The following is a 57671-nucleotide window of genomic DNA, read 5'->3' as shown; positions in this document are numbered from 1 at the left end:
CCAAAGCAAGTCCTCGGGGTGTTGTGGATGCCCTGCGGGATGCGTTCGGTCGGCGATCGACGGTTGGTGTTAGTGCGGATGAAGAAAGCGGCACCGTTTTTGTTGTTGGTTTGCCACGCGATCAGGAAATCGCAGCGCAAGTCATCGAGCAAATGGATCGTATTGATCCGCTCACTCGCGACCGCCAACTTCGCGCCTTTTCGCTGTCGGGGATCGATGGCGATGAGGTTTCCGAAGCCGTGCAGAGTTTGTTCGTCGATGCGCGTCCCGAAGTGGAGGTTCGCTATGATTTTTACAACGAGCAACTCGTGGTAATCGCCAATCAAGAGCAATTAGCGATGGTCGAAGAGACGTTGGCTCAGTTCGATCCGCCGCAGCGCGAGTTGGAAATTTTTCCTTTGCAGGAGAACGATCCAAAGTCGGTGGAGGATGCCGTAATGGCTCTGTTTGCGGATTCGCCAATGAATGAAGTGCCTGCGATCACAGTGGACGAAGATCGGCAACAATTGTTGATTCGCGCCACCACGGAACAACTCGAAGATATCCGTGCGTTACTGGTCCGATTGGGTGAAACGATTTTGACGCCATACGCGGGCGGAGGGGGTGCGTCGCATCGAGTAGCGCCGAGTTCTCGCGTACGGACAATTACCGTTGGTCGTGACTCTCAAAGACTGTTGGATCAATTGAAGGAAGTTTGGCCAACGCTTCGCAAGAACCCGCTGCGCGTGATTCAATCCGAAAAGGGATCTACGCCAGAACCAATACGAGCGACGTCGCCGGCAGATAAGGTATTTTCCGAAGACGATTTGACAAAGATTGGCGATCCCGCCGTGACGCTTGTCGCGACGCAGGCGAAGGAACCGGAGAGTGAAGCGGATTCTGGGCCAATATCAGAACCAGAGCAGCCGGCTGTGTTGATTCTTCCTGGCGACGGAAAATGGATCATCGCTTCGGAAGACACTTCCGCACTCGAGATGCTAGCCACGATTATGGAAGTCGTTGTTTCCCCGCCGATCACGCCCGTCGCCGAAAGCGGGAATTTATCGGTCTACGTGTTGCAGCATGGCAATGCCGAGGACCTCGAGGATTTGCTAACGGAATTGTTCCGCCAAAATCGCAGTAGCAGCCGAAGCCGCTATTCGAGTGATTCGTCGCAGACTCGGATTGTGGCGGACACGCGTATCAATGCACTGGTCTTTCAGGGCTCGCGAGCCGATCGGGGCGTGGTCGAGGATTTGTTGGCTGTTTTGGATTCGCCAGAGTTCATCGATGCACTGCAATTGGCAACTCCTCAGATTCTGGGGATTGAAAACACGGATGCTACACGAGTCGAAGATCTACTGCGGACGGTTTACAGTAGTCAACTATCACGAGGGCGGGATCGGCCGCAAATTTCGATCCCCGAAGGGGTGTCCCAAGAAGTTGCCTCGATGCTCGAACAGATCAACGCCGAGGCCTCGGGACCACTTTTGACCCTAAGTGTCGACCAAGTTAGCAATTCGATCGTAATGCGTGCTCCGCCGGAGTTATCCCAGGAGATTCATGATTTTGTGAAGCAGGTCGATTTGCAGGCAAGCGAAAAACGTTCAGGGCGAATGCGTATCATCCCGCTGACACAGACCAATGCGGATCAGATTGAACGAGCCCTTCAACTCATGAGAGGGAATGGATCGAGCGGGGCGAGACGGCGTCGATAGGTTAGTTGGCCCTGGAAAAAGCCTGTGTGCCCCCAAAATTGCATGCGAATGTGGATATTTGCCCCAGAGCGGTTTATGGCGAAGACTTGACTTTGACTCGGAGACCGCATTTTAGTAGAATTCAAATTCAGAGACCTCCCAAAACAGTCGGGAAATCGTGATGGCGTGGTCGTCATTCGAAACCCGGTCCTACCTATAACGAAGCCAAGAATGTCGCTGGTTTGACGCTTAGAGCCGGATGGGGAACCATCGCGTTTTCGGGTTCTTGAGCAGAAAAATTGGTGCATCGACGCGAGTCGGACTCGCTCGATCTGATGTGCTGCGGCCTGTAAAGCCATGGCATCGGGTTGTGCGGTGTTTGAGTTTCATCATACGCATTTTGGCCATCCAACGAGCGACGCTTTCCATGATTACTCAAGTAAACGGAATCGCCCCCGCCCTAACTGCCCTACAACTTCGCCAAGTCGCTGATTCGTTGCGAGCTCGCTCCGAGCTCGGTTCGTTAGCAGTCCAATGGGATTTTGAAAGTGGCGTGGCCCTATTGGCCGAAACCGCTCGCGTGATGGGGCTCGAATGGCTTGACGCCGAAGAGATCCAGGTCGACCCAACTGCGCTCGATGGATTTCCCTTAAAAATGATCCATCGTTACGAGGTTTTCCCGCTCGAGAAAGCGGACGGGTGGATCCGGTTGGCGGTCAGCAATCCGTTTGCCTTTGGTGCCTTTGATACCGTCGCAACCGCGCTTTCGCTGGAAGTGCGTCCGGTCGTTGCGACTCCTGAAACCGTCCGCCAGTTGATCAAGCAGCATTTAGGCGTTGGAGCCGAAACGATCGACGGCTTGATCGCGATGCAAAGGCAGCAAAGCGGCGACGTCCAAATGCTCGAGGAGTTACAGCTCGATGGTTCAGAGGACGCGGAAGCGGCCACTCAGGCATCGGTTGTTCGGCTGGTTAATGAAATTCTCAGCGAAGCGGTCGAAGCACGCGCGAGTGATATCCACATTGAAGCTCAAGAGAACCGGCTCAAACTGCGCTACCGAATCGACGGCGTTTTACAGCCGCAAAGTGTTCCGCAAGAGATGAACCAGTTTCAGGCGGCGATTGTTAGCCGCTTGAAAATCATGTCGAAAATGAACATTGCTGAAAAGCGAGTTCCGCAAGACGGGCGGATTAAATTGCGAGTCGCGGGGCGCGAAGTCGATTTGCGTGTGTCGATCATTCCGATGCTGCACGGCGAAGGCGTCGTCATGCGGGTGCTCGATAAATCAAACCTCAGTTTGTCGCTGCGTGATATTGGCATGCCCGAAGCGACTTACAAAAAATATCAGGAACTCATCCGCATGCCGCACGGCATCGTTTTGGTAACAGGGCCAACGGGGTCTGGGAAAACAACGACGCTTTACAGTTCGCTAAATGAGATCAAATCCGAAGACACGAAGATCATCACGACGGAGGATCCGATCGAATATCAGCTCGACGGGATCAATCAAATCCAGGTCCAACATAAAGTCGGCTTGACCTTTGCAGCGTGCCTCCGAGCGATTTTGCGTCACGATCCGGATGTGGTTCTGATCGGCGAAATTCGCGATTTGGAAACGGGGGAAAATGCAACCCAAGCCTCGCTGACCGGTCACATGGTTTTCAGTACGCTACACACCAATGATGCGGCGGGATCGTTCATGCGGCTTTGTGATATGGGCGTCGAACCATTCTTGGTTGCCAGTACCGTCGAAGGGGTGATGGCCCAGCGGTTGGTGCGTCGGTTGTGTCCGAATTGTCGTCAGCAGTACGAGCCAAACACGGCGGAATTGCCCGATGATTTCCCTCTGGAGAAGCTGGAAGGGTCGCTGTACATGCCGCAAGGATGTGAGCAGTGCCGTGGTACTGGTTATCGAGGCCGGATGGGGATCTATGAACTGCTGGTTACGAACGACAAAATTCGCGATTTGGCTACCCAGCGTGCTCCATCGAACTTGATCAAAGCGGCTGCGATCGAAGCGGGGATGCAGACCCTGCGTAGCGATGGTTGGGAAAAAGCATGCAGCGGCTTAACAACGGTGGATGAAGTGCTCCGCGTCACGAAGGCGGATTAGAGCGATGCCAGACTTCGTGTATGTCGCCAAAACGGCGACCGGAGAACGGCGAGAAGGGACAATTGAGGCCCAAACGCGTCGTGCAGCGATGCAGCGTCTGCGCCAACAAACGCTCTATCCGGTTAGTGTTTCGGATGTGAAACCAGCGATGGGGGCAGCAAGCAATTTACAATTGCCGCAGCGAATCAAGAAGGAACAAATCGCTGACCTTTGCACCCAGTTAGCGGACTTGTTGAACAATGGCGTCCCGATGCTCGAGGCATTGTCTATCCTCAGCGATGTCACGATTAATCCACGTTTGCAAGCGGCAACAAGACGTGTTCACGATGCGGTATCCGAAGGGGCGACGCTCGATCAAGCCATGGCAGCGGAGCCAGCAATTTTTTCGGAGTTGACACTCAGTATGGTTCGCGCAGGCCAAGAAGGGGCGTTCTTGGAAGAGTCCCTGCACCGAACGAGCGTCTTCTTGTGCAAACAAGATGAAATGCGGTCCAAGATCGTTAGTGCGTTGGCTTACCCGATCATTTTGGGCGTGGTTGGAACGTTGATCACGTCGTTGATGATGGTTTTTTTAGTACCGAAGTTTCAGCCCTTTTTCGATCGCTTAGAGGCGACCGGATCTGGGTTGCCGACAATCACGGTTTTGCTTTTGGCCGTCAGCCATACGTTGTTGAATTATGGGCTTTTGCTTCCGATTCCGGTTATCGCGATCGTGTTTGGAATCAAGAAATACATTGCGACCGATAGCGGACGCATGAACTGGGATACTTGGAAGCTAAAGATACCGGTACTGGGTGACATCTTTCACGATGCTGCTGTGTCGCGGGCATGCCGCGTTCTTGGAACACTGCTACGCAATGGTGTGCCGCTGCTCAAATCGCTGAAGATCAGTAGTGAATCGACCGGCAATCGGTTGCTTCAGCAGGCGATGTTAAAGTCGGCTGAAAACGTGACTACGGGTGATACGCTTGCCAAGCCGCTGGCGGCCAGTGGGCTGATTCCGCCTCAGGTCATGGCGATGATCCGAATCGCGGAAGAATCGAACACGCTCGACGATGTCTTGGTCAAAATCTCTGACCGAATCGACGGCAAGGTCGAGCGACAATTGGAAGTGATGGTTCGAATGATCGAACCGCTAATGTTAGTGTTGATTGGCAGTATGGTCATGTTTGTGATCGTAGGCGTTCTGCTGCCAGTCTTTGATTTGAATTCAACGGTTAACTAGAAAAGGGTATGAAAATGAAACGAAACCATAAACAAAGTCGTGATCAACGTAGTGGCTTTACGCTGCTTGAGTTAATGATCGTGTTAATCATCTTGGTCGGTTTGATTGCGATGGTCGGACCGCGGTTGTTGGGCTCGCAGCAGAAAGCCGACATTCGCACCGCCGAAGTCCAAATCGGGAACTTGGCATCCGCTTTGAAGATGTACGTTGTTGATATGAAGGTCTTTCCGGCGACCGAAGATGGCTTGGAAGCGTTGTTGAAAGCTCCTGATGATGAGCGTTTGGCTCGCAAATGGGCTGGACCCTATATTGATGGCAACAAATTGCCGATCGATCCATGGGGCAACGATTTCGAATACGAGTTTGATATCGCCGAAGGAAGCAGCGACACCGCTCGCCCCGATTTCCCTCGCATTTCTTCGGCGGGACCCGACGCACAAGCGGGCACCGATGACGACATAGCAAATCGACCGGCCGATGGCGAGGAAGAGACGGAATCGTTGGAAGCCGAATCGACGACGTTGTAAATCGGAACCGATTGTTGAACCTTCTTGAGCATAGCCATTGCTGAACCAACCGACACGTAACGCGTTCTCGCTACTTGAATTGATGATCGTATTGACGATCATGGTCGCGATCGGCGCGGTGGCTTGGCCAAGCCTCAGGCGGCCGATGGCGGATAGTGCCGTACAGCAAGCGGCTAATTTGTTGCGCGATGAAATTGCGAACTGCAGGCAACTCGCACAATTGAGCGGGCAACCGCGTTTGATGCGTTTTGATGCGGGAAGGTCGGTTGTGAAATGGGGCAGTTGGACTGAACTGATTGCCGAGCAACTTTGCGAAGAGGGTATGGAGAGGCTGGCCGCCGAAGACTCCGTAAGCGAGAATGATGCAAACGAGGACTATTCGAACGACGAGTTTGCAAACGGTGGGCTTACAACCGAAAACGGCAGTACGGCAACGTCAACGATTTGGTCATTGCCTCTCGATATTGTGGTCGATGAAGTGCAACTTGACCGCACCCGTTATGTCGATAGCGACGATCCCTTGCTAACCGATGCACTTGATGCGTCGATCCCAGAGTCATCGGAGGCAATGGATGATGAATCGACTTCCCGATGGTATCTTCCATTTCTTTCTAACGGGCAAACCAGAGATGCCGTGGTCGTGTTGCGAGATTCGGTTTCGGGCAGTCGTGTTGCCTTGGAACTCGATGCCATCACGGGGATGATGCGTGTATCGCGATTGACTGCATTGGAACCAGAACAAGCAGCGGAGATGACCAATGATCCACCGGGTGATTTTTCCGAGGATGCGGTAACGACGCAATTTGATTTGGAGCCAATTCCGTGAGCGTTCGACGAAAACGCCGAATCGGGTTTTCCTTGATGGAAATGATCATCGCAACCGCAGTATTGGCCGGTAGTGGTGCGGCATTGTTTGCTTTAGTGGGTCAAGCGAGTCAGTTGGCCAGACGAGCCGAGGAGCGGACGGTGGCTCTTCAGTTTGCACAATCGGTTCTCGATGAATACTTGGCGATGCAGACGGAAATTGAAAGCGATTCTGAAGGGACATTTGAGTCCGATCCGCGATGGAATTACAAAGTCGAAACGTTCGATATCGAAGCTTCTAAAACCATCGAGGCGAGTCAGACGCCATCAACGCTAAAGCGAATTGTCGTGTCCATCTATCGAGCCGACGAAAACGGCGGACTAAGCGTAACGGATTCGGATTCAGCCATCGTTCGCTTGGTCCGGTGGAATCATGCGAGAGCGGAGATGGTGGCCGATGACGGTCTAATGGCGGAACCTGAATTGCCATGAAATACCCTCGAATCCACGTGACCGATCGAAATCCCCATCGAGGGTACACGATCCTTGAATTGATGATCTCGCTTGCGCTTCTAGCGACATTGATGATCGTGGCTTGGTCGATTCTTGGCTCGTACCGCGTTGCGGAAGAGCGTGGTTGGAATCAAACCTATCAGATGCAAATGATACGGGTGACGCGCAGTTGGCTTGAATCCGATGCGGCACATTTTGCGGAACCGCGATCCGTCGCGAGTGTTTTTGAGGAAGACACGGGGCCACCATCAAGAATGTCGGAAATGACGGTTTTTAAGGGGGATGAACAAGGGTTCGAAGTCGACGTGATTCCATCGGTTGATCCGTTGCCTTGGCTTGAAGAAGTGACGCGGCAAGCGGAGTCGCTTTCGACAACGACCCAAGCAATGAACTTGGAAAACGAAAATCCCGCGATCGCGTTGGACCCGCTCGCTGTGTACCACTTGCGATACGAAATTGTCGCTGCCACGGGATTCGTTGCTGCCACGGGAGTTGATTCCGAAGAGGAGACTTTTCAGCTGGATCGAGAATTGCTCCCAATCGACCGATGGTCGGCCGCTTCGCCGTCGAGGGCTTCGGAGAAATTGCTTTCGACCGAAGATCTTTATCGGCTCACGGATGACGAAGCTTTGTCGGAAACGACCACCGTCACAGAGCGTCAAGTTGCTTCCATACGCAATCTAGTTGCACCGCGTTTTCGCTATTCCGATGGATCGAGTTGGATCGGCCAATGGGATAGTCAATTGAAGGGAGGATTGCCGCGAGCGATTGAATTGAGTTTTGACTTGCCGGCTGCTTCGAGTCCTTACGCAGCAGTCGATCCTGAGCCATCGGACAGCGACACCTTTGTGGCGGAAGACTTCGCTAGCAGTGAAGTGGCGAGCGATATCGTTGAAACCGCCGAAGTCGCCGTATCTGCGACCGAAGACGATGATGCGCTTGGTCGTGATGTGCGGATCGTTGTGCTTGTCCCTGGCAGTGGATTGCGTGAGGTGAAAAGTGACTAAACCCAAACAGGGCATGGCTTTGTTAGTCGTCATGGTGATTGTCACACTGGTTGCCTTGGCGGCTTACGGATTCAATCAGCAGATGACGGATGCCTATCGCGTGAGTCAACTGCAGATCGAACGTGCTCAAGCACGATTGACGGCGATGAGCGCGATCGAGGCGTTAAAAGTCACTTTGATGCAGCCAAGAGGCATGCGTTTGAATTTTCATCGTGATGGACTCGATTCGTTCGCGGCGGTGACGATCGAATCGATCGAAGGACTCGGCGAGCAAGAGGATTCCGTATGGAGCTTCTCTGTAGTCACTCCTAAGAATGAATTCGCAATCGAAGCCAGTAATCGTCCGGAACAAAATTTGCCATGGCGATTTGGGCTGAGCAATGAATCAGCGAAGCTCAATTTATTGGTTCTAAACCAGTGGGAAAACGCGGAATCAGGACAGGCCCTCAAAGCGTTAATGAATTTGCCCGGGATGGATTCCGCGATGGCGAAGGCGATCATGCGCGTCTATCAGATTAGTGGAAGTAGCCAAACGAGCACGGTGACTTTGACTGACCGTTTGGGGGCAGCGTCAAGCGAAGACAGCGGCGATCCGGCTCAGTGGACTCGCCAATGGGCAAAGCTCTACTGTGGTGGCGATTGGGACCACAACTACAGGCTTGATTCACTCGAACTCGCGTTGATGGGCGAACAAGAACTTGGCGAGGCAAATTTTTCGTCGATTCAGCAAGAACCAACGGTTTCCACGCCTGCGCCGGTCGCTTGGCGAGACTATGTAACATTGGACAGCGGTCAAAAGAACGAAAACTTGGCTGGCAATCGTCGCGTTTTTCTCAATGGTGAGGATTTGCAGGCACTTCACCAACAATTAACTGCGATTTGGCCTCCCGAATGGGCCAATTTCGTGATCGCGGCCCGGCAATTCGGCGTTAGTCGCGGGGCCGCCAGCGGTGGCAGCTCTGCGATTTCTGCGGCTGAGTGGACACCCGACTTCTCCATTCCCGCTGCGGAGCGGTTTTCAAGTCCACTTGAATTAGTGGGGGCAAATGTATCGATTCGTCAGGACAATGATAAGGTAAAACAGATGCGAAGCCCCTTCTCGGATGACTTTGGCGACCGCACTAATTATCTTAGAGGTTTGCTTGAAGATGTTTCCGTTCATCCCGGTCCGGTCATTGTAGGTCAAGTGGACGTGATGGATGCGCCGCGCGAAGTCCTTTTAGGCGTTCCTGGAATGTCGGCGGATGTGGCGGACCAGATTGTCGAACGGCGTGTTTCGTCCGCAGGGACGGAAGCCACGCGAGATACAATCGCCTGGCTTTGGACCGAAAATGTCATTGATTTACCCACCTTTATCAAATTGCAACCCTGGCTCACTGTTGGAGGAGACTGCTACCACGCTCAAATTGTTGCCTTTCGCGACACACTGACCCCGACGTTCCGCTGCACTGTGACTTTGGACGGAACGACTCACGAAGTTATCACGCGAAATTTTCGCTCGTGGGATGCTTGGGGCCAAGGTTTTACAATTTCTGACCTGCGTGGCGAAATGTCGCCTGAAGACAACCCGAACCATGCCGATTCCTACCTTCCTTGATCGCCTTCCATTTCGTCTTCCCTTGACCGGCCCTAAAAAGCGAGGGCCGATCGTGCTCGCTTCGTGGGACCAAGTAAACGTCTACTTCTTGGTCGTCAAGGAACGCAAAGAATCGTTCGTCGCAGTTGCTTGGGGCACCCTCGAACGTGATTCGGAAAAGCCTGCTTTGTCGGTGCTGAGTCAATTTCTAACCGAGAATAAGATCACGGCATCGCGATTGCTGCTGCTGTTGCCTCGGACCGATTTGGAGATGACCACGGTCGAGATCCCACCCGCCGAAGAAGAAGAAGTGGCGGCGTTAGTGCGAGCGGAAGTCGAACAATTGATCGGTGACGGCGAACACGAATTGGTGGTGGATTACCGATTGCTGGACGGTGCGACTCCACCCGTCGTATCTGGCGCGCCAGCGGTGCCACAAGACGCGACCGATGGTGTGGATGTCGAAATGGAATTGCGGCGTTCGCAAACGGCCGCAGCCTTTTCACTTGAACAAAGCGATTTGGATGCGTGGGTCGATGCCGTCAGCGGAACGGGGCTACAGCTAGCCGCCTTCACCTCGCGGCAAACCGCACCGTTGTATCGACTTCGGCAACAACGCGCGTTTCGTGCGTCCTTGTCCGTGTTGATTATTGTTTATGAGGGGGAGGTTGAACTCTCCTTTTTCCGCGGCAATCGTTTGGCTTCGCTGCGAACGTTTCGTGCTGGCAGCCACGAGGTAGGCACGCTTACCGACCAGATTCAAATGGAGGTGCAGCGAAGCGTTTCCTTGATGGACTTTGTTTCGCCCGGTGAGATGCCGGAGTTGTTAGTTTTGGTTCGGAGCAAGCTCGATGGGCCGACCGAGGGCGATGCGATTGATGAAGATTCGCTTAACGAATTACCCACACTTTGCGAATCGTTGTCGGCACGTCCGGTATACGTAACGATTCCGATCGAAGATTCGGCCTTCGAAAATGGGATGGATGAACAGGACGAATCCGATTCCGGTTCGCCTGATCCGGTATTGGTTGCTGCGGCATCGGTGTTCCAAGAACATCATATGGCCGTCGATTTGATTCACCCCAAGTTGCCGCCTGTGCTGCCCAATCCGGTTCGGCGATGGGCCGCGATTGCCGCTTTGGCTTTGGGGTGTTTTGGGATCGGTTCTTACACATTGATGGCCGATGTGAACGATTTGAAATCACAGGTTTCCGAACGAAAGCAAGAGCTTGTTGAGACGGAGCGAGTCGCGGCAAAGATTCAAGAGAAAGCGGACGAAACGAGGTATGTCCAGCAATGGCTTAGCGACCAAGTCGATTGGCTTAGTCAATTGCAGCGTTTGTCGAGTCAGTTTCCTGAAGGCCAATTGGCCAATGTTCGGCGATTGTCAGCGAATGTTGACGGCAGCACCGGTGTGATTGACATTTCCGTTCAAGTGAACGATCCCGATCGTGTCGCGGAGTTAGAAAATGCACTGCGTGACGCGAACTTTTCGATCACCAGCAAACGAATCAGTGAACAGGCCAACAACGAAGAATATCCTTGGCAATTCGAAGCACGCATCGCTTTTTCGATCCCACCGTTGGACGAGCGCGACGAAGAGATTTTTACGATGCCTGGTTCTACTAGCCCGACCGAAGCGTTGGACGCCAATGAACCTCCCGCCGTGGAGGAAGTGATATGAACCAAGATCGCAGAACCATGCTCTTAGCTTCTGCTGGGATTGCCGTGATATTGATGTACGCTGTTGATACCGGCTATCGAAAGTACATTGAACAACCAACGCAGCGATATGAAGGCGAGTTGAAGTCGGTTGATTCAAAATTGCAGGATGCAAACACTTCTCAGGTTACTGGTCGGCGATTGGCAAACCAATTAGACGAGTGTGCTGCACGGGCGCTGCCGTATGATCCGGCACTCGCACGATCTCGCTATCAGGATTGGTTGCTGAAACTTGTCGAAGAACACCGGATGGATTCGGCATCGGTGGATGCGGAAACTCCACGTCCCATTGAGACGCGTTCACGAACCAATAAACGCGCGACGAGGTTGGTGGGGCATCGGATTGGCTATACTCTTCGAGCGAGAACGACACTCAACCGACTGACCGATTTTCTGCACGACTTTCATCGCTCAGCTCAACTACACAAAATTCGCAGCTTCTCGCTCACCCCGCTAGTCAATGGCAATCAACTTGACTTGAGTTTGTCGATCGAAACATTGTCGCTGCAATCAACCGAGCGACAAAGCGAATTGTCGATGTTGGTGCGTGATGAGCAAACATTTCCGCCACGCGAAAGGTTTAACGAATTCGTAAGTCGCAATTTGTTTGCAAAGGGTTTTTCAAAGTCGCTCGGCCAAGTTCGGCTCAACGCAATCACTCAAAACCGAGCCGGTGAACTAGAAGGATGGTTTGCTGTGGGGTCACCGCCAAGGACGCAAATTATCGCGACGGGCCAAATATTGGATTTGCCGCTTCATACCGTGAGGGTCAAATCGTTTGATCAAACTCGTGTTGAGTTGATGGTCAACGAGTTTGATTGCTGGATCTCCCTCGGTCAAACCCTCGGTGATGTACTCGGCAATCCTGCAACCGAAAGTGAAGAACCATGAAAATGCGTTTAAGTCTAATGGTGTTGATGATGGTCAGCCTGCTCGTTAGCGATGCGGAGGCGCAACTGTTCGGGGAGCGGTCCGTTGGTCAACCTCTTTCTAGGCGTACGCGACCGCAAGCGGCGACGCCTGAGGCAATGGAAACGGCCGGGACATTGGAGGGCGACGAGCGGTTCTTGAGAGAGAATCGTTCTCGGAATGATTATGTCGGATCGAACCGAGGTTCGCTGCAAGGATTTGTCGGCAGCGAGCAAGCGATCGGAACAGGTCGAGTGCGTACGTCAGTCGAATCGCTGAGAGAACCACCGAATCGGGCAGGGCAAATTAACCGACCGTTTCCACAAATTCGGCCAGGCGAGATGTATTATCCGCGATTAGATATCGATGTGTCGGACATGGCCGACGCGTCGTATATTTCCGCCGTTGCTTTGAAACGAGACGCGAAATTGCAGTCGCTGCTGAGCCAGACCGCCGAGTCCGATATTGTTGTTTTCCACCAAGGCGACCGAACCGTGCTGCGTGGTATCGTGGCGTCGGAAGCGATGGCTGAAAAACTCCGAATCTTGGCTTCGTTTGAACCTCACATCAATAACATCGAAAGCCAATTGGTCGTCGGTCAAATCCGTGCTATAAATCCAGAAGCGAGAAGTCATAACCGCTCTGCGTCACCCACTTGGATCACGCCGCCAAACTTTTAACGCAATCGCATCATCGTTGATTCGATGGATGTCAAGCAATAAACGGCTAACATGGAACCTCGGAGGGGAGGTGGTTCCGATGTTAGCCGCCAAAGAAGAGTCCGCCCTATGAGGGGCCAACAGCGAATTTGGACTGTAGCACGACGAATCGTGAGCCTTTTTCCGTGCGGACCAAAAGTAGGACTCCCGTCTTCTTCTCTTCGCGATTCTTCGCAATTGCCGCCTCAAAATCGGTGGCCGTGTTCACGTTCACTCGGTCGACTTGCGTTATTAACATGCCCGTTGCCAAGCCCGCCTTATCGGCCGGGCTGCCGTCGGCCACCATCGTGATTACCACGCCATCGACTTGATCGAGTCCAAGTTGCTTTGCCACATCCGCATCCACCGGAGCGATCTCGAGTCCAAGATCTTCCATGCGTTTGTTTTCTGCTGGATTGCTGACACCATTCGAACGGTTGGCGAAATTCGCTGTCTGTTCCGCGGCTTCAAAAGACAAGTTGACAGATTTGCCGTTGCGGACAATTTCGATCGTCTGCGTACTTCCAATGGGGGCTCGCTCAACGATTAATTGCAATGCTTGCGGGGTTGAAACCGGTTCGGCTCCAAAGCGAACGATCACGTCACCCGTTTGTAAGCCGGCTTTTGCAGCCGGAGTTCCTGGGAACACGTCGGTGACGACAACGCCGCCGCGAGGTTTCACCGATAATTGCTTCGCCAGGCTCTGCGTGACTGGTTGGATACCAACACCAAGGTAAGCACGTCGAACCGTACCCGTTTCAATTAGCTGGTCGCTCACCCAATCGACTAAATTCGATGGAACGGCAAAACCGATTCCTTCATTGCCGCCGCTTCGCGAATGGATCGCGGTATTGATGCCGACAATCTCACCTCGCAAATTCACAAGTGGTCCACCACTATTGCCAGGGTTGATTGCGGCATCGGTTTGCAGGAAGTTCTCGCGTGCGGTGATGCCGATTCCGCGATGCTTTGCACTGATAATGCCAGCGGTCACAGTGCTTTCCAAGCCAAAAGGTTGTCCCAGAGCCAAGACCCAATCGCCAATTTCGACTTTATCACTATTGCCTAGCACGGCAGCGACCAAGTCCGTTGCATCGTCAATCTTCACGACCGCAACGTCCGTTTTGGGGTCGGTCCAAACATGGCTAGCTATAAACTCGCGGCCATCTTGTGTTCGCACAATCACTTCGCCACCACCGGCGACCACGTGGTTATTGGTTAGCACAATGCCTGACTCGTCAATGATCACGCCAGAACCAATGCCACCACGAGGGCCGGGTCTGTTGGGTGTCGGTATCTTGAATCGGCCTTGAGGTGGTATTTGAAAGTTGTGACCCTTGAACATGTCTTCAAAGGGCGTTCCTTTGAACGGGTTTTCTCCATCAAACGGTTCGCTTGATGGTTTGATATTTTGATTGGTATTCCATGCCATCTTGGGGCGGTTTTCAATCGCGACGACCGATGGCAAAACGCGATTGGCAATCGTGCGGAATGCGCTCGAAAGTGAGTTTGCCGAATCGATTGCCTCGGCGGCCTCGGGCGAAAGGTTGGCTAACGGATCGCGATGGGCTTGGTCGGCTTTCACGTACGCGGCGCCGGCGAACAATCCAACCGAAGCAGCAAGCCCGAGGCTAGTGGCCATCCATTTCGAACGATTCAGTGTGGTCTTCATACAGCGTGTCCCTATGGAAAGTGAAACGTGGAGTCTTTGGTGTTGAGGCGATTGAGTGGGGAACTCCCCCTCTCTTCGATCGCATTGGTATCTACACAAGTCACTTCACCCTCCCTTGGGAGGGGCAAAGGCGAGGAACGAGTCTTTGGGGAGGGCATTTTGCAATGCCAAATCCGCCTAACTTTCCAAGTCGCCCCTCCCCGGAAAGCTCGCAAGTCCGTTTCCGCCCCTCTCGAACGAGGGTGAGTTGGATTGTCGCAAACTTGTGTAGATACCAATCCTTCTATCGCTGGTGTTGATCGAAAAGCACAACGTGTGCCATAAGCAAAGAAGTCGCTATTTGCGGTGTTTTTTGCGGTAGAGAGGGTGTCTTCGCGAGGCAATTCGCCCCGCCGGGGCAGAATGCCCCAAGGTGACTGCGATGCGTTGGAACGCCCGTCGGTCGGTCCGGCCAAAAAAAACACTTGACTTCCCATTTGAATTGCCATACTATCTTGCTAGTACACCCGAACGATAGAAAGGTGATGGGACTACACAATGTTTTTTACGGTCGATCCATCCAACGGCGTCGCGATCTACTTACAGATCGTTCGCCAGATTAAATACGCCATCGCGGAGCAAACGCTGCGCTCAGGGCAATTGCTGCCGAGCGTTCGTCAATTGAGCCAGCAACTGACTGTCAATCCCAACACGGTCGCTCGCGCTTTCCAAGAACTGCAATCCGATGGCGTGATCGAAACGCTTCGCGGTCGCGGTGTGGTCGTCTGTAAAGGGGCGGTCGAACGATGTCGCAAGGAACGTAAAACCGTGATTGCTGATCGGATCAGTAGCGTGTTGAGCGAGGCCTTGCACGGCGGCCTTTCTGCTGATGAGATTCGCAAAATTGTCGATGTGAAGCTCAATAAGCTTGACGGAAACGTCGCCACCATCAACACACCTGTTCCCGAGTAAACCAGCCCGAGTAACCTCTTTCGCATTTCGAATTTTCTATGAATCACGTTATCACCACTACTGATTTGACGATGCGTTTCCGCGGATGTGACGCATTACTTGGCGTTGACTTGAACGTCGAACCAGGGACCGTGTTTGCGCTGCTAGGCGAAAACGGAGCTGGCAAGACAACCATGATTCGAATTTTGACTGGATTTCAAAAGCCGACTTCGGGTTCTGCTTCTGTCTGCGACATTGATCCAATGCGCGATCCACTTGGGGTTCGCCGCCGGGTCGGTTATGTCTCTGACGCCCCCGCACTTTACGATTGGATGACGGTAGGCGAGATTGGATGGTTCGCTGCTTCATTCTACGGTGGCAATTTTCATCCCGCTTACGGGGAAGCGATCCGTCGCTACGAGATTCCAGAGGACCGAAAAATTCGCAATTTGAGCAAGGGGCAACGAGCCAAGGTGGCTCTGTCCCTTTCACTTGCACACGATCCCGAGCTGTTGATCCTCGATGAGCCGACCTCGGGGCTTGATCCGATGGTCCGCCGCGATTTTTTGGAAAGTATGATCGACCGCGCTGCGGCCGGGCGAACCGTCTTCTTATCGAGCCACCAAATTTCGGAAGTCGAACGCGTGGCTGATACGATCGCGATTTTGCACCAAGGGAAACTTCGATTGTGTTGTCCGTTGGTGGAATTGAAGGATTCAATCATTGAATTGACTGTCAACTTGGACGACCCGCTGATTGCATTACCAAAATTGCCTGATTCGACCGAGACATTGTGCGAGGAAACCTACGGACGCCAACGCCGATTGGTGATCCGTGACTTTTCATCCGACATGCACTCCCTCTTCACTTCACGCGAAGGAGTCGTCGGGACGAGTGAACGCGCATTGCCGCTCGAAGAGATTTTCATTGCCTACACCAAAGGTTCACTTGGTCCGGGACGGCCACGCGAAAACCCGTCCGAGATCGTCGAAGAGGATGCCAAGGTCACTAGCGGGAGTCAAGCATGAATGAAGGTCATGGAACAACTCGCGGTTTAGTATGGAAAGAGAGCCGGCAATTGATGCCGGTGTTGCTGATCCTTTCGGGGGTTGGTTTGCTATTGGTCGTACTATGGCAATGGATCGCCACGTTTTCGTACCAAAGAGACTATATCGGAAACTATCTTCCCTTCGTCTTGCCGGCATTGTTTTCCGTTGGGGCTGCAGCGGTTTTGGTCGGTCAAGAGAAGGAGCAAAAGACACTTTGGTGGCTTGGATCGCTGCCAACTCCTCCGGCAAGAGTCTTTTGGATCAAGCTTGCCGCATCGATGGTCGGTCTAGTCATCATGTGGGGTGTTTGTGCTGTATTGGTGGCATTGACACACGCTGGTCACACCGGCGGCTACGCGGGAGGAATGGGATTTGGCCGCTGGCTTGGCGCCAGTACCTACGTTTTTTTGGCGGTTCACTCTTTCTATATTCTTGTCTGTGGCTTTTACACGACTTGGCGTTTTAAAGGCACATTCGCAAGCCTGCTAGGAATTCTTCCTCTTTCCATTGTGCCTTTTGTCGTGATCGAAGCTATCGGTTCCCTACGAAATTGGGGCTTGGGGCCATCATGGGGCGCTTCGGTTGAATCGGTCTTGGTCACCTATTCGGTTCTCGTCGCATCCATCGTGTTGATGACTTGGTTGGCTAACCGAGCGGCGATGAAGGCGTTAGGGCCGACGGAACCAGAGTCCCCTCGCAAAATTGATGCATTGTCTTGGGCCGAACCGTGGCGACCGAGCGAATTGGATTCCTCCTCGCGAGATCCCTACCGACTATCGATCGCTTCGTTGTTGTGGCAATCGATCCACCACAGTCGATACACGCTATTGGCGATCACTGCGATGATCATGCTTGGCACGGTCGCAGGATCATTTTTCACACGGAGCCAATGGGTCAGTTTCGCTGGCGGACAATTGGGGGCACTGATGCTTGCCGGTTTGGTCGGCGTAGCATGGCTCGGCGTATTTGCGTTCACCGGCGATGGTAGCGCCAGCCGGTTACGTTTTTTGGCCGATCGTGGAGCGTCGCCGACAATCGTTTGGGCCGGGCGCCATTTGGTTGGGCTCAGTATCGTTGCGACTGCGATCTTGCTGTATTGGTTGTTGACCTACCAAGTTCTGCCGAACCTTTACCGCGAAGGATTGGAATTCATTCCATCCGTCGCGTTTGTGACGCTGGTTTTGTGGGTGTTCTATTCGGTATCCCAGTGGACTAGCCAACTAACGCGATTGTTAGCTTTGTCGACGGTCTTAGCACCAGTGTTATCGATCTTCACTGCGTATTGGCTGGGATATGCGGCGATGATGCTCTACATGCCGTTATGGCTACTCGTCTTACTGAGCATGCTGCCGATGTTGGCCACATGGTTGATGATGCGGCGCTATATGGATGAAAACCGAGGTTGGCAATCATGGGTAATCTCGATAGGTGCGATCGGTCTCATCATGTGTGTGCCACTGATTTCGCCTGCATTAAAGGTCGCCCAATTCCCGACGATTTCCGATGCTATTCGAAGTCAACGATTGGCACAGGCGAAGGCAACGAAACGGTTTGCCTATCCACAACCGCTGACGATCCATCAAACGTTGGGTTATGAAAACTTGATCGATGAAAAGCCGTCGGCCGAGAAACGATTGGCTCAGCTCGAAAAACGCAATTTCGAGCCGCGAGTGCTCTTCCAACCTCCGGGGGGATCAATCGAAAACGTTCCGGCATTGTCGATTGATTCGCAGACGCTGTTTCCGATGATCAAGTACGCCAACTACCAGAAAGTTCGCGTCCAGTCCGCTCCGGATAACGAAGTCGAGGCCGCGGCGATGACCGATTGGATCGAGATGATGGTCGATGTGGTGAAGCGACTGCGAAAAAGTAGTCGCTGGCTCGATCAAGATCGGGCTGACGTAATCGAAATATGGCTCACCAATTTGATGAGCGATGAATCCTTCGACGCGTTTCGGGAACGTGATTTCGCAAAAGAAACGATTGCGATGTTGGCGAACCAAGAGGCACGAAGTGAGGCCCGACGGCGTGCTGTGTTGATTTCGTGGTATGACGAGGTCACCAAACGTGAGAGCCGATTCGATAGCCTTGGTGGCTACGAATCGAACTCGTGGCCCGATGAGTACACGATGCCGCTGCGTCCCGATGAGTACACGATGCCGCTGCGTCCCATTATCCAGCCGCGGTTAGCCGAAGCGGTCGCTGACGCAGGGTTGCGAATGATTGAAGCGTCAGAACAGGGCAAGCCGATCGAACCGATTCGCCGCGAATTGCACAACTTGCTCATCGGACCCGAGCAAAGTTTTGATGTCAGCCCATACGGTCCCCTGGTTCAAGCGTCATCGGATCGAGTTCATCCGTCGGACTTGTTGTGGGCCTATAGGAATCTTCCGTCGATCAAATGGTATTCACCTTGGGAACAAAAAGCCAAGGCACTTGCGAATCAAGATGTCGACTCAGCTGAGACAAAGGAGATGGAGTAATGATGAAAACGACCCGTTCAACTCACCGATCCGAGTGGTTCTATCTAAGCCTCATTTCGATCCCATTGGTTCTGCTTGTGGCCCTGTTTGCCGTTGGCAAAGTCCGTGAATCGCTAGCCGCAGGTGATGTGAAAGCGATTCTTGCAAACTGGACCGAGGAAGGGAAGCCAATCAACACAACTTCATTTGCAAATTGGTCAAACGATGCCGCGTCAGATGAACGGTCTGCTGCTTGGCTTGATGTCTTGTCCGCCACCTATGCGCTTTGGGATCAATTTGCGTCTCTTAAGGCGCGTAACGAAGGACGAGAAGAAGAACTGGCAGCCGAAGGTGAACCATGGGCGGAAGGTTTGCTTGAAGAACCGTTTGTCGAGCGGGCTCAGCCGATCATTGAGCAAGTCCAAAAACTCCTTGCGGAAGACACCTCGCCAGTATGGCTTCCATCGTCCCGATTCAGTCGTCATTCTTCAATTAGCGATTACCACTATGTGAATTTGTTGACAGACTTAATGAGCCGAGAGTTTCGTGTGGCAGTTCACGAAGGGGACCGCTCGAGAGCGATGCTAACGCTTGAAATGATGAAGCAGGTTGCCGATGCCTTCGACACAAAGTCAAAATTTGGATTGAGTCGATTTCGAATGTTCTCGGATCAGCAACGTTATCTCTTGATCCGACAATCCCTCGAACTTGGTTTTTGGACCGAACCGGAACAGTTTGAACAATTGCGTGGTCAACTCGAACCGCTCGATGACCTCGTGGATCGAGTCAAGCATTCAGTCGCATCCGAAAATGCGTTAGACCTCGACTATTATACCTCGCGTTCAACAGGGTGCCTTTCGGTGGAGGTGATGGGCGGGGTCGACTTTGCACCTTACGGAACTCCCTCGGCTGCGATTCGGAAGCTACTTGAGGAAATGGAATCCGATACCGAGCAAATTAGAGAACTCGAAAAGGGGCTTGCCGAATACCGACGCAAACCCAAGCGGGAAAAGAGAAATGACTCACCTCGCGACTACTCGGTCGTGAACGTTCCCTATGCCACAATCCTTGGTGACCTGAGTTGGTTTCGATGGGGAATCGATGGTCGCGTTGATAGGATGCAAAAGATCGACTTTGAGCGACGTTGGACATTGGTGACGATCGCGATCAAGCAGTTCCGGATGCAAGAAGGTCGCTGGCCATCCGAGCTCACCGAACTATCGAAGGTTGGTTTCTCGCCACAAGATTGTGCAAGGCATGATGGAATTACCCTTGGGTATGAAGTCGACAACGAAGACGACGTCGCCTATACCTGGTATCCGATGGCGATTTGGGATTTCGATGTCAATATCTCAAGATGGGTGACCGAGCGTCCTGATAAATATGACGCATCGTTGCGTTATACACGGCGAGGCGAAATCCAAGTTTTTGGAGTTCGATAACCGCATTTTGCTGCAGTAAAAGGCGACACTCTTAGCGCCCCAAATACTCCACCCGATTGGTGACATCCCGTTTGTCCATCAATGCCTCCGGTAAATTGATCTCCGAAGCATTGATCCGTAATCGGTCGCCAAAGCCGTCGTGTAAAAACACGGCGCTGTTGAGTACTCGTAACGCTTCGGGTTCGATGCTGCATCCACTGATTGCTCGATACAGCGCGGGACGTGGGTCGTCGTCCGTTGCAAGCGCCATGAACTCGGCGGCCCGCATTACGACCAACGGTTGAGCCTTCTCGAGAAGTGGTTTGACGGTGTCGGATAGTGGTGCAGCGTCTGGTCCGAAACAACATGCGGCGATGAGGCCCCAGTACTGTTCCCAGGGTGATTTACTCTCGATCGCTTGCCGCAGTTTCGGTTCGGCTTCCGCAAACGGTAATAGCGATAGGTTGGCGATGTCGATTAGTCGACCAATTCCTTCGCGGTGTTTTTGGCCCGCGGCGACAGGATTGTCCATCGCCATATTGTACAGCCCCGCTTCGGTGGCGAAGCTTAGGTCGGGCATCGCTTTGAGCCGCTCGTTCAATCTCGCTCGTATCTGCGCAAGTGTCTTCGAAAATTTGGGGTCGCTAGCCAAATTATGGACTTCGTGTGGATCGCTTTGGAGATCGTACAATGCCTCGACCGTTTTGGGCACGAAGAACTGGTCTTGAACCTTGTTGAGCTTCCCTTCATTGTGAAGGTCTCGCCACTGTTGGTACGCCAACATTTTGTAGCGGTAGTTGTTTTGAAGTCCATCGGGATAATACGGTTCAAAGTTACGGATGTATTTGAGGTCGCCAATGCGAAGTGAACGGACTAGATCCGTTTTTTCATCAAATCGGTCCGCATAGCCGAAGGTCTCGTTCCGACCGTCGACTTCTTTGGCGTCGGTCCCCTTGCCTAGAAACGGGTTGCCGTCGATCCCACTTGGGATTTCGACTTCGGCAAGTTTCAATACGGTGGGCCCAAAGTCGACGAACTCGACGAAGCCGTCTGTGCGACTTCCCAATTCCCGAGCGACGGAGCCTTTCCATTTCTCGGGGACACGGACAACTAACGGAACGCGTAGGCCCGACTCAAACAAATAGCCCTTTGACCGTGGCAATACTCCGCCGTGGTCACCAAAGTAAAATAGGAAGGTGTTTTCAAGTTCACCCGCCTGTGTCAATTCCTCTACGATCTTACCGACCACGTTATCGACCGCCATGATCCGGTCATGGTATCGAGCGAGCGTGTACCGAAAAACTTCGGTGTCGGGGAAATAGGGTGGCAACGAAACTTGGCTCGGATCGGTCTTCGTCGACTCTTTCAAAGTGGTTTCGGGGAAGTGAAGACTGCTTTCATGCGACAAGGTAGTCGTCACAACGTGGAAAAATGGAGTGGACGGTTCGGGGCGATTTTTCCATGATGCCTTTTTCGATGAGGCGTCCCAAACGTCGTCCGACTTCGTAGCGTTGTAGTCTTCTTTACTATTGTTGGTTGTGTAATAGCCAGCCTGACGCAAATAGGCAGGAAACATCTTTAGCCCCGATGGCATTGCCGCCATCTTGCTACGGCGATGATATTGAGTGCCGATGCGTGGCGCATAACAAGAAGTGATCAGCGTGGTGCGAGCAACCGAACAGACCGGAGCACAGCTGAACGCACGATCAAACGTAATTCCATGCTCGGCCAATGCCTCAATATGAGGTGCCGGAGCACCATTCGTGTCAAAGTGTCTCAGGTAGCTCGTCGAGTTGTCTTCGGACATGATCCAAACAAAGTTGGGGCGATCGGCCGCATTGACGCAGGGGGAAACCATGAAAAGAAGCAAGTAAATACAGAGTCGCATAGCGGATTGCGCGTGATTCATAGACATTTCTGGGTTTTTGGAGGTAGGATCGGAGTTCATTCTAATCCAACAGCGCCGAATTTACTTCCTGCAGCAATCTCGGATGGTTGCTAAAATTGAGGAAGTGTATTTTTGCATTATGATCGCGGCGGTGATCAACCACTATCTGCTTTCCCCGAAAATTCTTATGCGTGGATTTTTTTGTTGTTTTCTGACTCTGAGCTTGGCACTCGTTTCGCTCCCATCGCGGGGGCAAGATGCGGTGGCCGAAAAAGTCGACTCAAACCAACCGGCTCGGCGGGCTGTCATGATTCCGCTGCACGAAGACATCAATCCACTCAGTGGGGCGCTGCTGAAACGGAAATTTGACGATGCCGTTAGATCGGGCGTCGATGTGGTGATTTTCGATATCCATAGCCCAGGCGGGTTCACTTATGTGACCTTTGATTTGATGGACATGGTGCTCGATGCAAAGGATGTTGAAACCGTTGCATTTATCGAAAAAGATGCAATCAGCGGCGCGGCGCTTTTCTCTTTGGCATGTGACCGAATCATTATGCTTCCCGATGCTCGGATCGGTGATGCAGGCGAAATTGTGATGGGCGCTGATGGTGCTTATCGTTACACCGAAGCGAAAAGCCGAAGTGTATTGGCTCAGAAAGTCCGCGACACTGCGTCTGCAACGAATCGACCGATTGCACTAGCAGAAAAGATGACTGACAAAGACATGGTGGTCTTTAAAGCGACCAACAATAGCGACGGTGCTATCCGCTATTTTAGCAACAAGGAATGGGCGTCGCTCGACGACCAAGACGAATGGACCAAGGGGGCATCGGTTCGCGAAGCAGGCAAAGAGATGTTCTTTACCGCGAATGGACGCCGAGCAACCGAACTTGGCATGGCAAATCAAACAATCGATAGCCGCGATGAACTTGCCGAAGTGCTCAATGTATCCGAACCGATTCCTGTTATGGAACGAACTTGGGTCGATACCATGGTGTTCCTGCTCAATACCGGTTTTGTCACTTTCCTATTGATCGTGATTGGGTTGGTTGCGCTGGTAATGGAATTGAGTGCTCCGGGATTGGGCGTCGGTGGGCTGACATCGCTACTCTGTTTTGGCTTGTTCTTTTGGAGCCGTTTTCTCGGCGGCACTGCGGGATGGCTCGAAGTGACGCTATTCGTGATTGGGATCCTGTTTATTGGTGCCGAAATGTTTGTGATTCCTGGCTTTGGCATCGCTGGCATCGGCGGGATTGTGCTAACACTCGGGTCGCTCGTGATGGCATCTCGCCGATTTTTGTTGCCACAAAGTGCCGAAGATTTATCGGGGCTTGGTATGGATGTGTTGACCGTCGTCGGCGCATTTGCCGCGTTCTTATTAGCACTGTTGTTTCTATCGCAGTTCATTCAGGATATACCAGGGCTGAGCCGCTTGACGCTCAAACCGACCGTTGCGCTCGAAGGTGTGTCGACAAGCAATATGGCGAGCGAAGCTCTGCTTCCCGGTTGGCAACGAGTCGAAGTCGGCAACGTCGGTGAAGCAGTTTCCCCGCTGCGACCGAGCGGAAAAATCCAAATCGACGACTACTCGGTCGACGTCGTCACCGAAGGGGACTTTATCGAGAGCGGAACGCAAGTGAAAGTGATTGGGAAACAGGGAGCTAAAGTGATTGTGAGATCGGTATAGCAAACTCTTGTCAAACCTCAGGCGAGACTTGAAAGGGGCACCGTCGGGGCCATTTACCGCGACCGGTCTTTTGATTTCCGTGTGGGATGGAACGACGCTGTGTTTCGTTCGGCCTAGGTTGGCAGTCTTCAACAGGCAGGCTCAGGCAAACTGCTGAGCCGTTGGCCCGATGAAGCTCAATTGGCCCGATAAAGCTCAATTGGCCCGATGAAGCTCAATCCACCACGATCCCCAAGCTTTCGCTATGGCTATTGAATTCTGGTGCATACATGCACTGGATCGTTGCTAAGCCCGTTTGATACTCGCCGCGCAATTGTACTCGCGTGCTGTACTCGAATACATAGGTTCCCTTTGGCAAATAATCCATAAAGAAATGCGTTGCTGTGTCACGAGTCGATTCGTAATAGCCGAGCCCATCTTGGTACTTGTAATGCGATAACACATTGACCGGTTCCGTACCGCTGCCGCGATGATCCTTCATGTGAACGTATTCCATGTCACGATCCGTTCGCAGCACAATTCGCACGACCAACTCGTCACCGACTGAAACGGGGCCGTCGACAGCCACAAGGGTTGGACCGTCAGCGGTGTTCTTTTTGACAAACAACTTTTTCTCTAGCTTGAGCGGCGTTGCATCGTGCGGCGTCACTTTGGCGATATCTTCGAGGTATTGCCAATGTAGGCTTCCCCAAGCGACACCCTCGTCGAGCTTTCTCATCGTTACATTGCCCATCTCCGGCTTAATCTCGGTTTTGGAAAAGCGTCCTTGATAGAAGCCCGTTCCCGCTTCGACATCAACCGGTTCGATCGTTTTGCCACCCAAATCGACTTGAACCAATTCGTCCGAAGCGAGCAAGTCACTACCTCGAAGCAATAACGAGTAGACGGCATCGGCGGTTGCTTTGGTTGTTTTCCAATCGCGAGTTTGCTTTTGCTTGAGCAGCCAAACCTTGCAATCTTCGACTGCTTGGCGATCGTCCATGACTTCATCAAACGCTTCGATCATCATCGCTTGGGTTTCGATCGGGGCGCGATACCACCACCAAGACAACTCGTTTTCTCGCCAGAACATTCCCATTTCTTCGTCCGAAACCGAGCGTTCTTTGATCGATCGCATGATCGCTTGGGCCGTATCAAGATCGCCAAAACGTTTTGATGCGATCGCCAGGTGTGCCTGTGATTGGCGGTGAGAAAGATCGAGCCAGTACTGCTTTGTTTGGCCAAGCCAATAGTTGATCGCTTCACGATGTTCCGCAGCGATTGGTTGATCCTTCAAGAAGAAACTACGGCCATACAGATAGAACGCAATCGTGGTTGATAAATGGTTGTTATCACGAGTGGCGGGTTTGATGTCCTTGTACCGATCGGTGACCCACGTATCGAGTCGGGTCAATGATCGGATCGCCGAAGCCACGTCAACGTCGACACCCAAATGCCGCATCCGCCCAAACCCGGTAGTGATGTAAAGTGTGATGTAGTCGTTTCCAGGGCCGCCGGGGAACCAGGGCCACGCACCGTTTTCCAATTGAAGTTCCGTCAATTTGAACAACGCACGGTTGGTTTCATCGTCGAGACGATTTTGATCGAACAGGATGCCTATATTGCGTCGAGCTTGACTTTCGTTTTCTGCTTGACGTACCCACGGCGTTTCTTCGAGCATCACCGATTTGAGTTCCTCGTTCTTTTCGAGCGGACTATCCAACGCGGGCGTGCCACGCCACAGCTCGAAGATGCGCTCGATCTTCGGATCGCTATTTGCGATGTGGCGAGCCAAGGCGTTGGCATAAAGTCGGTTGAAGGTTTGCTCGCTACATTGATGCGGATACTCCATCAAGTATGGCAACGCCATTACGGCGTACCACGACGGATTGGAGGTCATCTGTAGCGTCAAGGCTTGATGTCGGATGGTATCGGAATCGCCCGATTGAAGCAGCTTATCAAACGTAAATTCCTTCGTTTGTTTGCCTCGGATCGGTAGTGGAATCGACTCGGTGACCAAAATTCGTTGAGACAACACGGGCAAATATCCTTCTTCGCCATCGGATAATTTGCCGGTCGACCCAACCGCTTTGTATGTCAAAAATCCCATCCCTTCCGGAACTTCGATTTTCCACGAAAGCGTTTGGGATTGGCCGCTGGGGATATCGAAGGATTGGTCAAGAATGGCGTTGCTTAGCTCTCTATCGACGGAGTCACCACTTTTCGCATCGCTAAACGACAATCGGACTTGACCGGTTTGTGCCGTCGCCGATTGGTTGACCACTTTCACCGTGAATTCAATCATGTCCCCTTCGCGGACAAACCGTGGCGGATTGGGTTGGACCATCAAATCTTTGGCCGTCACGGTTGTACCCGTTAAAAGTCCGCTACGTAGTTCATTGTCATGTGCAAACCCCAAGAATTTCCACTCGGTCAACGCCTCGGGCATTGTGAACTGCATCCGAACCGTGCCGTCGTCACTTGCCAACAAATGAGGAAAGAAGAAGGCGGTTTCGTTCAGGTTTGTTCGTGCCGAGACGTTTTCGAGATCGACGTCCGGGGTGCCGTTTTCAGCTGTGAGTGAAGCGTCCTCTTCTGCGGCTTCTTGGTGCAATGCATCCGCGCCACCCATTGGCGCCGCAGCGGCCATCGCCATTGGTTCGCCTTCTGCAAACGCCACTTCCATCATTGGGGCGGGCGCTGCATTAGAAGCGTAACCGGCAGCCCCTTTCATCATCATGCCACGCCTAAGTTGGTATCCCCATTGATTGTTTTTGATTTGGTTTGGGAAGTGACGATAAGTGAGCGAGCCGTTGCGTGAATCGATTCGCCATCCGTGGATGAAGGCTTGAAGTGTCTGACGGGAATTTTGGAACATCGAGTGCAAATTGGAGCCGTCTCGATAGAAAACGCCGAAGTCACGTTGCCATTGGTGTGGCTGAAACGCATCAAGTGACGCATCGTAAAGCGTTGCTACCATCTCCGCCGCCATCTTCTTGGCATCGGTGCCCGTGATGATTGCGGTCCAGGTTTCCTTTGCAGCAGGATCGAGTTTAGACACAAAATGTTCCCATTCGATCTTCAGTTGTTTGTTCGTCCATGGGACTTCAATAAATTGTGTATTGAAGTAAGCTCGGTTTTCGCGAACCATGGTCGTACGAACGGTGAAACCGCCACGCATTGATTCGTCAACGGGCTGTTCGATAAGGACTTGCGTTGTTTTGGGTTTGGTCCAGTAACTTTTCAATATCTTGCCGCGATGTTCGATCTCGACGTATGCCCGAGCTGTTTCGTAACCAGTTCCCCAAATCATTTGCAGTGTCTCACCCGGTTCGAGCGAGTTGTCCTGTGCAACGGCTAGGTTGGGAATTCGGATGTTTAGCTTTTTCGCATCTGGGTCGAGGACTTGAATCGGCAGTAACGCAGTCACTTCCTTGCCGAACCGATCACGAGTTTCTAATGTCGCACGGTAGACCCCTGCATCCAGTTTGACGTTGAGCGTCGCATTGCCGGCACCGTCGGTCTCGAACGCTTCGGTGGCTACTTCGTCACCAAGTTCCCATGCGTTGGGATCGGACATGTCTTTGTCGCCGTCCGCCGCGTGTCCTAATGGCCAATGCCCATTTCCCGCAAGTGGTGGGCGAGCGACGGTGTTGGGTTGTTTGAGCTCGTAGACCTTGACCGTTCCTTTTGCCGATTGGCCTTGCCCGTCAAGCGATTTGGTGGTGATTGAAAGTTTGATTGGCTCTTTTGGCGTCAACCAATCATCCACGTTCATTGTTGCTGCCAGCGCCGTGTAACCGACATTGACCGTCATTTGATCCGATCGAGTTTCTCCAGCCGAATCGGTGACATCGGCGTAGACGGTATACATGAACGTCGGCTCGCTTTCGGTAGGGACCGACAAATCCGGTTTGGCAACAAACTCAATGTCAAACGAACCATTGGTGTTTGTCCGAACGGTACCGTGAGCGATTTCTTGGTTCCCTTGCGTTCGATCGGGGAACCAAAAACGTCCTGTCGACCAACCCCACCAAATGGGATAGCGAACTTCGCGAACGATGCGGTAACTGACAAGTGAATCGTCAATCGCAGCGCCGGTGTAAGCAGTTGCGTTGCCTTGCAGTTTGACATCGCCGTTTAGTTTTGCCGCTTCGGAGGGTGGATTAAGAGTTACCTTAAATTTGGGGCGTTTGTACTCTTCGACACGAATCGCCGTTTGACCAGGCGGTTTTCCATCGACTCGCAAGAACATTTGGCCCATCAATCGGTCACGGGGCGCCGTGACGCTACCGCTAAAACTGCCGTAGTCGTTCGTGCGAAGGCTAACTCGCTCGATCTCTTTATTGTTGGCATCGCTGAAAACCACAACGACGTTTCGGTTTGAAATCGTTTGGTAGTTGTTCCTTTTTTGGTTGAACCGCAGGCAGATGCCTTTGTAGCGGATCGTTTGGCCGGGACGGTAAATTGACCGGTCGGTAAAAAACCGCGTTTGCTCCACAGTCGTCTCGCTATCGCGATTACGATAGGTCGAAATATTGTCTTTCGAGGAAAGGGTTTCGCCATCGGCGGAGACATGAAAAAGCACACCGCCACGCCCATCGCCATCGAATCGGAAAACACCGTTTGCATCCGTGCGAAGATTCGGTAGGCCGACGCGTTTATTGCCGCGAATCCGAGTCCACATGCGTACGGTAGCGTTGGCCTTGGGCATTCCCGATTTTGCATCAAGTACAAAGCCTTCGATGTAGTCAATGCTGTAAGCATTGCGAAGCACCAATGCTAGTTTGCTAACCCATACTTCGGTCATGCTGACTTGGTTGTCATCATCCGAAAAATCTTCGCGATGGCTAGCGATCAAAAAATACGATCCGCTAGGCACATCCTTCGGCACTGGCAACTGTTCGACGGTTTCCTTGTAATCCGCTGTCTTCGGCAAATCCGCCGACCATTGTTTCACGGGGGTCACTCGTAGCAGTTTGCTGCGTTCCTCTTGATTGAAAGCGGTTGGTTGCCAACGATTTGAACGAGCGTATTCTTCGAAGTCGAATGGAACGAGCCGTAGATGAACTTTTTCGATGTTTCGGTAGCGAACATTGATCGTTGGCCAAGGATTGTTCCAGACACGCTCGGTATCGGCTGACGCGGAAGGGGCTTCGATTTGGCGAATCAGATTGTAACAGCGGTTGGCGCCGATGGAATTTGGATGTCGATTGAGTCCCACCTCAGCGATCTTTTTCGCTTCGACGTAGTCTTTCTCGCGATGAACGAGCGTCGCGAGTTCATGTAGCGCGCGTGTCGAAATTTCATGATCAGCATGTTCTTCGGCGAATCGCTTCAATGCCACCTTAAACCGAGTCGTCTTCTCCTCGCCGACCGCTTGGTTGTTACCGAACACCAACCTCGCCAGATCGGCGTCCAGGAGAGCTGACTTGTCATCGTCGTTTTTATGAAAGGTGAGCAGTTGCTGATAGAGCTGAATTGCCTTGAGCGTAGGGGAATCGTTGTCATCGGTGTTTGGTTCCCACGCGAGCAGATCATCGACCCGTCCAAAGATCGGGCTGCTGGCTTCAAGCTCAAACGCGTCTTGCGATTTCGCACCCGCTTGTTCTGCCGATTGATAGAAATCAAGAGCATCGTAAACCACGAAGTCCCATAGCGTAGGACGATATGAATCGGGCGAGTTGCCTTTTTCTAGAAGTGCATCGTATTGACCGATCGGTGTCTGTTTTAAGACATCTGCGTTTTCGAGTGCCTTGTCAAAGTGGAGCGAAATTTCGGCAAGGATTCGTGATAGATCCCAGGTCGTGATGTCGTCACTGATCGGTTCTGCGGTTTGCGTGCGCTGCATAAACCGCCAATTGTTTTGTCGGAAGTAATGCCAATACCAATTAGCCAAAACGGCTTCCATCATCGGTTTCATCTCGGCTGGCGATTCCTCGATCTCGGTTTCTAGCCGTACGATTTTTTCTTCGGCTTGGTTACCTTGAATCGTCCCCTCCATGGCAACCTTCATCGCGATCGCCTTGATCGCTTCTGCGTAGTTCTTTTCGTTTTTTGCGTTTGTGATGATCGGCTCCAATTTTTCGATAGCGGTCTTCGGCAATCCTTGGTGGATTGCCTGTTGTACTTCCTGCCAAGTGGCATTCTCGGCGGGGCTTTGCGCGATCAACCAGGAGGCGAAGGCACATAGGAACGTGACAGATAGGAAAATATTGCGAATAGACAATTTGATCACCAGTGTTCAGGGATGACATCAACGCATGGAGGAGATCCGAAGCGGGCATTCTAACACGACGCCAAGGAGCCAACGAATGCGTTCGCGTTTTATTAGGCAGGCAACCGAGATTCCTTTTTTGAGGGTCATGCGTTTTTTGCCGAAGGCAAGTGGATAAAGCGTACATTTATCGGCTTGTTGCACCGATTTACGACCTATTCTTGTAAATAAACAAACGCCTTTGTCGACGAATCGTGAACGAAGGCACAGACATGCCCGTTGGGGGGAGATTGAATTCGATGGCGAAAAAATGTATCGGTGTGCTGACGAGTGGGGGCGATTGCCCAGGACTGAACGCCGTGATCCGAGGTGTCGTGAAGACATCAAACCAACTCGGTTACGACTGCGTCGGGTTTTTACAGGGTTATGAAGGCCTCCACGATCCGGTTCGCTACAAAACACTGACACCGAAAAATACTACTGGCATTTTGAACCAAGGTGGTACGATCCTCGGTTCGACAAACAAAGGTCGCTTTGCCGCTACCGTGGGCGTATCGGACCGAGTCGAGATTGAACCGGAGCTGCTCGCTGGGGTTCAAACCACGGTCGAGCAACTCGGTATCGAAGGTTTGGTGTGCGTCGGAGGTGACGGTTCGCTAGCGATAGCACAGCAATTTCACGAATATGGTATTCCCGTTATCGGGGTCCCTAAAACGATCGACAATGACTTGTCCGCGACGGCATTCACCTTCGGTTTTGATAGTGCGATCGAATGTGCCACCAATGCGCTTGATCGATTACATACGACCGCCGCAAGTCATGGACGCATCATGGTGCTTGAGGTCATGGGCCGCCATGCCGGTTGGATTGCGTTGCATGCGGGTATCGCCGGAGGTGGTGACGTGATTTTGATCCCCGAGATTCCCTGGACATGGGAAAATGTTTGCCACAAGATCTTATCGCGCGAAAGCCAAGGGAAACAATTTACGCTTGTCGTTGTAGCCGAAGGAGCGATGCTGCCCGGTGGTTACAGCGTTGCGTCGGAGCAAACCGGTGCACAGGCTCACCTTGGTGGCATCGGGCAAGTTGTTGCCGAAGAAATTGAACATCGTCTTCACCGAGAGACTCGCGTTTGTGTGCTCGGACACTTGCAACGTGGTGGAGCGCCAACGACATTTGACCGCGTGTTGGCAACTCAGTACGGCGCTCATGCGGTTCGCTTGATTGTTGAAGGCAAGCTAGGGGAAATGGTTTGTTACCAACCACCAGATATCAACAGTGTCCCGATTACCGAGGCTGTAAATCAGCTTCGCCAAGTGGACCCTGATAGTTCGGCCGTTCAGGCCGCGCGGGCACTCGGAATTAGTTTTGGCAACAATACGGGCGATGCCAGCCCGTTTACGTCGCGAGTCAAGTCGCGAGTGCAAGTCGCCAATCACGATGTCACCAGTGACACGGCCATGACTCTCGACGCGGCGGAAGCGGCATTAGCATCGAGCCTTTGAGCCCTGCTCAACGGGGCCCTGCTCAACGGGGCCCTGCTCAACGGGGCCCTGCTCAACGGGGCCCTGCTCAACGGGTCCCTGCTCAACGGGTCCCTGCTCAACGGGGCCCTGCTCAACGGGGCCCTGCTCAACGGGGCCCTATTCCGATGAGCCCGTCGTTCCGATTTTCGGACAAGGTGATTTAGCTTTTCGTGCGATATCGTCGCACGGTGAAGCTTGCCTACAGCATCGGACTATCTAGCGTTGAATGGATTCCAAATCAATCTTCAAACATGTCGTCGGTAATGTCCAAATTGGTGCTGACGTTTTGGACGTCGTCGTGATCGTCCAAGGCTTCGAGAAGCTTCAGCACGGACTTTGCGACGGAACCGTCAATCTCAACCATCGTTTGTGCGATTTGGCTGATGGATGCAATCTCAGGCTCCATTTCTGCGGCGTGGAATGCGTCAAGTAGCGATTGGTAGTTTTCGGGATCGGTCGTGACTTGGATTTTTCCGTCATCGCTTGCCTCCACATCCTCGCCACCGTTTTCCAACGCGATTTCGGTCACGTTTTCTTCGTCGACAGACTTGGCATCAAAGACAAACAATCCTTTCCGGTCGAACAGGTATGAAACGCAGCCAGAGTTACCGATATTACCGCCAAATTTGCCGAACAAACTTCGCAGTTCAGGCGTGGTTCGATTCCGGTTGTCCGTCATCACTTCGCACATCACTGCAACGCCGCCTGGACCGTAACCCTCATAGAGTAGCTCTTCGACTTCGCCTCCGGCGATTTCGCCTGTTCCCCGTTTAATTGCCCGTTGGATATTGTCCTTGGGCATGCTAAGCGATTTAGCGTCATCGATCGCTTTGCGCAATCGGATATTTGCATCAGGATCGCCGCCGCCCGACTTGGCAGCGACGATGATGGCTTTACTTAACTTGCTCCACATCTTTCCGCGTTGGGCATCGACGCGGCCTTTTCGATGTTGGATGTTTGCCCATTTTGAGTGACCAGCCATGATTCGTTCAGCGTGTGTTCTTAATTATCGCGGTTTTCGTTTGGTGAGTTTTCGACTATTTGATTTCTTTGAAGTCGCCTTCGGTTCGGAAGCCAATGGTTTGGCGGATTTCTTTACCGTCTTCTTTTTTTTCGCAGTCGGTTGCGAAGTTGAAGTTGGTTTGCTGGCGGCAGATGCTTTCTTCGGAGTGGGTGCCTTCTTCGTGGGCGTTTCCTTCTTGGCGGCAGTCGCCTTCTTCGTGGTCGGCTTTTTCTTAGCCGCCTCCGATTCCGCTTCGTCTGCTTTCTTTGGGGGCTTCACGCTTTTGGCTTTCGCTTTTGCCGTTGACTTTGCGTCTTTTGCGGGTTGTGCAGCAGCGGCTTCGGTTTTGCTCGCTGATTTTTTAGTCGACTTTGACGTCTTTTTCGACTTCGCTGCCTTTTCTTCTTCGGCAGCCAATTCCGCTTCTTCCTTAGCGGCTTGAGCCTGTGCCGCTTTACGTTTGGCGACGCGCTTCTTCGCAGCTTTCTTTCCGCTTAACCATTCGTCGAGTCGTTGGCTTGATCCCTTGGCAACTTCATCGACCAATGCACGCGCTTTTTTGTCTTTGGTGCTATTGCTTAGTGCGACGCCTGCTTGGTGAAGCAAATCGGAGAACTCAATTCCTTTGCTCTTGGGGATGGCTCGTTCAAGTCCGGGAACCTTTCCGCCAGCCGCTTCGGGTTGCGAGGCAATTTCGGTGACCATCAAGATTACCATCGCCGAATAATCGACTGGGATTGAATGTCCGCCGAGGCCATGTTGGACCGTGTAGCTCAACACAAAAGGAGTCACGCCGGGCATTTTTTCAAACTTGGCAACTGCCTTTCCCAAGTTGTCTTTCTTCAGATGGTCAATGTCAAAGGTGTAGAACTCTTCGAACACCGACTGCAAATTGCTTTTTACTCGCGTTGCCGCTTTTACTGGATCGGGCAACCGCGACAAAACTTGGCTCAGCTCGCTGATGGTCGTGACGCGAACTTCGTTCCAATCAAAAAAATCCTGCTCACACTTTGCCATTCCCTCATCCGCCAATTCGGCCGGCGCATCCTGAAGTAATGACGCGTACAGCATATGCTCTAGCAGCGGACGGGGCGGTTGTTGCGGGGTGGGCGTGTAATGTTTTTTTAACGCCGTGAAAAGTTTGGTGATCAGCGAGGCGCGGTTACTTGCAGACATCTTGCGGCAGTGAATGGAAATGGATGGATTGGGAAATTGTATTTTGAATCAGTCGTCATTTTCTACGTCGGCTTCATCAACGGCTTCATCAACGGCATCATCATCGGCATCCTCGCCTTCGTTTTCTCGGCGAATCTTAGCCAATAATTCGCCAACGACGAGCGAGTTTTGGATCCCCTTGTCGAGCGTAAATGATAATCGGGGGGTGTAGCGAGATTCGATTCGCTTGGCGATCTTGCTCTGCAGGAAACCAGCCGAGTTTTGCAGCCCACGAAGTGCCAACGTTTGTTGGGCATCCGTTCCCATCACACTGACTGCGACTTTCGCTTCACGCATATCCGGAGTGACCTCGACACCGATCACGGTCACGTCTTTTACGCGAGGATCACGCACCTCGGTCAAGATGGTTGACGCAACGACCTCGCGGATCGCCTCAGCAGCTTTTAACAAACGACGTGTGGACATGGGGGGAAGTGTGAAGGGTGAAGTTGGAAGTACGTAAGTCGCAAGCGGTCAAACTCGAGGAAGCGGACTTTCGCATTCATCGAGTCTTCGAATTAATCCAAGGTTAGGTTAATCCAAGGTTTAATTAATCCAATGTTCGGGCGACTTCTTCGATGCGATATGCCTCGAGGACATCGTCTTGTTTGATGTCATTGAATCCATGCAATCGGATACCACATTCCATTCCTCGCGGTACTTCCTTGACATCTTCCTTCACCCGCTTGAGAGAATCGAGCGGATAATCGCCGATGGTTCGGCCATCGCGATTGACGCGAACGCGACACCCACGCTGGAACATTCCTTGAGCGACATAGCAACCTGCGATCGTTCCGACGCGGCTGATGGAGAAAACTTGTTTGACGAGTGCTCGGCCGAGTTCGACGACCCGCTCTTCGGGTTTGAGGCGTCCTTCGATCATCGCTTTGATGTCGTCTGTTAATTTGTAGATGACTTCGTAGCGGCGAATTTGGACACCCCGCTCATCCGCCAGCGAACGTGCTTGTTCGTCGGGGATGACGTTGAATGCCAAAACCACTGCGTCTGACGCTGAGGCTAACGTTACGTCGGCAAGGGACACCCCACCAACGCTTCTCTGCAGGACTCGGATTTCCACTTCGGGATGCTCGAACTTGGTCAATTCCTTGTCGATGGCTTCGAGTGATCCCTTCACGTCGGCTCGGACGATCACGTTCAACTTCACTTTGTCTTCGGGGCGGCCTAAATTGCCCCCGAGCAGCATCTCTTGGAAATTTTCGAACGAAACCTTCGTTGTGCTGCCCGACAAATTTTCGCGATTGCTAGATGCTTCGCGGCTCTCGGCGATCTCGCGTGCTTTCGAAATGTCATCGAGCACATGGAACCGGTCACCTGCATCGGGAACTTGGTCCAAGCCGATCACGTTCACAGGAGTACTTGGGCCCGCTTCCTTGAGTTCTTTGCCTGTCAGAGTGTCGGTCATTGCGCGAACACGTCCGTGGGATGGACCGCAGACCACGATATCGCCGACTCGCAGTGTTCCGTTTCGAACGATCAACTTCGTGACCACACCTCGGTCACCCTGTTGCTCGGCTTCCAAACAAACACCAAGTGCTTGGCGTTCGGGGTTCGCCGCGTACTCGTTCATTTCCGAAATCGTGAGCAGTGTTTCCAAAAGGTCATCCATCCCGGTGCCCTTAATCGCACTGGTTTGGATCACTTCGACATCACCACCCCATTCACTCGGGGTCAATTGATGTTCGGTCAGCTGAGTTAAGATGCGGTTCGGATCGACCCCTTCGAGGTCACATTTATTGAGGGCTACCACGATCGGCACGCCAGCAGCTTTGGCGTGACTAATCGCTTCTTCGGTTTGCGGCATGATTCCGTCATCCGCAGCGATAACCAAAACGGCGATGTCGGTGACGTTCGCACCGCGAGCCCGCATTTCGGTAAACGCTTCGTGACCAGGGGTGTCGACAAACGTGACACTTCGGCCATCTTTGTCGATTTCGTATGCACGGATGTGTTGGGTAATCCCACCAGCTTCGCCACTGACGACATCGATCCCGATCAAATAATCGAGCAAACTGGTTTTGCCGTGATCGACGTGGCCAAGGAAAGTGACGATTGGCGGACGTGCAACCAGTTTGTCCGGATCGTCTTCAATTTCTTCGATGCCGGAGATCACTTCCTCCTCAAGCGTCTCGGACGCTTTGAGTTCGATATCCAGTTCCATTTCCGTCGCGATCAATTCGGCTGTATCGAGATCGAGTTCCGAATTGATATTGATCATCATCTGCATGCCCATCAGCACTCGCAGCACTTGCGCGACCGGTACACCGGCGGCCTCCGAAAAACTACGAACGGTACAAGGCAATTCCAGTTGGATCTTTTCCTTACGCGGGGCCGCTGTATTGGTCCCTTTGCGTTTCAGTGTTCGACGCTGGTAACGAGATTCACGTCCGGTCGAAGCCCCCATGCGATCAAAAGAATCGTTCTGTTTTCGGCGTCCACCGCCACCACCGCCACGCGACCGTTCCGCGCGGGCGCTGGCCATTCCAGCGATCCCTTTCTTTCTAGGTTTTTCCTCTTCGATTTCGGCCGGCCCGCGTCCACCTTTGCGAGATTTCTCGCCTGTGAATCCACTTAACCCGCCGCTGCCGACTTTGCGTGCTCCGCCACGTTTGCTCTCGGTATCCTCGGCGGCTAATTGTTCTAGCGGAGCCTTCATCCCTTGTTTGTGACCGGCGATCACATCTTTGCTAAGTTTGATGTCGGGTTTTTGTGCCTTCGGTTCCCCAGGAGCCGACTTCGGAGTCGCCGCTTCGGGGGCATCAGGCAAGGAGGCCATTTTAACGTTGATGCGAGGTTCGCGTCGCTTTGGCTTCGCTCCTTGTCCCAACTTCTTTTCACCACCACCGGCACCACCTGCCGGACGATCAAGCGAACGGATGGTTCCGCCAGTCGCCGCGGCCGCATCGGGGCGAATCGGAGCAACTGGTGTGCTAGGTCGCTTTGGCAATGCTTTGGAACCGAATCCAATCTTGCTGGCCACCCGAGCGGCCAAGCCGCTGGCGCCAGCTTTGGCTGCGGCATCGCTTGGCTTTTCGCTGCCAACAGCTTTCCGCGCCGGAGAGCTGGGGTCGGCTTTTCTCGTCTCAGCCTTTTTCGTCTCGGCTTTTCCTGGGTCTGGTTTTTTCGCCGCCGATTTTCCTGCGTCGGCTTTTCCGCCATCGACTTTTCCAGCGAGCGGGCCTGACTTCGCTGCGGTTGGCTTCATTGCGGCCGGTTTCTGTGGCTGGTCGCCGACCGGTTTGGCTTTACTTTCCTTTGAGGAATCCAAATCGGTTTTCTCGGATCCGCCGGTTCCGAACAACGGAGACCGAATCGGCGCCGGTGGAGCCGGTTTCGATCCGCCTGCGGTCGGCTTGGCCGTTTTGGTAGAGGGCCGACCGATCTTGATCGCGATAGGCTTTCGTTCGACCGGGGAGACAGCATCACGGACAGCAGCCATGGGTGCGGCGGCCGAAGGCTTGGCTTTCGGTGGGGCAGCTTTTGAAGCTCCAGCGACATGCTCGCGGACCTTGTCCGCCTCTTCATCGGTAAGGCTGGCCAGCGCCGATCCCTTGCCGGTGATGCCGACTTTCTTCACGAGATCAACGAGATCTTTGCTGTCTAAATTCAGTTCTTTTGCGAGCGCGTAAATGCGTGCGGGCACGGGGTAGAAGTCCTGTCAGTTTCGATTATTTGAACCGGTATCGCCACTCTACATCCCAATTACGTTATGGGAGAAAGCATAGGCACAGTAGAAGGGTGCACGAATGTGTGTCTGTTTGGCGAATCACACCTGATTGGATGGCAAACCGGCTCGCTTTTTAAATTGGGGTTACATAAATGACTTCCTCCATCGCCGCAGCCCTATCGTATTATTGGCTTTGGTGAGGACCGCGTCGGGGAATGTTTCAGTAATAAAAGGCCTACCCGAAGAGGTGCAACCCCTCTCCGGTACGTCTTAATTTGGATCCGTCTTCAAGCAACAGGCTCGGCCCGTTGAATGTACCGACCCACCTGGCTCGATGGCAGCCGTTCGGCTCCATGGACCTTTAGGATTCCATGGACCTTTAGGATAACGAATAAACGTCTCGACGCAGAGGTCTTCGATCGAGAATCCTGGGCAATGGGGGGTCTTTCCCCTGAATTCCAATTCTAAAGTGCAAATGGTAGGCAGCGATAGCCATCACTGGCAACGTATGAAACGTCGGAAATGGCTGTTTTCGCCGATTTTTCTTGGGGACTAACTTGTTTTAGGCGTCGATGAGTCGGATTCCGGCGCTTCTGCATCCGGTGTTTCTTCCTCAATCGGCTCTGGGTGGGGCAATTCCGAGCTGGCTTCGGAGGCGTTTGTCGCGTCCATTTCCGTCGGTGTTTCTGGTTCGGCTGCTGTCTCTGGTTCGGCTGCTGTCTCAGGTTCGGCTGCTGTCTCAGGTTCGGCTGCTGTTTCAGGTTCGGCTGCTGTTTCTGACGCAGGTTCTGCAATCCCCGCTTCTTCGGCTTCACGCATCAGCCGTTCTTTTTCTTTGCGATTCCGACGTTCTTCGGCAGCAGCCACCTCGGCTTCTTCGGCCTTCGTCTCCGCCGTATCGACGATTCGATCGACCGCCTCTTCGCTCAATCCGCTCATTTCCATGAACAAATCGGGCTCGATCACTGACAAGTCGTCATACGACAAATAGCCTTGCTCGACCAACGATTGAGCAATCTCGTCGGTAATTCCTTCGATTTGGCTAAATCCTGTAACCGCTCGCTCGATCTGTTCCTCAAGCTCGCCACCCGTCATGATTTCGATGTCCCATCCGCACAGCTTACTTGCCAAGCGTACATTTTGGCCGCGACGTCCGATGGCAAGGGACAATTGATCTTCTTGGACCAGCACGATGGCACGGCCAATCATGTCACATAGCAAAACCTGCTCGACCGCCGCTGGTTGTAGTGCGTTGGGGATCATTACTTCGGGGTCGTCGCTCCAACGAACCACGTCGATATGCTCGCCCGCCAATTCTTCGCGAACGGCCTTGATGCGGCTGCCGCGATAGCCGACGCAAACGGCAATCGGGTCGATTTGAGTGTCGACGCTGCTAACGGCCACCTTGCTCCGGTAACCCGGTTCGCGGCTGATTGATTTGATTGAAATGACCTCTTCGGCAATTTCAGGAATCTCTTGCTCAAACAGGGCTTGGACTAATTGGGGACGTGTCCGGCTGAGCACGACGCGGACACGGTTGCCAGCCGCTTTGACTTCAAACACGACCGCGCGAACTCGCTCGCCCGCATGAAGAGATTCGCCTGGAATCTGCTCGCTGCGAGGTAAGATCGCTTCCACATTCCCTAAGTTCACCGTCGCCACGCCACCATCGGCTCGCCCGATAATTCCAGCGACGATTTGGCCTACCTGTTCGCGATACTCGTTCATTAACGTATCGCGTTCGGCTTCTTTGACTTTCTGAATAATGACCTGCTTCGCCGTTTGGGCACCGATTCGGCCGATCTGGTCATCGCCAAGCTCTTCGCCATTATGAATCGCCGAAATGCGGCCGTTCTCGCGATTCAACTGGACGGTGATGTTTGCCTCTTCTCCGTATTGACGTTTTGCTGCTGTCTGTAGAGCCGCCTCGATCGCTGAAAAGACAATCTCCGTGTCAATGTTCTTCTCACGGTGAAGCGAATCGACGTACCGAAGGATATCTTGCGGATTCATAATGTCTTGATTTGGAAGATGATGATATAAAAAACGCCCGCACCTTTGAAGGTTTTTGGCCTTCACAGGATCGGGCACGTCGAATGCTCGCTGTTTGCCTTTACCTTATCGATCGGGTCTCCAGGTGTCAACTAAGACCGGTGCCCTAATTTGGACAACTGCCGAAGAGTGAAGGGTTTCTCCGCCGCGGATCGACACGCGAACAGTCAAAAGACCGGTGTCCGGATATGAAAACCGTTTGTCCCAGTCAACCTCAATCGATCGGCGTAGTGGAAGCTTGACTCGTGCGACGCCATCTTCATCAAAGTAAAGTGGCATGTTCCATGATATCGGCTTGACCCAGTTCAGGTTGCTTGGCCGCTGCGGCAGATAAATGTCGAAAGGATTCCAGTGCTTGGGCGTCAACTCAAAGTAGGCGTATGCTGGCACGGTAACCGGATAATCGTCCGCGCTAAGAACGACCAATTCTGCCCTCCATCCGTCGGCATCCGCATCGGAATCAAAATTCGCTAACGCTGCAACGAGTTGAACGGATTGACCGTAGCTTGCACTGCGTAGGAAACCCACATTGCCAAAGTCGAAGACCGTTGTGATCCCATCGTAAGAAATCGGGCGCGAGCATTGCCAAGTATTGTCCACACGCGACCCACCATCGATGAGGACGCTATTCAGGAGGTTCATGCCACTTGCATCCCCATCCATGATGATCGCATCAAGGCCAATGCCTTGTCCGGAGGGTCCAATGCCTTGTCCGGAAGCAGGTGTACGTGAAGCGATTGTGCTGACAATGAGGACCATGATCGCAAGCAGGATGATCCAAACTGGCCGAGGCAAGTCGGGGATAGAAGCAGATTGGCGATCCGTCAATTCGGATTTGTCCGGATGGGATTCAATCATCGAAGTGTGTTCCAAGAAGAGTGCCTCAGGTTGCGGGTCGCTCTAAAGAAGCAAACGCTGAGCCAAGTAGTTGTCTTCGGGTCGAGACGAATCGCGATAATCTCGGGATAACGCCGTCCGGGGGTCTTGGTTGCTATGCGAAAGCCGAATGACTTTGTGGTTGGGCGAAGCCCGTGTTGCCCGTTAGCAACATCCGATGATCCGAATTCTCAACACACGCTGCCGCCGTGCATCGCGGCCATAGCCACCCCTTTCGAGTTTGTAACCTCAGTGTCCGTTCCGGTTCTGATGATTATAACCCCGCGTTGTCGTCGGCCAGCATTAATCGTAGTGCTTTTACGAATCCGCGCGCTCGTCTTGTCAGGCACTGTCCTATATTTTTGTAGCGTGAAAAAGTAAACAATGTGATTCATCGGGGGGGCATCCATGAAGCACAGAACCATCCGTTCCGGTATTACGTTAATTGAGGTGACGATCGTTATCTTGATTTCCGGGATCGCTGCAACCATTGTCGCGCCGATAGTACTGGACCGCAGCAACGTCAGCAGCAATATGGCTGCGCGGCAACAGCTTGCGGCCTTGCGTAATGCGATCGGGCTATACCGAGTCAATGCAGGTTCGTACCCCAAAGAAAACGAACTGCCCGAAGCGATGGAATCAATGCTTTGCGGTCGCTTTCCCGCAGCCGCAATCGGCGCAGCTACGGACCGGTCACGAGTCTTTTACGATCTGAGTAGCGATATGTCGGAACCGCCGGTGCGAAAGCCAAGTGAAAACTATGGTTGGGCCTACAAACCAGCCAACGGTATGTTGGCACTCAATGTCGGCGATAATGAGGAGAGCGTAAATTGGTAAAGCCCAGCATCGTTATCGCTGAAGATGATCCTGCCTTTCGAAATGTTTTGCACTTTCTGATGACGCGGATGGGGTTTGCCGTCGAGAGTTTCTCCGATGGCCAACTTGCTTATGAGCGACTCAAAAGTTATGCGGCGGATTTGCTCATCACCGATCAGCAAATGCCTCACTGTAGTGGCATCGACTTGCTGCAAAAAATCGCCAACGATGAAGCGATTGCAGACATCCCGGCGGTTCTCTGTACCGCTAAAGGGCTCGAGCTCGACACTCAAAGTCTTGTCGAACGGTTCAGCATTGTCGCGATCATGCACAAACCATTCAGTCCGCGAAAGCTTGGCCAATTCGTTCGTGAATTCCTTGTCGCTCGTCAAGCTGCGTAGGCGCCGCTGCTTAGACACAGCTGCTTAGACACAGCTGCTTAGACACCGCTGCTTAGGCACAGCTGCTTGGGCACCGCTGCTTGGGCACAGCTGCTTGGGCACCGCTGCTTGGGCACCGCTGCTTGGGCACCGCTGCTTGGGCACCGCTGCTTAGACACAGCTGCTTGGGCACAGCCGTAAGCCAGGGCAATCGCTTAGTAGTGATCAAATGAGCGGCTAACGCTTTTGTTCTCACTCCTCTTTCCGCACTGTGCTATAGTGCCTCGGGAACAGCTACTCGATTCTTAGGGGGAGAAATCCGATGCGTGGACTTTACTATTGCTTTTTGGTCGGAATGCTTTGTTTGGACGCTGTCCACCTTTCTCGTTGTGATTCTGCGCAGCCGACCGCCCCTGTGTCTCAGGAAGATATGTCTCAGCAAAATTCACCCCTTGGGCAAACGGTCACTGACTTCACATTGACCAATGCCTATGGCAAATCGGTTTCGCTTAGCGACTTTGAAAATCACGCGATGGTCGCGGTCGTGTTCTTGGGGACCGAGTGCCCGCTTGCGAAATTGTACGGGCCGCGACTCAATGAGTTGCAGGCAACATTCGCGGGGCAAGGATTGATGATTCTTGGGATCAATTCCAACAAGCAGGACAGCCTCACCGAATTGGCTGCTTATGGACATCGCCATCAAATCAGCTTTCCGTTATTGAAAGACAAAGGGAACCGTATCGCAGATGTGATGAAGGCAGAGCGTACGCCCGAGGTGTTCCTGCTCGACCGAAATCGTGTGGTGAGGTATCACGGACGGATCGACGACCAGTATGGCGTGGGCTATTCGCGAGACAAAAAAATCAACTCCGATTTGGAGATCGCGATCGAAGAGTTGGCTTCGGGGAAACCGATTTCCAATCCTTCGACCGAAGCAGTGGGGTGTCACATTGGACGCGTCAAGCAAGTTGAAACGACAGGCCAAGTTACCTTCAATAAAGATATTGCGCCGATCTTTAATGCGCGTTGTGTAACATGCCATCGCGAAGGCGAAATCGCCCCGTTTACTTTGACCTGCTACGACGACGTCCTTGGGTGGGAAGATACGATTCTTGAGGTGATCGATAACAACCGCATGCCACCTTGGTCGGCTGATCCCGCTCACGGTGAATTTGCGAACGACGCGAGGCTTGGCGAAACTGAAAAGCAACAAATTGCTGATTGGGTCGATGGCGGAATGCCCGAGGGTGAACCGGGTGACTTGCCCGATCCGCCGGTGTTCACCGCAGGATGGAGGATCACGCCGCCTGATCAAGTGATCGCGATGCGCGAGATGCCGTTCGAGGTGCCCGCTGAAGGGATCGTCGATTACCAGCGTTTCGTTGTTGATCCTCAGTGGGATGAAGACAAGTATATCGTTGCGGCCGAAGCGAGGCCGGAAAACCGAAGCGTAGTGCATCACATCTTGGTCTACGTTATTCCCCCGGGTGGCCGGAGGCCCGATCTGAGGCAGGTTTTGGTCGGATACGCTCCCGGTTCGCTACCTGTTGAGCTACACGATGGCGTTGCCATCCACGTTCAAGCGGGTAGCAAGTTGCTCTTTGAGATGCACTACACGCCCAATGGCACGGCGCAATCGGACCTCAGCTACGCTGGCTTTTGCTTTACCGAAAAAGGAAACGTTCGCAAACATCTTCAAGGCCGCATTGCGATCAATCCAAAATTCGAAATTCCTGCTGGTGCCTCCAACCACGAAGTGTTTGCACATTACAGGGCGAAACAAGACGAGTTGCTCATTAGTATGACGCCGCATATGCACTTGCGAGGAAAGGCGTTTCAGTACGAAGCTCGTTTCCCCAGCGGTGCAACCGAGGTGTTGTTGAATGTGCCTGCTTACGATTTCAATTGGCAACTCAAATACATTCTTAGGGAGCCACGGAAGTTGCCGCGAGGCACGCTGATTGAATGCCGAGCGATTTTTGACAATTCGAAATACAATCTGCACAACCCTGATCCCACCCGATCCGTCCGTTGGGGCGACCAGAGCTGGGACGAAATGATGATCGGGTTTATGGACACGATTCCCACCGAATGACCAATGTCCCCGGTTTCGCAATGCGTTGGTGTCCAGGCTTTCGCTGCCCAAGAGAAATCAGAAGCCCAGTTGCTGAGACGCATCGGCGACGGCGACTTGATTCCTCGGTGTCCAACTCATGCGGTTTGCGTGTCGATTGCAACGAGGGCCTTGCCTCACAGCCTTACCAAATCGGGTTTTGGTGGAAGCTGCGGATGAGCTTGGCGAGCGGAATGAATGAGGCGGAAACGAAGAGGGTGAAGAACAGGCCATCGAAACCTGCGGCTCGAAGGATGGCGAAGACCATCGCTGAAACGGTGATATAGAGGAACAGCTTGCCAATGGTGATGCGGAGCCTCGGGCTCGGTTTTGCAGGCACAATCGGTTCTGGGGCGTCGCGAGGTTGATTCGGGTAGCCACAATCGGCGCAGTCCGCGTTTGCTCTTGCAAGCTCGTGACCGCAATTGGGGCAGGGGAATTTAGCTGGCATGTTGATAGGGAGGTATGACGACCGAAATGGTATCGGTCCGAAAAACCGATGTTGAAAAATATACAGGCTAAGTTCAAATGGAGCGAACATTGCCTAAGCCATAACCGCCTGGATCTTGCAAATGCCAGGCAAATCATCTTCGGATGGGACGTTCCAATGATGCTTTCTCTTTCCTGCACCGATACCGATCTTCCTTCGCCGCTGCCGGTGGGTTTGGAGCGTTTTTCGAATCGACGTGAAATGGCTCGTGGTGGAAACGGAGTTTTGTACTCAGGGTTCGACCAGGTGATCGGACGTACCGTCGCCATCAAAATGCTGTTGCCGCAGTTTAAAAGCGATTACTCGTTTCGTCGGCGATTGCTGCGAGAAGCTCGCGTAACAGCTCAATTGGAACACCCGGGGACCGTGCCTGTCTATGAAATTGGCGAGGACCCAGAGCACGGAATCTACTATGTGATGAAACGGATCTCGGGTGAGTGCTTCTTCAGTGTCTTGCGCCAAATCGCGAAGGGAGACGCGGAGGTTGTCGACGTGTTTCCGTTGCGCCGCCGAATCGAGATCCTTATTGCGGTTTGCCAAACTCTCGCATTCGCACACGTTCGTGGCGTGATCCATCGTGATCTGAAGCCATCGAACATTTGGATTGGGAATTTTGGCGAAGTGACACTGTTGGATTGGGGGGCAGCCAAAGTTTGGGGCGAATCGAGGCTGGATGATGCAAATTATTTGTCATCACCCGTTCGCGGATTGGGGAAAGCCCAATCAGGATCGGTTGCGGCAGGACCGGTTGCGGCAGGACCGGTTGCGGATAGCCGGGCGGCTTTTGAGCTTTCCCCGTTAACGCCAGCGGCACAGCTACTTGGCACTCCGACCTACATGTCTCCGGAGCAAATTGGCAATCGCGATTTGGATGAGCGAAGCGACATCTTTTCGGCGGGCGTCTGTTTGTACGAAGCGATGGCGATTGCCGAGCCGTTTCGTGGTCGCGATCAGGAGGATACGTTCGACAATATCTGTTCTCGGCAACCGGCTCCGCCTAGCAAACGATCACCTCATCGCGGTATTCCCGATTTTGCCGATGAAATTGTCGACAAGGCGTTGTCAAAACAAGCATCATGCCGACACCAATCGATGCGGGAATTTATCGCGGATCTGGATCTGCTTCTGCAGATGGTCGGCGGGGCTTAGGGGGCCGCTTGCAGGGGCTTGTTCCGTTCCGATTGTCAGTCGTCGTTCCCTTAGGCTATTGCGTCTAAGCCTGTGCTTGGTAAGATAGTTAACAATCTACACTTCGGTTTTGGCCGTTGCCGATCGGAACTCCAGAGCGAGGGACTACCTATGAACTTACGCCCCATCACGGTTCGTGAACAGGTCACGAATCGAATTCGTGATGAATTAGTTTCCGGTCGATTTCCGGCCGGCACAATGCTTCGAGAAACGGAACTGGCGAGTCGTCTTGGCGTGAGTCGTGGTCCGGTTCGTGATGCGTTTATCCAGCTTTCCAACGAAGGCTACTTGGCCTACCAAGCAAACCGAGGGGTTACTGTTCGTCATCCGCCTCAACCGGAAGATCGCGCATTTGTGACTTCGATCCGTGTTCAAATTGAATCACACATCATCGAAGAAGGGATCGAGGATTTAACGGACGAGGGAATCGCAACCGTCGAATCAGCGCTGGCGAGGATGGAAGCTGCTTGTGAGACAGGGGTCTCGACCACGATCGCGCTACATGACATTGCGTTTCATGAAGCGATCTTGGTTGCTTGTGGAGGAGGGGACTTTGTTCCCGCTTGGCGTCAATTGGTTGCTCGAATGATGTTAACCTACACGCGGCTTGGCGATTACGACCAAATGTATGAGGAGCACGCCAGGATTTTTGCTGATCTGCGTGAAAAGAACAAAGAGGCAACGATTGCGTCAATCAAAGCCAATATCAAATAGATTTGTCAGGCTACGTTTCTCCCTTTAGGATTCTCGAAAATGTTTATCGGCATCGCGGCGGCATTGCTCGCCGGGACTATGCTCGGGCTCTACGCGCTTCCAGGAAAATACACTAGCGACTTTGAGGAGGAAAACAAATGGAGTTTGTTTTTCATTCTCACCATGTTCGTCGTTCCTCTCATTTCCACCTTTGCATTAATGAAAGGGGTGGGGTCGATCTATTCTGGGATCGACAGTGGGATTTTGATCACGATGATTGTCTCAAGCTTTTTATGGGGCGTCGGAGTGATGATGTGGGGCAAAGCGATTGACCACATTGGGTTGTCGCTCGGCTTCTCGCTCTTTATTGGAACCGTGATTTTGGTCGGCAGTATTCTGCCACTGGGGATTGCAATTTCCAAAGGCCAGTCGCTTCCGTCGACCCCTGCGATGATCGCGATCCTAAGCGGAATTGCGATCGTGCTTTTCGGAGTTCTTTCGAACGGTCGAGCCGGCTTGGCTCGCGAAGCGGACGAGGTGGCGTTGAAGGCGGCGGAAGGTTCGGATGCGGATGATGAATCTTCCAAACCGAAGTCGTATGCCTTGGGCATTTTGATCGCTGTGTTCGGTGGATTGTTGGCGACGGGTTTCAATGTCGCATACACCTACGGTGCGGGGCCGCTCGGAGATGCCGTCGAGGCGAACGGTAACCCCGGATGGATGACGGCGATGGCCGTGATGTTGCCGGTCTTCTTGAGTGGTGGCGTGGTGATGACATTTTACTTTTTGTTTCAATTGTCAAAGAGGCAGGTTTGGGGCAATTTCAAGACGCCTTCGTTCGGCAAAAACTTTGTTTTGATTTTCATCATGGCGTTCTTTCACTACGCGGCGTCCGCAATGTATGCGTTTGCAGCGGATAGTCTTGGGGCGAATGGACCGGTTGTGGTTTACGCTATCTTCAACACGACTTGTTTGGTCGTTGCGGTTGTAAGCGGCATCTTGACCGGCGAGTGGGCCAAGGCATCGCCGGCGGCGCGACGGTGGCTCTATACCGGGTTGGCGTGCATGGTGGTGGGCGTGCTTGTGCTTGCTTTTGGGCAAACTCTCGATCAAAAACCTGTCGAGACTGCTGCCAATGTGTCTATCCAATCTGACTTAATCAATTCGGGGATTTGATTTGATGAAATTATCAAGACAGCCTTTTGGTGAAGTCGACGGACAATCGGTGGATCGATTCACGCTCGAGAACGACAATCGCATGATTGTAAAGATCACCACTTATGGTGGCACGGTCACGTCGATCGTAAGTCCCGATAAAGACGGAAACCAAAGTGACATCGTTTGCGGCTTTGACACGCTGGAGGGGTATTTTGGCGATGAATACAAGGCGAACTCACCGTACTTTGGTTGTTTAGTGGGACGCTATGCGGCTCGGATCAAGGATGGCAAGTTCACCGTCGATGGTACACAGCATCAAGTGGCTACCAACGATGGTCCGAACCATTTGCATGGTGGCATCAAAGGTTTCGACAAACGAGTATGGGATGTTGTTAGCGTTGCGGAGGACAAAGACTCGGTGGCACTAACCTTGTCACTTGAAAGTGCGGATGGTGACGAGTCGTTTCCTGGGAATTTGAAGGTTGTTGTGGAGTATCGCTTAACCAGCGACAACGAGCTTAAAATTCATTATCAAGCGGAAACGGATAAAACCACGCCGATATCGTTAACCAACCACACGTACTTCAACTTGAACGGGTTCAAAGACAATGTGCTCGATCATGTGTTGCAACTTCACAGTGATCGGATCTTGGTTCCTGATGAAACGAATGTTCCAGTCGGCGAGGAGGAATCGGTCATGGGCACCGTGGCTGATTTTAATGAGCCCAAACGGATTGGGGATGCGTTCGACGAATTGCCTCTAGGGTTCGAACATTTTTATGCGTTCAATAAGCCGGTCGGTTCGCTTGGAAAAGTGGCTGAGGTGTCCGAGCCGATAACGGGACGACGATTGGAAGTTCTGTCGACCGAGCCAGGCACCTTGCTTTACACCGGTCGTTACACGTCGGATAAATTGCATCGTGAAAGCGGTGACCAATTTGGCCAGTTTCGTGCGTTTTGCATCGAGACTTCAAAGTATCCAAACGGCCCGAATATCGAGGGAGCTCCGAAGAGTGTCCTTCAGCCGGGCGAAACGTATGACGAGACAACTATTTACAAACTCAGTTGGTCTTAGAGTTTGTTGAATGAAGGGGGCTGAACCTTTGAGATTAAGACCTTCGTTGACCGAAATTCACACACCGCCCCAATTCCACGTTGTTGGATCTGTTTAGTGGAGGGTCAGTCCCCTGTTCTAGATAGAGTCTTAGATGCGAAGTAGGATCATGAAATCAGCACAGTATCAAGGTGACCGCAGTGTTGCGGTTGGATCGAGTGAAGTCATTAAGCCTGGTCCCGGCCAGGCGCGTTTGGAAGTTTCGTTTTGCGGCATTTGCGGCACGGATATCCATATTTTCCACGGTGCCATGGACCAACGGGTCAGTAAGCCACAGATCATCGGGCACGAAGTGTCAGCGACGGTTGCCGAAGTTGGCGATGGCGTCACTTCGGTCGCTGTAGGTGACCGCGTTGCGGTTCGTCCATTGCTTTTCGGTGATCCGAGTTCGTTTGACAAAGGGCATGCTCATGTTGGAAAGAACTTGAAGTTCATTGGCATCGATATGCCTGGCGGCATGCAGTCGTCTTGGACCGTACCCGATTACACACTGCATAAGCTTCCCGATTCGTTATCCATGGAACATGGAGCGATGATCGAACCGGCGGCAGTGGCTTGCCACGACGTTCGACTTGGTGAAGTCAAAGCGGGTGAGACCTGTGTCGTGATTGGCGGCGGACCGATCGGTTTGCTGATTGCGTTGGTCGCAATTCAAAAAGGGGCCACCGTGATTTTGTCGGAAGTGAACGAGTCACGATTGGCGTTGGCGGAGACGCTTGGTATCAAAGTGGTTAATCCTATAACGACCAGTCTTCCCGACGCGGTCGATAAGATTACCGACGGTGCGATGGCCGATTGTGTGTTCGAAGTATCCGGTTCCGCTCCGGGTGTAGAGGTGATGACGGAATTGCCAAACGCTCGTGGTCGCATTGTGATGGTTGCAATTCATCCGCAACCCAAGCCCGTGAACTTGTTCAAGTTTTTCTGGTCGGAAATTAAGATGATCGGCGCTCGGCTCTATGAAGAGCAGGACTTTGATGAAGCGATTGAATTGGCGTCCAGCGGCGCGCTGCATCTAGACAAACTGATCACGAAAATTAGCCCGATCGACGAAGTGCAAAAGACGTTTGAGGCGATTGATGCCAACCCAGACGGCATTAAGTATTTGATTCAGTGTAACTAGTGTGTCGGCCCGTCTTGGAACGGAGCTTGATTTCAATTGCAACGCTCGGCGACGACTTGTACTCGCAGCGACGACTTGTACTCGCAATCGAGCGGGTGGCAATCGAGCGGGTTTGGCAATCTGCGGTCAGGATGAGTCGTGGCCGAATGCCAGGTCGAGTGTCGGCACGGCACCCGTTTTCTCCTAACTCCCTCCCCATTTTAACTTTTACAATCAGAGACACCTCATGTCCAAAATTTCATTTGACCTAGCTGGCAAGATCGCACTTGTTACGGGGGCGACCCATGGTATTGGTATGGCAATCGCAAAGGGGCTCGCCCAACAAGGCGCAAAGATTTGTGTTAACGATATCGACGATGATAAGCTTGCCTCGTGCAAGGATGAGTACGCCAAGGACGGCATCGACGTTTACACACTTAACTTCAATGTGACTTGTGAAGATGAAGTCGATAAAGGCATTTCCCAGATTGAGAAGGATTGCGGTCCGATCGGCATCTTGGTCAACAATGCGGGAATCATCAAGCGAATCCCGATTCTTGAAATGCCTGTCCAAGATTTCAAGGAAGTCTTGGAAGTCGACTTGGTCGCGCCGCTGATTCTTGCCAAGCGAATTGCTCCGTCGATGATCGAACGCCGTGAAGGCAAGATCATTAATATGTGTTCGATGATGAGTCTGTATGGGCGTTATTCAGTATCGGCCTATGCCTCGGCCAAAGGCGGGCTGAAATTGCTCACGCAAAACATGTGTTGTGAATGGGCCAAGTATGGGCTCAATATCAACGGCATTGCTCCCGGTTACATCGCCACGGCCCAGACCGCTCCGATTCGTGTTAACGGTCACCCCTTCAACGATTTGGTCATGACTCGTACCCCTTCGGGCCGTTGGGGTGAACCCGAAGATCTAGCCGGGGCCGCGATTCTGTTGGCATCCGACGCTGGCAAGTTTATCAACGGCCAACTGATCTACGTCGATGGTGGGATCGTTGCTAACTTCGGTTCCGTCAAGGGCGAAAACGACATCTAAGCTTCTCTACAGTGATTGCTGAAATTGATGTCATCGTGACACGATTCTAGCGATCAACGGGAGCGGGCGAACGCAATTCGAGCGGTAGCTCGCTTCGTTTGCGGTCGCACCGCATTACGCATCCAACAACTTGCTTTCGATTATTCAAACGGTTCATGTCATGACAAAGTCAATGAAAGAAGCCAGTGGCGGCATCGATCACTATCGCATGTTCATCAATGGGGAGTTTAAAGACTCCGTATCGGGTGAGACGATTGAAGTCGCCAGTCCGACGAACGAGGATGTTCTTTACACCGTTCCTAAGGGTAACAAGGAAGATGCGGTTCTCGCGTTGCAAGCGGCGCAGGCTGCTCAGTATGCTTGGGGGGCAAGGCCCGCGGTTGAGCGAGGCGAAATTCTTGCGAAGTTCGCGGCACTGATCCGAGAGAATCGCGAACGTCTTGCCAAGATTTTGGTTCTTGAGATGGGAAAGACTTACGGTTTGGCACTCGGCGAAGTCGATGTTTCCGCTGACTTTATCAACTTTCCTGCTCAGGCCGCCCGGCGTTTGGAAGGAGATATTCTGCCGTCGGATTTGCCTAATGAGCATATTTTGATCCACAAGGTGCCTTACGGCGTCACCGTGGGGATCGCGGCTTGGAACTTTCCTTTGGCATTGAGTTGTCGCAAGATCGGTCCTGCACTGACAACGGGAAATGTAATGGTGGTCAAGCCACCATCGGTCACGCCCGTCACGGTTCTGGCGCTCGGCGAACTGGCTCAACAAGCAGGCATTCCCAACGGTGTGCTGAATTTTGTCACTGGCGGTGGCTCAACGATGGGCGAAGAACTTGTCACCAACAAAATCACACGCTTGGTCACGATGACGGGATCGACGCCAACCGGTCAAGAAATCTTCCGCAAGGCGGCCGAGCGTCTTACTGCCGTTCGGCTTGAACTTGGTGGCAAGGCGCCGTTCATCCTGCTGGATGACGGTGATGTTGATAAAGCGGTGGAGGCTGCGGTTGTGTCGCGTCACCTTAACAGCGGCCAAGTCTGCACGTGTCCCGAACGGTTTTATATTCACGATGCGGTGTATGACGAGTTCCTCGAAAAGTATACCGCAGCGGTCTCGAAGCTGAAGATTGGCGATCCAATGGACGAGGGTACCGATATCGGTCCAAAGGTAAACGCCTACGAAACAGACCAACTCGAAAAGACGGTCAACCGCGCTGTTGAGGCGGGAGCAAAAGTCGTCTTGGGTGGCAAACGTCCCGAGGGTGAACCGTTTAAGAAGGGGCACTGGTATGAGCCGACGATTCTTACCGAGTGTACTAACGAGATGGATGTGATGCGCGATGAGGTTTTTGGTGTCGTCAGCCCGATTATGCGGGTAAGCAGCTACGAGGAAGCACTTGAGTTGGCCAATGACAGCGACTATGGACTAGCCGCATTTCTGTTCACAAAGGACATGCGTCAGATTCAGCGTGCTGTCTTGGAGCTTGAGTTTGGTGAAATCTACGTGAATCGTCCCATGGGCGAACAGCGTCAAGGGTTTCACAACGGTCACAAACTCAGCGGGACTGGCGGGGAAGATGGCAAGCATGGCATGGACAATTATCTCGAGAAGAAAACGTTGTACGTCAATTTTTCGTGAAATCCAACACGCCAATAGCTCATGTTCATGTAGGGCTGGTTTTGACCGGCCATGTTCCTGGGAACAGGCAACTTTTCAAGCAGGCTATCGGCCGCTCGGAACCGGCACTACGATATTTCGACCGGCCAAAGTCTGGGCCCTTATTCTCACGCCAAGTCTAAGTATTTAACCAACATGAAAATCGAAAGCGTAGAAACCGAACTGTACCACGTTCCGTTGGCAAGGCCGGTGGTAGATGCCATTCACGGGGTACAGAAAGACTTTTCGTTGATCGTCGTCAAAATCACGACCGACGATGGTGCGTCTGGTATGGGGTATACCTACAGTGTGGGCCAAGTGGGTGGGTCTTCGATTGCTACATTGATCAAAGACAATTTGGCGCCGATCTTGATTGGCGAGGATCCTCGTCGAATTGAATATCTGTGGGACAAAATGTGGTGGGCACTTCACTACGTTGGTCGCAGCGGAATCGCCGTTTTTGGACTTTCGGCTGTGGATACGGCCCTCTGGGATTTGAAGGCACGACTCGCCGGTGAGCCTCTATGGCGATTCCTCGGGGGCCATGACAATAAAGTAGAAGCCTACGGGGGCGGCATCGACTTTGACATGACGATCCCCCAGTTGCTCGAACAGACCCAAGGATTCCTGGATGCTGGAATTCAAGCGATCAAGATCAAGATCGGGCGTGACTCAATCGCCCAAGAATGTGAACGTATCGCAGCCGTGCGGCAGTTGCTTGGTCCCGAGAAGAAGTTGATGGTCGATGTCAACATGAAATGGTCCGTCGAGCAGGCCCTTCGAGCGGTGCGCGCATTTGAAAAATATGATATCTACTGGATCGAAGAGCCGACGATCCCTGACGATATCGAAGGTAACCGACGGATCGAAATGGAAGGACCGATTCCGGTTGCTACCGGTGAAAATTTACATTCGATCTACGAATTCAAACAAATGATTGCCCAGGGAGGCGTGTCATTTCCGGATGCCGATATTTCGAACCTCGGCGGTATCACGGCGTTGATGAAAGTGGCCCATATTGCCGAAGCCTACAACCGAAACTTAACGACGCACGGTATTCAAGAGATGCACGTCAGTTGTTTGGCTGCGATTCCCAACGCATCACTGCTTGAAATCCATGCATTCCGAGTGGATGATTTCTTGTTACACCAGCTTGAAATCAAAGACGGTTACGCCTATGCATCGGATCGGCCCGGACACGGTGTCGAGATTGATTGGGAAAAAATCGCCAAGCATCGCGTAAGTGTGGGTTAGGAATTGAGCGGGCTGTCGTAGACGGTTTTCGCGTTGGCCGGTTCCGTCACTCCAATTCGAGTGGCCGGCCACTCGAATTGACTCGCATTGAGCCAGTAGAGATTGGCCCAAGCCAATAGCGATCAGCTCTCGCTTGATTCCCCGTTAATGAGAAGGCACGGATGGTGATTCAAACGAAGTCAACAGTTTAAACCTTCATACGATTGAGATGACAATGTTGCAATTGAAAACGCTTCTATGCGTGTTTGTTCTTTCTTTTCCAATTGCTCGTGCGGCTGAGATTAACGTTGCCGACCACGGTGTCGTTCCAGGAATCGATGCGACCTATTCACTGAATCGGTTGATCGAATCGCTGAAAGACCAGAGCGATGTCACGCTTGTCTTTCCCAAGGGGCAATACGATTTTTATCCCGAGAATGCCTTGGAGATGTATCGTGCCGTTGCGAACCATGACAACGGTTTAAAGAGAATGGGGTTCCCACTGTTTGACTGCAAAAACATCACGATCGATGGTGGCGACAGCGTCTTCATGTTTCATGGACGTATGGTCCCAGTAACGATCGAAGGGACGCGGGGAGCGACCCTGAAAAACTTTTCGATCGATTGGATTCGATCGTTCCATGCAGAGCTGACGATTGTCGAAAGCAATGAGGCCGACAAGAGCTTCGTGGTTGAAACCGATCCAAAGCTTTACCCGTTCTCGATCAACGATGGAAAGGTCCTGTTCGACCGCTATGGTCAACAAGACCCCATCGGCTCCAACATGGTTTTTGATCCAAAAACGAGGTCTCCGATTTATCGCACCAAGGACTACGCTGTGAATAGCAATCGAGCGAAGGTGACTGCGTTGGGAAAGAACCGTTTTAGGATCGAGAATGCAGTGAAGAACGCTCCGCCGGTCGGCAGTGTATTGGTTACGTACGGCGTGCATCCAACAAGTCGGCTTTGTCCAGCGATTCACATTACAAACTCAAGCGACGTCAAGATTGAAAACGTGACGGTCTATGACGCGGGGGGAATGGGGTTAATCGTCGAACGTACTGACAATATTTCGCTAGATGGCATGGTGGTGACCTCGACCGAAGATCGCATTGTTTCGACCCGCGCCGATGCAACGCACTTCATCGGATGCAAAGGCACGATCCGGCTCGAAAATTGCCGTTTCGAGCATATGCTTGACGACGGGATTAATGTCCATGGAGCTTACGTGAAAGTTGCGGAATATCTCGGCAACAATGAATTCGTTTGTGAAATCAGTCATTTCCAGCAGTGGGGGCTAATCTTCGGGCAACCGGGCGACAAGATTGCCCTGATGTCACGAACGACAGTGTTGCCGTTTTATGAAACGACGATCAAAGCCATCAAGACGCTCAACGAACACCGTTTTGTCATGTCTGTCTCGGACCTCCCCGAGTCGCTCCCCGAAGGTCCCCTGTCCGTTGAAAACCTGACTTGGTACCCGGACCTCGTGATGAAGAATAATACGATCCGCGAAAACCGTGCCCGTAGTGTTTTGGTCACAACCAAGGGCAAAGTGATGATCGAGAATAACTATTTTTCCTCTCAGATGCACGGCATTCTGATTGAGGGGGATAACAACAAGTGGTATGAATCGGGCGCGGTCCAGGACGTGACGATCCGCAACAACGTGTTCGACAACATCGGCTTTGCTGTCACTGAACGCTATCCGTTACTTGCCTCTCCGTTGCTAACTGCCGAGCAGCATATGGGTGAGGGGCAATATCATCGTAACATCCACTTCACCGGCAATACGATCAATAGCTTCAACGGCTTGTTGGTGAACGCTCGCTCGGTGAAGGGGTTGGACATTTCCGGAAACAAGATGCAGTTCAGTACCGACTATCCGGTGGTGGATGAGGGGCCATCGATCGTGCTGGAGTACTGTGACGATGTAACGATCCAAGGCAACAAGGCCAGCGGATTCGCTAAGCCATTGACGGTCAAAGCGACGGATACGACGGACCCCGTTATGGACGCCAATGGTGGGTTCGAGTCCGAGTAATCGCTGCCAGCGATCGGCCACACGGATGGTTGTGGGGTTGTCGGTGTTGAGGGCGATCCACAGTCCGGCATGACGGCGCGGAAAGATGACGCGGAACGACGCTTCGGAATAACGGTGGCGGCGATGGAGTTGCCATCGCTGGTACGTCTTGCCAAAGCGTTTGGCTGGCTTCTCGGGCTCGGTTGCTGTATCACGATTATCATATAAAACAAATGCATCGAAGCATTTGGAGTGCAACGGCGGTCGGTCCAACCCGACGGCGGGCGCTCCTTGAACTTTTGCATCCGGAACCTAAGCCTAGGAAGAATTTTAGGAAAAAACAAAGACTTTGTCCGGTAAATCGGCCAGCGCCGGGAATATACAGCTAGTCGGAGTTGGATGAATTTTTCCTGTTCACTTCCCTCCGCTTCGTCGGGTGTCAATGCATAAATATCAAATTGCGGATTTGAAAAGTTGAAAAGCAAACTAGTTGTAATCGTCATCGTGTTCATTCTGGTAGGGCTGACTCGAAGCAGTTTTGGGGCGGATGGCGTTACTAGCATCGAAACAGGGTACACGGTCTCCAAAGTTCGTACGGCTCTAATCAAAGGGAACTCGTACGTCGTCGCCAGTAGCTACGAAGGCACCGTGTTTGGCATTGCATATAGTGGCAGGGTCGGCTGGGAAAATAAGCTTTCCGGCTACATGAATCATGACCTCTGGTGCGAGGATATCACCGGCGATGGGACGGATGAAATCCTGGTCGCCAATGCGGACGGTCACCTCTACTGCCTCAATAGCAGGGGCGAATTGCAGTGGACATTCAAAAAGAATGACGCCCCGATGTATGCCGTTTGCGTACTGCATCACCAGGCCAAGACCTACGTTGTATGTGGTGGCTATGACAACCATATTTACTACCTGTCACCGGTCGGGGATTTGGTAAAAGACCTGCCTTCGTTGGGGTACTCCGTCTCCAAGCCTTGGGGGAATGACCCGCACAAGCCAAGCCCACCTAAAAAGCTGCATGTCGCCAATTTTCTTCGCAAAATTAAAAATGCGGATGGAACCGAAAGCCTCGTCGTGCATGGCATGATGAATGGCATGCAGGACAAGGGAGTGCTTTATCTGTTCGAGCCTCTCGCTGACAAGCCATGGAGCACGATTCCGCTAGAGTCCAAGTCTCCAATGGGTGAACTTCGGGTGTGTGAAGTCGAAGGCAAAAGTGAAATTCTGATGGGGGCAAGCTCCATGATTCACGATGCTTCTGTTGCGGTCATTGACGCGAAGGCCGGTGACCAACGGATCTTCGGAATTTCAAGCCTTGGTAGGAAGCTTGATAGTTTTGGCTACCGAGTCGCCCAGCCAGAAGTGATTTCATCAGCTCAACAGACCCAGTATTTTGTCCTGTTTGGTTCCCGTATTTTGCTGCTCCCCACTGATCTCGATAAAGGGAAAACAGAAGTTCTCGTTTGTAGATATTCCTTCAATGACATGTGGAAAGATCCGCTTACCCATCGAATTGTTTTTGCGAGTGCACAGAGCGGTGGAAGTTGCATCCATATTCTGGACCCAAACCATCCGGACTGGAAAACGGAGTACGAAAACCTGTCGCCGCCCGGAAAAATTGCGACCATCTTAGAGAACACAGCGATGGTTCGTGAGCAACTGAAAACATTCAAACGACCTGCTTGGGAACGGGATCCACTTCCCGTTTATTTGATGAGCGAAAACAGGAAAACGGTGGAAGCCCTGGTGGAAGAACTTCGTTCCAGCTATGGAAGCCCGGTTTTTTTGAATGGGTTCCACATGGGGACAGCAGAGGATTGGGATCGATCCGCCATTGAAAGTGAGAAATACCGTGACCGCCGCGATCGACGACGAAAGTACAGTTTGACTCAGGACCAAGCGTTAGAGCAAATCGTATCGCACTACGATGATGGACCGGGGGATGATGGACCGGGGGATGATGGACCGGGGATCGCCTATTGGGCTGGGCACGGCAACGATCCCTATATGTTTAGTCTCGATACAACCAAAAAAGTGATCGCGGCTGCGAATGGAAAAAAGACGGTTCTGATCTATCCCGAGTTGGAAGATCACAGTCCCGAGTTTGAGTATGTCATGGATGATTTGATTTACCCGCTAGCGGACGCCGCAAAAGGAAAGAACGCCAACATTTTTGTGCGAACCAAACACGTGTTTTGGCAAGGGAATGTCTACTTGC

40 protein-coding genes (2 of these 40 running past the window's edge) are annotated in these 57671 nt (G+C 52.6%); 30 read left to right on the top strand and 10 right to left on the bottom strand.

All coding sequences use genetic code 11. The annotated features are described in order from the left end of the window. From CA13_RS10390 to CA13_RS10340, 11 genes are all read left to right on the top strand, one after another. Positions 1–1697: the 3' portion of a secretin N-terminal domain-containing protein gene (locus CA13_RS10390; protein WP_146396098.1), read on the top strand. It extends 6652 nt beyond the left edge of the window; only the last 1697 of its 8349 coding nucleotides appear in the window; its start codon lies off the left edge, out of view; its stop codon occupies positions 1695–1697. A gap of 406 nt (positions 1698–2103) precedes the next feature. Next, the gene (locus CA13_RS10385; RefSeq protein ID WP_146396096.1) at positions 2104–3789 is read left to right on the top strand and encodes a GspE/PulE family protein; all 1686 of its coding nucleotides are present in this window, start codon (positions 2104–2106) and stop codon (positions 3787–3789) included. 4 nt (positions 3790–3793) lie between these two features. Beyond that, the gene (locus tag CA13_RS10380) at positions 3794–5014 is read left to right on the top strand and encodes a type II secretion system F family protein (RefSeq protein WP_419194160.1); all 1221 of its coding nucleotides are present in this window, start codon (positions 3794–3796) and stop codon (positions 5012–5014) included. A 14-nt stretch (positions 5015–5028) separates the two neighbouring features. Beyond that, positions 5029–5541, top strand: a complete 513-nt coding sequence (gene gspG, locus CA13_RS10375; RefSeq protein WP_419194159.1) for a type II secretion system major pseudopilin GspG — start codon at positions 5029–5031, stop codon at positions 5539–5541. Positions 5542–5578: 37 nt separating this feature from the next. After that, the gene (locus CA13_RS10370; protein WP_146396091.1) at positions 5579–6367 is read left to right on the top strand and encodes a pilus assembly FimT family protein; all 789 of its coding nucleotides are present in this window, start codon (positions 5579–5581) and stop codon (positions 6365–6367) included. Then, positions 6364–6837 (top strand): type IV pilus modification PilV family protein, encoded by a 474-nt coding sequence (locus CA13_RS10365; RefSeq protein WP_146396090.1) that lies wholly within the window; start codon positions 6364–6366, stop codon positions 6835–6837. Before CA13_RS10370 ends, CA13_RS10365 begins: the two co-directional genes overlap by 4 nt. Further along, positions 6834–7865, top strand: coding sequence for a PulJ/GspJ family protein (locus CA13_RS10360; protein ID WP_146396088.1), 1032 nt, complete (start codon positions 6834–6836; stop codon positions 7863–7865). The genes CA13_RS10365 and CA13_RS10360 overlap by 4 nt, the downstream gene beginning before the upstream one ends. Then, a complete protein-coding gene (locus CA13_RS10355; RefSeq protein WP_146396086.1) occupies positions 7858–9462 on the top strand; it encodes a hypothetical protein in 1605 nt (534 codons plus the stop codon). The genes CA13_RS10360 and CA13_RS10355 overlap by 8 nt, the downstream gene beginning before the upstream one ends. Further along, positions 9440–11125 (top strand): hypothetical protein, encoded by a 1686-nt coding sequence (locus CA13_RS10350; RefSeq protein ID WP_146396085.1) that lies wholly within the window; start codon positions 9440–9442, stop codon positions 11123–11125. Before CA13_RS10355 ends, CA13_RS10350 begins: the two co-directional genes overlap by 23 nt. A gap of 17 nt (positions 11126–11142) precedes the next feature. After that, positions 11143–12054: a hypothetical protein gene (locus CA13_RS10345; RefSeq protein WP_419194158.1), complete on the top strand. Its 912-nt coding sequence runs from the start codon at positions 11143–11145 to the stop codon at positions 12052–12054. Further along, entirely contained in the window at positions 12051–12752 is a 702-nt protein-coding gene (locus tag CA13_RS10340; RefSeq protein WP_146396081.1) for a hypothetical protein, read from the top strand. The genes CA13_RS10345 and CA13_RS10340 overlap by 4 nt, the downstream gene beginning before the upstream one ends. A 106-nt stretch (positions 12753–12858) precedes the next feature. Here CA13_RS10340 and CA13_RS10335 read toward each other — a convergent pair whose 3' ends face one another. Beyond that, complete coding sequence (locus tag CA13_RS10335; RefSeq protein ID WP_146396080.1) at positions 12859–14442, bottom strand: trypsin-like peptidase domain-containing protein; 1584 nt, start codon at positions 14440–14442, stop codon at positions 12859–12861. A gap of 537 nt (positions 14443–14979) precedes the next feature. Here CA13_RS10335 and CA13_RS10330 point away from each other — a divergent pair. The 4 genes from CA13_RS10330 to CA13_RS10315 are packed head-to-tail and all read left to right on the top strand — an operon-like array spanning position 14980 to position 20325. Then, positions 14980–15393 (top strand): GntR family transcriptional regulator, encoded by a 414-nt coding sequence (locus CA13_RS10330; RefSeq protein WP_146396078.1) that lies wholly within the window; start codon positions 14980–14982, stop codon positions 15391–15393. A 38-nt stretch (positions 15394–15431) separates the two neighbouring features. Continuing rightward, positions 15432–16400, top strand: coding sequence for an ABC transporter ATP-binding protein (locus tag CA13_RS10325; RefSeq protein WP_146396077.1), 969 nt, complete (start codon positions 15432–15434; stop codon positions 16398–16400). Beyond that, a complete protein-coding gene (locus CA13_RS10320; protein WP_146396075.1) occupies positions 16397–18904 on the top strand; it encodes a hypothetical protein in 2508 nt (835 codons plus the stop codon). Before CA13_RS10325 ends, CA13_RS10320 begins: the two co-directional genes overlap by 4 nt. Beyond that, positions 18904–20325 (top strand): hypothetical protein, encoded by a 1422-nt coding sequence (locus CA13_RS10315; RefSeq protein ID WP_146396074.1) that lies wholly within the window; start codon positions 18904–18906, stop codon positions 20323–20325. The genes CA13_RS10320 and CA13_RS10315 overlap by 1 nt, the downstream gene beginning before the upstream one ends. 31 nt (positions 20326–20356) lie before the next feature. Here the strand turns inward: CA13_RS10315 and CA13_RS10310 are convergent, their stop codons facing one another. Beyond that, complete coding sequence (locus CA13_RS10310) at positions 20357–22213, bottom strand: sulfatase family protein (protein WP_419194157.1); 1857 nt, start codon at positions 22211–22213, stop codon at positions 20357–20359. An 82-nt stretch (positions 22214–22295) separates the two neighbouring features. Between CA13_RS10310 and CA13_RS10305 the strand changes: the two genes are divergently transcribed. After that, positions 22296–23882, top strand: a complete 1587-nt coding sequence (locus CA13_RS10305) for an NfeD family protein (RefSeq protein WP_419194156.1) — start codon at positions 22296–22298, stop codon at positions 23880–23882. A gap of 214 nt (positions 23883–24096) precedes the next feature. Here CA13_RS10305 and CA13_RS10300 read toward each other — a convergent pair whose 3' ends face one another. After that, complete coding sequence (locus CA13_RS10300; protein WP_419194155.1) at positions 24097–30099, bottom strand: alpha-2-macroglobulin family protein; 6003 nt, start codon at positions 30097–30099, stop codon at positions 24097–24099. Between the two features lie 278 nt (positions 30100–30377). Here CA13_RS10300 and CA13_RS10295 point away from each other — a divergent pair, with 278 nt between their 5' ends. Beyond that, on the top strand, positions 30378–31583 hold the full coding sequence (locus CA13_RS10295; protein WP_419194154.1) for a 6-phosphofructokinase: 1206 nt from the start codon (positions 30378–30380) through the stop codon (positions 31581–31583). Between the two features lie 259 nt (positions 31584–31842). Here the strand turns inward: CA13_RS10295 and CA13_RS10285 are convergent, their stop codons facing one another. From CA13_RS10285 to CA13_RS10260, 6 genes are all read right to left on the bottom strand, one after another. Beyond that, the gene (locus tag CA13_RS10285; RefSeq protein ID WP_146396070.1) at positions 31843–32586 is read right to left on the bottom strand and encodes a YebC/PmpR family DNA-binding transcriptional regulator; all 744 of its coding nucleotides are present in this window, start codon (positions 32584–32586) and stop codon (positions 31843–31845) included. Positions 32587–32610: 24 nt separating this feature from the next. Continuing rightward, the gene (locus tag CA13_RS10280) at positions 32611–33783 is read right to left on the bottom strand and encodes a hypothetical protein (RefSeq protein ID WP_146396069.1); all 1173 of its coding nucleotides are present in this window, start codon (positions 33781–33783) and stop codon (positions 32611–32613) included. Positions 33784–33831: 48 nt separating this feature from the next. Further along, positions 33832–34248: a 30S ribosome-binding factor RbfA gene (gene rbfA, locus CA13_RS10275; RefSeq protein ID WP_146396067.1), complete on the bottom strand. Its 417-nt coding sequence runs from the start codon at positions 34246–34248 to the stop codon at positions 33832–33834. A 124-nt stretch (positions 34249–34372) separates the two neighbouring features. Beyond that, complete coding sequence (infB, locus tag CA13_RS10270; RefSeq protein WP_146396065.1) at positions 34373–37483, bottom strand: translation initiation factor IF-2; 3111 nt, start codon at positions 37481–37483, stop codon at positions 34373–34375. 576 nt (positions 37484–38059) lie between these two features. Beyond that, the gene (nusA, locus tag CA13_RS10265; protein WP_146396063.1) at positions 38060–39520 is read right to left on the bottom strand and encodes a transcription termination factor NusA; all 1461 of its coding nucleotides are present in this window, start codon (positions 39518–39520) and stop codon (positions 38060–38062) included. Positions 39521–39625: 105 nt separating this feature from the next. Then, complete coding sequence (locus CA13_RS10260) at positions 39626–40417, bottom strand: hypothetical protein (RefSeq protein ID WP_146396060.1); 792 nt, start codon at positions 40415–40417, stop codon at positions 39626–39628. A gap of 426 nt (positions 40418–40843) precedes the next feature. Here CA13_RS10260 and CA13_RS10255 point away from each other — a divergent pair, with 426 nt between their 5' ends. The 3 genes from CA13_RS10255 to CA13_RS10245 all read left to right on the top strand — a co-directional run bounded on the left by CA13_RS10255 (position 40844) and on the right by CA13_RS10245 (position 43726). Further along, positions 40844–41272 carry a type II secretion system protein gene (locus CA13_RS10255; protein ID WP_146396059.1) on the top strand — a complete coding sequence of 143 codons (429 nt, stop codon included), beginning with the start codon at positions 40844–40846 and terminating at the stop codon, positions 41270–41272. Further along, positions 41266–41652, top strand: a complete 387-nt coding sequence (locus CA13_RS10250) for a response regulator (protein WP_146396057.1) — start codon at positions 41266–41268, stop codon at positions 41650–41652. Before CA13_RS10255 ends, CA13_RS10250 begins: the two co-directional genes overlap by 7 nt. A 301-nt stretch (positions 41653–41953) precedes the next feature. After that, positions 41954–43726 (top strand): redoxin domain-containing protein, encoded by a 1773-nt coding sequence (locus tag CA13_RS10245; protein ID WP_419194153.1) that lies wholly within the window; start codon positions 41954–41956, stop codon positions 43724–43726. Positions 43727–43889: 163 nt separating this feature from the next. Here CA13_RS10245 and CA13_RS10240 read toward each other — a convergent pair whose 3' ends face one another. Then, positions 43890–44084 carry a hypothetical protein gene (locus tag CA13_RS10240; protein WP_146396056.1) on the bottom strand — a complete coding sequence of 65 codons (195 nt, stop codon included), beginning with the start codon at positions 44082–44084 and terminating at the stop codon, positions 43890–43892. A 267-nt stretch (positions 44085–44351) separates the two neighbouring features. On the opposite strand from CA13_RS10240, the gene CA13_RS10235 reads away from it, so the two are divergent. The 10 genes from CA13_RS10235 to CA13_RS34985 form a co-directional block, all read left to right on the top strand. Continuing rightward, positions 44352–45383 (top strand): serine/threonine-protein kinase, encoded by a 1032-nt coding sequence (locus CA13_RS10235; RefSeq protein ID WP_146396054.1) that lies wholly within the window; start codon positions 44352–44354, stop codon positions 45381–45383. A gap of 150 nt (positions 45384–45533) precedes the next feature. Then, positions 45534–46136 carry a GntR family transcriptional regulator gene (locus tag CA13_RS10230; RefSeq protein WP_146396052.1) on the top strand — a complete coding sequence of 201 codons (603 nt, stop codon included), beginning with the start codon at positions 45534–45536 and terminating at the stop codon, positions 46134–46136. A 39-nt stretch (positions 46137–46175) separates the two neighbouring features. Then, a complete protein-coding gene (locus CA13_RS10225) occupies positions 46176–47291 on the top strand; it encodes an L-rhamnose/proton symporter RhaT (RefSeq protein ID WP_146396051.1) in 1116 nt (371 codons plus the stop codon). A 4-nt stretch (positions 47292–47295) separates the two neighbouring features. After that, on the top strand, positions 47296–48348 hold the full coding sequence (locus CA13_RS10220) for an aldose epimerase family protein (protein WP_146396049.1): 1053 nt from the start codon (positions 47296–47298) through the stop codon (positions 48346–48348). A gap of 133 nt (positions 48349–48481) precedes the next feature. After that, on the top strand, positions 48482–49510 hold the full coding sequence (locus CA13_RS10215; RefSeq protein ID WP_473087454.1) for a zinc-dependent alcohol dehydrogenase: 1029 nt from the start codon (positions 48482–48484) through the stop codon (positions 49508–49510). Positions 49511–49736: 226 nt separating this feature from the next. Further along, positions 49737–50534, top strand: a complete 798-nt coding sequence (locus CA13_RS10210; RefSeq protein ID WP_146396047.1) for a gluconate 5-dehydrogenase — start codon at positions 49737–49739, stop codon at positions 50532–50534. A 160-nt stretch (positions 50535–50694) separates the two neighbouring features. Then, positions 50695–52170, top strand: coding sequence for an aldehyde dehydrogenase (gene aldA / locus CA13_RS10205; protein WP_473087453.1), 1476 nt, complete (start codon positions 50695–50697; stop codon positions 52168–52170). A 174-nt stretch (positions 52171–52344) separates the two neighbouring features. Continuing rightward, positions 52345–53442 (top strand): mandelate racemase/muconate lactonizing enzyme family protein, encoded by a 1098-nt coding sequence (locus tag CA13_RS10200; RefSeq protein ID WP_146396045.1) that lies wholly within the window; start codon positions 52345–52347, stop codon positions 53440–53442. A 214-nt stretch (positions 53443–53656) separates the two neighbouring features. Then, positions 53657–55465: a right-handed parallel beta-helix repeat-containing protein gene (locus CA13_RS10195; RefSeq protein WP_146396043.1), complete on the top strand. Its 1809-nt coding sequence runs from the start codon at positions 53657–53659 to the stop codon at positions 55463–55465. A 453-nt stretch (positions 55466–55918) separates the two neighbouring features. Beyond that, on the top strand, positions 55919–57671 hold the 5' portion of the coding sequence (locus tag CA13_RS34985; protein ID WP_419194152.1) for a PQQ-binding-like beta-propeller repeat protein. 1070 nt of this gene lie beyond the right edge of the window; 1753 of the gene's 2823 nt are visible here — the first part of the coding sequence; it begins with the start codon at positions 55919–55921; its stop codon lies beyond the right edge, outside the window.

The sequence above is a fragment of the Novipirellula herctigrandis genome (genome assembly GCA_007859835.1).
GTDB classification, from domain to species: domain Bacteria; phylum Planctomycetota; class Planctomycetia; order Pirellulales; family Pirellulaceae; genus Novipirellula_A; species Novipirellula_A herctigrandis.
Note: the sequence above shows the minus strand (reverse complement) of the source record. Positions and strands in the feature narration are given on the sequence as shown.

What these genes read in the sequence shown, in the direction of transcription:
- nusA (WP_146396063.1), bottom strand. Translation starts at nt 39,520, where the DNA reads ATGAATCCGCAAGATATCCTTCGGTACGTCGATTCGCTTCACCGTGAG.
- CA13_RS10380 (WP_419194160.1), top strand. Translation starts at nt 3,794, where the DNA reads ATGCCAGACTTCGTGTATGTCGCCAAAACGGCGACCGGAGAACGGCGA.
- CA13_RS10255 (WP_146396059.1), top strand. Translation starts at nt 40,844, where the DNA reads ATGAAGCACAGAACCATCCGTTCCGGTATTACGTTAATTGAGGTGACG.
- CA13_RS10305 (WP_419194156.1), top strand. Translation starts at nt 22,296, where the DNA reads ATGGTTGCTAAAATTGAGGAAGTGTATTTTTGCATTATGATCGCGGCG.
- CA13_RS10210 (WP_146396047.1), top strand. Translation starts at nt 49,737, where the DNA reads ATGTCCAAAATTTCATTTGACCTAGCTGGCAAGATCGCACTTGTTACG.
- CA13_RS10260 (WP_146396060.1), bottom strand. Translation starts at nt 40,417, where the DNA reads ATGATTGAATCCCATCCGGACAAATCCGAATTGACGGATCGCCAATCT.
- CA13_RS10280 (WP_146396069.1), bottom strand. Translation starts at nt 33,783, where the DNA reads ATGTCTGCAAGTAACCGCGCCTCGCTGATCACCAAACTTTTCACGGCG.
- CA13_RS10235 (WP_146396054.1), top strand. Translation starts at nt 44,352, where the DNA reads ATGATGCTTTCTCTTTCCTGCACCGATACCGATCTTCCTTCGCCGCTG.
- CA13_RS10335 (WP_146396080.1), bottom strand. Translation starts at nt 14,442, where the DNA reads ATGAAGACCACACTGAATCGTTCGAAATGGATGGCCACTAGCCTCGGG.
- CA13_RS10295 (WP_419194154.1), top strand. Translation starts at nt 30,378, where the DNA reads ATGGCGAAAAAATGTATCGGTGTGCTGACGAGTGGGGGCGATTGCCCA.
- CA13_RS10225 (WP_146396051.1), top strand. Translation starts at nt 46,176, where the DNA reads ATGTTTATCGGCATCGCGGCGGCATTGCTCGCCGGGACTATGCTCGGG.
- CA13_RS10230 (WP_146396052.1), top strand. Translation starts at nt 45,534, where the DNA reads ATGAACTTACGCCCCATCACGGTTCGTGAACAGGTCACGAATCGAATT.
- CA13_RS10245 (WP_419194153.1), top strand. Translation starts at nt 41,954, where the DNA reads ATGCGTGGACTTTACTATTGCTTTTTGGTCGGAATGCTTTGTTTGGAC.
- gspG (WP_419194159.1), top strand. Translation starts at nt 5,029, where the DNA reads ATGAAACGAAACCATAAACAAAGTCGTGATCAACGTAGTGGCTTTACG.
- CA13_RS10215 (WP_473087454.1), top strand. Translation starts at nt 48,482, where the DNA reads ATGCGAAGTAGGATCATGAAATCAGCACAGTATCAAGGTGACCGCAGT.
- CA13_RS10220 (WP_146396049.1), top strand. Translation starts at nt 47,296, where the DNA reads ATGAAATTATCAAGACAGCCTTTTGGTGAAGTCGACGGACAATCGGTG.
- CA13_RS10200 (WP_146396045.1), top strand. Translation starts at nt 52,345, where the DNA reads ATGAAAATCGAAAGCGTAGAAACCGAACTGTACCACGTTCCGTTGGCA.
- rbfA (WP_146396067.1), bottom strand. Translation starts at nt 34,248, where the DNA reads ATGTCCACACGTCGTTTGTTAAAAGCTGCTGAGGCGATCCGCGAGGTC.
- CA13_RS10320 (WP_146396075.1), top strand. Translation starts at nt 16,397, where the DNA reads ATGAATGAAGGTCATGGAACAACTCGCGGTTTAGTATGGAAAGAGAGC.
- CA13_RS10325 (WP_146396077.1), top strand. Translation starts at nt 15,432, where the DNA reads ATGAATCACGTTATCACCACTACTGATTTGACGATGCGTTTCCGCGGA.
- CA13_RS10315 (WP_146396074.1), top strand. Translation starts at nt 18,904, where the DNA reads ATGATGAAAACGACCCGTTCAACTCACCGATCCGAGTGGTTCTATCTA.
- CA13_RS10285 (WP_146396070.1), bottom strand. Translation starts at nt 32,586, where the DNA reads ATGGCTGGTCACTCAAAATGGGCAAACATCCAACATCGAAAAGGCCGC.
- CA13_RS10195 (WP_146396043.1), top strand. Translation starts at nt 53,657, where the DNA reads ATGTTGCAATTGAAAACGCTTCTATGCGTGTTTGTTCTTTCTTTTCCA.
- CA13_RS10360 (WP_146396088.1), top strand. Translation starts at nt 6,834, where the DNA reads ATGAAATACCCTCGAATCCACGTGACCGATCGAAATCCCCATCGAGGG.
- CA13_RS10345 (WP_419194158.1), top strand. Translation starts at nt 11,143, where the DNA reads ATGCTCTTAGCTTCTGCTGGGATTGCCGTGATATTGATGTACGCTGTT.
- CA13_RS10385 (WP_146396096.1), top strand. Translation starts at nt 2,104, where the DNA reads ATGATTACTCAAGTAAACGGAATCGCCCCCGCCCTAACTGCCCTACAA.
- CA13_RS10350 (WP_146396085.1), top strand. Translation starts at nt 9,440, where the DNA reads ATGCCGATTCCTACCTTCCTTGATCGCCTTCCATTTCGTCTTCCCTTG.
- CA13_RS10330 (WP_146396078.1), top strand. Translation starts at nt 14,980, where the DNA reads ATGTTTTTTACGGTCGATCCATCCAACGGCGTCGCGATCTACTTACAG.
- CA13_RS10310 (WP_419194157.1), bottom strand. Translation starts at nt 22,213, where the DNA reads ATGAATCACGCGCAATCCGCTATGCGACTCTGTATTTACTTGCTTCTT.
- CA13_RS10340 (WP_146396081.1), top strand. Translation starts at nt 12,051, where the DNA reads ATGAAAATGCGTTTAAGTCTAATGGTGTTGATGATGGTCAGCCTGCTC.
- aldA (WP_473087453.1), top strand. Translation starts at nt 50,695, where the DNA reads ATGACAAAGTCAATGAAAGAAGCCAGTGGCGGCATCGATCACTATCGC.